The organism is Microbacterium sp. BDGP8 (assembly GCF_029991045.1).
Lineage (GTDB): Bacteria > Actinomycetota > Actinomycetes > Actinomycetales > Microbacteriaceae > Microbacterium > Microbacterium plantarum.
This window is the reverse complement of record NZ_CP120712.1, coordinates 2,610,113-2,666,692: the sequence shown is the minus strand read 5'-3', so window position 1 is coordinate 2,666,692 and position 56,580 is coordinate 2,610,113. Positions and strand designations below refer to the sequence as shown.

Here is a 56,580-nt window from a genome sequence, read left to right as displayed (position 1 = left end):
GCGCACGCTCTGCGCGAGCTCGTGCGCGGCGCGGACCGAGATGTCCTGCGCGACGGTGTCGCCGGCGACGGCGGCGCGCGCGACGACGGCGGCGAAGCTCGCGACGACGCGGACCCGATCGGGATCGGCCTGCAGGCTCATGTACGCCTGCGACAGGTCAGGCCACCGGTCCGACACCGTCGCCGTCAGCTCGGTCGTCGGCCCCCGGCCGTCGTAGGCGCGCATCACGGCATCCAGGGCCTGGCGGCCGATCCAGTAGCCGCTGCCGGCGTCGCCCATGATCCACCCCCACCCGTCGACGCGCGCAGTGGTTTCCGCGCCGACGGCGAGCGTGACGACTCCGGTTCCGGCCGCGACGACGGCTCCGCGTCGGTCACCGAGCGCGCCGAGGAACGAGGTCGTCGAGTCGTGGGCGAGCACGACGCCGCGCACGCCCTGCGCCGCCGTGAGCGCGAGCATCGCGTCGGCGTCGGCGTTCGCGTCGGTCAGCCCCGAGATACCCGCGACCACGATGTCAGCGGGCGAGCCTGTGCGCGCCGCGGTCTCGGCGACGACGGCGGCGAGCTGGGGGAGCAGCGGCTCACCGGTCCGGATGCCGGGGAAGAGCAGGTCTTCACCGGATGCCGCAGTCGCGCGCACCTTGATGCCGCTCTGCCCCGCGTCGATCGCGAGCACGCGTCGTTCGCTCACGGGGTGCCCCCGAGCACGCGGCGCAGGAAGCCCGCCTGCGCCTCCCACTGGTATCCCTGGCCGCCCTCGTGCTCGTTGAAGGGGAAGACCGACATCTCCTTGTGCGCGCCGCCGTAGGCGTTGAACGCGGCGTAGACCGTCGAGGGCGGGCACACCGGATCGAGCAGTCCGACCGAGAACAGGGTCGCCGCGTCGGCGCGGCGGGCGAAGTTCACGCCGTCGAAGTACGACAGCGTCTCGAAGACCCGCGCCTCGGCGCCGCGGTGCACGGCGAGCCAGCGCACGACCTCCTGGTAGGGGTCGCTGCCGGTGAAACCGATGGCGCGCTCGAAGTGGCAGAGGAAGGGAACGTCGGGCATCGCCGCGACGAGTCCGTCGCTCAGGCCGGCGGCCGCGATGGCGATGCCGCCGCCCTGGCTGCCGCCCGTGACCGACACCCGTGAGGCGTCGACCTCCGGCAGCGACCGCACCGCGTCGACCGCGCGCACGGCGTCGGTGAACACGCGCCGGTAGTAGTAGGTCTCGGGCGACTCGATGCCGCGCGTCATGAAGCCGGGCACGGCGGGGCCGGAGCCGTGGGGGTCGGGAGTCTCGCCGCCGCTGCCCCACACACTGCCCTGTCCGCGGGTGTCCATGACGAACGAGGCGTACCCGGCAGTGGCCCAGGCGAGCCGCTCGGTCGGCAGGCCGCGTCCGCCGCCGTAGCCGACGAACTCCACGACCGCCGGCAGCGGGCCCTCGCGATGCGCGGGGAGGATCAACCAGGCCTTCACGGGATCACCGCCGTACCCGGGGAAGGTCATGTCGTGCACGTCGACCGTCGCGTACAGCTCGGATGCCGCGGACACGGTCACCTCACCGCCGGCCTCACGCGATCCCGCGAGCGTCGCCGACCAGAAATCGTCGAAATCGCTGGGCTCGCTCACCTCCGGGCGGTAGTCCTGAAGTTCGGCGAGCGAGAGATCGAAGCGCGGCACGCGCTCACCCTAGCGCGAAGCCCGGAACCGTGAGAGATATCTCGACATCGAGAGAACCACCCCCGTGCGATACGCTGAGGAACGACCCTCGACGCGCTTTTTGGAGAGACGACACGTGCCCGACTCGACCATCATCTACACGTACACCGACGAGGCGCCGGCACTGGCCACCGCCTCCTTCCTGCCCATCGTCGAGGCCTTCGCCGGTGCGGCCGGCGTGGCTATCGAAACCCGCGACATCTCGCTCGCGGGTCGCATCCTCGCCGCCTTCCCGCAGAACCTCACGCCCGAGCAGCAGGTCGGCGACGCCCTCGCCGAGCTCGGCGGCCTGGCGACGCTGCCCGAGGCCAACATCATCAAGCTGCCGAACATCTCGGCCTCGATCCCGCAGCTGAAGGCGGCCATCGCCGAGCTTCAGGCCGCGGGATACGACATCCCGAACTACCCGGACGAGCCGCAGAACGTCGACGAGAAGGACGTGCGCGCGCGCTACGACCGCATCAAGGGCTCCGCCGTGAACCCCGTGCTGCGCGAGGGCAACAGCGACCGCCGGGCCCCGCTCTCGGTCAAGAACTACGCCCGCAAGCACCCGCACCGCAACAAGCCGTTCGCCGACGGGTCGAAGACTCGCGTCGCGACGCTGGGCCACGACGACTTCAAGTCGAACGAGACCTCGACGGTCATCGAAGGCGACGACGTCCTCGCCATCCGCTTCACGGCTCAGGACGGCACCGTCACCGAGCTGAAGTCGGGCCTGAAGGTGCTGCCGGGCGAGGTCGTCGACGCGACCTTCCTTTCGGCCGCAGCCCTCGACGCCTTCCTCGCCGACACGGTCGCGCAGGCCGCGTCGGACGACGTGCTGTACTCGGTGCACCTGAAGGCGACGATGATGAAGGTCAGCGACCCGATCATCTTCGGCCACGTCGTCCGCGCCTTCTTCGCCGACGTGTTCGCTCGCTACGGCGATGACCTCGCCGCCGCCGGCCTCACCCCCAACGACGGCCTCGGCGCCATCCTCGCGGGCCTCTCGCAGCTCGCGAACGGCGACGAGATCCGTGCCGCCTTCGAGGCCGCCATCGCCTCCGGGCCCCGTCTGTCGTACGTCAACTCCGACAAGGGCATCACGAACCTGCACGTGCCCTCCGACGTGATCGTCGACGCCTCGATGCCGGCCCTCATCCGCAACGGCGGCAAGCTCTGGGGCGCCGACGGCGGCGAGGACGACACGATCGCCGTCATCCCCGACTCCTCCTACGCCGGCGTCTACCAGGCGACGATCGAGGACGTCATCGAACACGGCCCGCTCGACCCGGCCACGATCGGCTCGGTGCCCAACGTCGGCCTGATGGCGCAGGCGGCCGAAGAGTACGGCTCGCACGACAAGACCTTCGAGATCCCGGCCGCCGGAACCGTCGAGGTCGTCGACTCGTCCGGGTCGGTCCTGCTGTCGCACGAGGTTCAGGCGGGCGACATCTGGCGCGCGACGCAGACGAAGGATGTCGCGGTGCGCGACTGGGTCAAGCTCGCCGTCACCCGCGCGCGTGCGACGGGCGTGCCCGCCGTGTTCTGGCTCGACGAGAACCGTGCCCACGACGCGAACCTCATCGCGAAGGTGAAGACCTACCTCGCCGAGCACGACACGGACGGGCTCACGATCGAGATCCTCGCTCCCGCCGACGCGACGCGCTACTCGCTCGAACGCATCCGCCGCGGCGAGGACACCATCTCGGTCACCGGCAATGTGCTCCGCGACTACCTGACCGACCTCTTCCCGATCCTCGAGGTGGGCACGAGCGCCAAGATGCTCTCGATCGTCCCGCTGCTGGCCGGCGGTGGTCTGTTCGAGACCGGCGCGGGCGGTTCGGCTCCGAAGCACGTGCAGCAGCTCGTCGCCGAGAACTACCTCCGGTGGGACTCGCTGGGTGAGTTCTTCGCCCTCGCGGCGTCGTTCGAGCACCTCGCCGAGTACACCGGCAACGCTCACGCGAAGGTGCTCGCCGACACGCTGGATGCCGCCACCGGCACGTTCCTCGAGCAGGACAAGTCGCCGGGTCGCGCACTCGGCACGATCGACAACCGCGGCAGCCACTTCTACCTCGCGCTGTACTGGGCGCAGGAGCTGGCGGCTCAGACGGTCGACGCCGAACTCGCCGCCGCCTTCGCGCCGGTCGCCGAGACCCTCGCCGCGAACGAAACGGCGATCGTGGAGGAGCTGATCGCGGTGCAGGGTTCGCCGGCCGAGATCGGTGGCTACTACCGTCCCGACGCCGAGCTGGTCGCGGCCGTCATGCGGCCTTCGGCGACGCTGAACGGCATCATCGACGGGCTTTGACTCCGCTCTGACACAGCGAAACGCCCCGGCCGCTTCGGCGCCCGGGGCGTTTCGCGTCGTGCGTGGGGGAGTCCGTCAGAAGCGGATCTCGGCGACGACCTCGCCGTACTCGGTCTCGTTGACCGGCGTGAAGCCGACACGGGTGAAGAACGCTTCGGGCCCGCCCTCTCCGGCCTCGTAGATCACGTTGAGGCAGTCGAAGCCTCGCTTGCGCGCCTCGTCGACGAGCTGTTCGACGGCGAACCGTCCGACACCGCGGCCCTGGTCGTCGGCGTCGACGTTGATGCGCCACAGCACCGAGCGGAAGTGCTCGTGCGGCGCGTCGGGGTCGAAGCCCGCGCTGACGAAGCCGACGACCTCGTCACCGTCCAGGATCACGCGCTGCCACGAGGTCGCCGGGTCGACCACGGTCGCCGCGATCGCGTAGCTCTCGGGCACGACGAATCGCTCCTGCCCGGGCTTCAGCGACAGGTTGTTCACCGCGACGATCGTCGACGCCGACAGTTCTTCCACTCGGAGGTCAGCCATGGTCACAGGCTAACGGTGATCGATCGACCGCGCATCGGTCGATCGGGGGATGGGCCCGGATGCGTCGATCAGGCGTGGACGTAGACGTCGGTTCCGGCGACAGCCCACTCGTAGATCTGGGCGGCGCGCGAGTCGGGCATCCCGACGCAGCCGGCGCTCATCCGGTTGCCCCAGTTGCTGTGCCAGTAGACGCCGTGGAACGCCTGGTCGCCGTTGAAGTACATCGCCCACTTCACATCGGGCTGGACGTAGCTCACGCCCGAGTCGGCCGCGGTGCCGCGCATGTCCTGGCGCGGAGTCTTCCACCCGATCGTGTAGTAGCCGGTCTGGGTGTCAGCGCCGGGGCGGCCGGTGGAGACGAGCCACGAGTCGACCACGGCGCCGTTCTCCTTGAGGTAGAGGCGCTGTTCGCTCAGGTCGACCTCGAGCAGCCGTGTGATGGTCTCCGTCGTGACGGGGACGACCTCGACGGGCAGGCGGTAGGCGGCATCACCCGTCGCGAGCTGCTCCGCGAATCCGGCGGCGATGCCGTCCGTCGAGCTCAGCGTGCGACCGTCGAGGCCGGCGTCGGAGTCGTCGATGACCTCACCCGCGGCGTTGGCGAACACCACGCCGTTGACGGGCGCCCGATCGACGAGCCCCGGAAGGGTGTCGACCACGGGCTGGATGGCGGCGGGGTCGGCCGTGATCTCGAACGAGCCGTCGTCTTTCGTGCTGACCGTGAGCCAGCTCGCGGCGAGCGCGCGGTCGACGGGGACCGTGCGCTCGTCGCCGACGTAGAAGCCGACGCCGTCGAGCATGCTGTTCAGCGAAGCGGCGGCCTCCTCCGCCGCGGCGGTGGTGGTCAGCGCCGTCACGGGCGTGAGCTCGGGGTCGATGACCGCGTCGGTCGTGCCGGAGTCGAAGGCGCTCTGCAGGCCCGCACGGGCCGCCTCGGGGTCGACGCCCGCACCGGGGACGTCGGGACTGACGACATACGACGAGCCGTCGAAGGAGACGGATGCCGCCGTAGGCTCGACGTACAGGTCGCCCGCGGCGCCTCGCAGGGCGGTGGTGGCCGTCGCTTCATCGAGGGCCACGGGAGCAGCGATGGGCTCGCCGAACCACTGGGTGATGTTCCAGGCGGGCCGCGCGTCGAAGGCGGAGGAAGCGAGCTGCGTGCCGTCGACCTGTGCTCCGAGATCCGCACCGGAGACGCTGTCTCCGCCCTCGCCGAGCGTGACAGTGGTCTGATCGAGGCGGTCCTGTACGGCGGCCGCAGCGGCGCCCGGCGTCATGAAACCGACGGGAACACCGCCGATCGAGGTGCCGGGGGCGATCAAGAAGAGCGATGCGGCGGCGCCGCCGAGCGCGACGACGCCGACGGGAATGCCGATCCACAAGCCGAGGTGCCGCTTCTTGGGCGCCGGCTCCACGGGCGCCCATTCGACGCGCTGCCCGGCATCGTCCGAGGGCGTGCCTCGCTCGGCCGTGCTCTCGTGATCATGCTTCGACGCGACATCCGTCACCGCTGTACCCCCGTCTGCGCGTGAAAGCGCACTCGGTTCTTATGGTACGCGAAGGCACTCGGAGAGCGGCCTGAGTGAAACCAGAGCGTTATCTGGCGGCGCGATCCGGATCGCGCCGATGCGTCATTCCGTGCCGCAGAGCTCGGTGTAGGTGTCGATGCTGCCCTGCACGTCGCTCAGCGCCGTGGTGAGCTCCGTCGCACGATCGGTGTCACCGGCGGCCACAGCCTCCATCGATTCGGCGGCCGAGGAGAACGCCGTCTGCAGGTCGGGCAGGATGCCGGACACCTCTTCGTTCGTCACTTGGGCGGCGGCGTCGCCCATGCCGTCCGAGATCGTGCGCAGCGCGCCGGCGGCGGCGGCGGGATCGGAGGGGTCGATCTCCTGGATTCCCTGCGTCGCCTCGGTCATGACGTCGTTGACCTGGGTGCACGCCTCCTCGACCGACTGGGTGCTTGCGGGGGTCGAGCCCCCAGCAGCGGAGCCGTCTCCGCCGGTGCACCCGGTCAGGGCGACGAGCGCCAGCGCGGTGACGGTGAGGGCGGTCAGGCGACGGTTCATGGGGTTCTCCTCGATGCAGCGATCTCTCCACCCTACGGAGGCGCGACGATCGAACGTTCCCCTTGACATCTGCAGGGGAGGCAATGTGCAGATGTAACGGGTTTGTAAACATCGCTAGCAAACCTGGACGCAACTCTTGTGTCCGCCACATTCGTAAGGTCTACTAACAAACATGGCGAGCACCGATACCGAGGCCCCGCGGCGCACGACGCGCACCCGGCGCCCGGGCGCGAAGATCCTGCCCGAGCACGCTCGGGCGCATAACCGCGCGCTCGTGCTCGAACGGCTCTTCCACGGCGGAGCGATGAGCCGTGCTGACCTCGCTCGCCAGACCGGCTTGACCCGGGTGACGATCTCCGACCTCGTCGCCGAGCTCATCGGCGACGGCTTCGTCAGTGAGCGAGGCACCCGCGAGGCCGCCGGACCGGGCAAGCCCGCGATCCTCGTCGACCTCGCTCGCGACGGCCACCGCATCGTCGGCCTCGACCTCTCGGGGAGCGACCGTTTCCTCGGTGCGGTGATGACCCTCGACGGCGAGATCGTCGCTCGTCACGAGGTCGCCGTGCCCCGAGGCCGCGACGACATCCTGCCGGCGGTCGTGCACCTCGCGCGAACACTGGTGGACGACGCGCACGCGCCGGTGCTCGGCGTCGGCGTCGGCACCCCCGGTGTCGTCGATGACACCGGAGTCGTCCTCGCGGCACCCGGCCTCGGCTGGGATCGCCTCGACCTCACCGGCATCCTGAGCGAGGCGGTCGGCGCCCCGGTGCTCGTTGCCAACGACGCCAACGCCGCAGTGCTCGCCGAGCACACGTTCGGCGGTGCCGGCGACGACATCATCCTCGTGAAGGTCGGCCGCGGTGTCGGTGCGGGCCTGCTCACGGGTGGCGAACCGCTGCGCGGCGCGCGCTCGGCCGCCGGCGAGATCGGCCACGTGACGGTGGGCACCGACGGCGGCCCCGATTGCGCGTGCGGGAAGGTGGGATGTCTCGAGGCCTGGATCTCGGTTCCGTCGCTCTCCGCGCGTATCGCTGCCGGCGCCGCGAGCGACCGCGACGGTCTGCTGCGAGACGCGGGCGAACGTCTCGGCATCGCCCTGGCCCCCATCGTGGGTGCTCTCGACCTGTCGGAGATCGTCCTCTCCGGCCCCGCGGAACTTCTCGACGGCACGCTTGCGAGCGCCGCCGCCGAGACGGTGCGCACACGCACGCTCGCCACGTTCCACGACGAGCTGCAGGTGCGGATGACGGAGCAGGGCCAGGACATCGTCCTGCGCGGTGCTGCCGTCATGGTCCTGTCAGGGCGTCTCGGCGTCTCCTGACTTCGCTCCACAGCTCCATAGCCCCACCTGCACCACCAGCTCCACACCCGGGCGAGCCATCCGACTCGTCGACACCAGAGAAGAAGGAATCACCATGAAGAAGAGCCTCGGAGCACTGTCGCTCCTCGGTGTCTCCGCCCTGCTGCTCGCCGGTTGCGCGAGCGGCGACGCGGGACAGAGCGCCGAGACCGGCGACCTGACCGTATGGCTGGTCGGCACCGACACGCCTCAGGACGCCCGCGACTACCTCAAGAAGACGTTCGAAGCAGAGAACGAGGGCTGGACGCTGACGATCGAGGAGAAGACCTGGGCCGACACCGCGGACAACTACGTCGCCGCGCTGTCGTCGAACGACGCGCCCGATCTCGTCGAGGTCGGCAACACGCAGTCGCCCGGCTTCATCGATCAGGGTCTGTTCCTCGACATCTCCGACCTCCAGGCGGACCTCGGCGGCGACGAACTGCTGCAGAGCTTCGTCGAGCTCGGGTCGGCGGACGGCAGCCTGTACGCCGCTCCCTACTACGCGGGGTCGCGCATCGTCTTCTACTCGCCCTCTTCGTACAGCGGCGAGGTGCCGACGACGCTCGAGGAGTACGTCGCCGACGGCATCGCTGCGACGACCGCCACCAAGTCGGGCATCTACGCCCCCGGCAAGGACTGGTACAACGCGCTGCCCTACGTCTGGGCGAACGGCGGCGAGATCGCGACGCAGGACGGCGACACCTGGAAGGGCGGCTTCTCCAGCTCGGGCGGCATCGCCGGTCTGACGATGCTCCAGGACGTCTACCAGAACGCGACGACCGCGCCGGCTGACGCGGACGAGACCGATCCGCAGGTTCCGTTCTGCGCCGGCGAGATCGGCTTCCTCTCGGCTCCGGCGTGGGTGAAGTGGTCGATCCTCGCGCCCGCCGACGACGCGAAGGCCCCGGGCTGCCCCGAGACGGTCGGCGCCGATCTGAAGGCGTTCGCTCTTCCGGGCATGACCGCCGGTGAGGTCGCTCCGGTCTTCGCCGGAGGCTCGAACATCGCTATCGCGGCGAAGTCGGACGCTCCCGACAAGGCCGAGGCCGCACTCAAGATCATCCTCTCGGAGGGGTACCAGAAGATCCTCGCCGAGAACGGGCTCATCCCCGCGCTGACCTCGTTCGCCGACTTCCTGCCCGATGACGAGATCACGGTCGAGGCGGCGAAGGCCGTCGCATCGTCGAAGGCCGTTCCGGCGAGCCCCAACTGGTCCGAGGTCGAGTCTTCCGGTGTGATCAAGGACGCTCTCGTCAAGATCGCGCAGGGCGGCGACGTCACGGCGATCGCGACCGAGCTCGACGGTCAGATCGAAGCCATCCTCAACAAGTAGTCGTGAGTCGTGGGGCGCGGGAGTCCGCGCCCCACGAACACCGCAGAGAGGACAGCACGATGACTAACGTGCTCACCCGAACGCCGCGACGGCCCGAGCCGCGGGCGAAGCACGGGCCGCCGCCTACCGCGCGGCAACGGTCTCGGCGTCGCCGCGACAACGTCGGCGCGCTGACGCTCCTCGGCCCCTCGCTCATCATCCTCGGGGTGATGGTCGGGTACCCCGCCGTACTGATGCTCGTGCAGTCGTTCACCGACTACGCCATCCGCAACAAGGTGCAGGGCACGCTTCCCGACTTCATCGGGTTCGAGAACTACCTCGAGGTCTTCACGCAGTCCGACTTCCCGGCCGTCCTCGTCCGCAGTCTCGGGCTGATGGTGGCCATGACCGTGCTGATCGTGGGGCTCGGCGCCCTCGTGGCGGTGCTCATGACGCGCCTGCGGCGCGGGTGGCGCATCCTCGTCTCGCTCGGTCTCCTCCTCGCCTGGGCGATGCCGCCGCTGGCGGCGACCACGGTCTGGGGATGGATCTTCGACTCGCAGTACGGCATCGTCAACTGGGCGCTGAACACGATGACCGGCTCGACCGACTGGACCAACCACTCGTGGCTGGCGAACCCGTGGTCGTTCTTCTTCGTCCTGACGGTGATCGTGGTCTGGCAGGGCGTGCCCTTCGCGGCCTTCACCCTGTACGCGGCGCTGGGGCAGGTCCCCGCCGAGGTGCTCGAGGCGGCATCCCTCGACGGCGCGGTCGGGTGGCAGCGCTTCCGACTCGTCGTGTTCCCGTATCTGCGCAACGTCGTGACGGTCGTCGTGGTGCTGCAGGTCATCTGGAACCTCCGTATCTTCACGCAGGTCTACGCGCTGCAGCAGCGTGGCGGCCTCATCTCCGAGACCAACGTGCTCGGCACCTACATCTTCCGGCAGGGCCCGGGGGAGTTCGGCGTCACGAGCGCGATCGGCGTGCTCATGGTCGTGCTGCTCCTCACCCTCTCGTGGGGATACATCCGCACCACGCTCAAGGAGGAGGAGCTGTGAGCACCCAGGTCACCCCGGCGACCCAGCTCGGCACGATCGGGGTCGATGAGGTCGTCGGCGAGGTGGGCCGGGCGAAGCGCCCCCGGCCGCGCTCGCTCGCCGTGCGACGACCGCCGCGCCGCCGCATCCTCTCGCGCGCAGGACTGAACCTCGCCGCGCTCGTCGTGTTCGTGTGCTCGGTGTTCCCCGTCTACTGGATGCTGAACATGTCGTTCACGCGCGGCGAGAGCATCATCAGCCGCACCCCGAGCTTCCTCCCCTTCGACTTCACGCTCGGCAACTACGCCACGGCATGGACGCGCGAGGCGGCCCCGGGGCAGACCGACTTCGTGCACGGGCTCCTCTCGTCGACCCTGGTGACGGTCGGCGTGCTCGTCATCACGCTGGTGCTGGCCTTCCTCGCCTCGATCGCCGTGGCCCGCATCCGCTTCCGTGGGCGGCGCTCGTTCATCGTCGCCGTCCTCATCGTGCAGATGATCCCGGGCGAGGCGATGATGTTCACGATCTACGGCATGATCGACGACTGGCGCCTGATGAACACCCTCGTCGGCCTCGGCATCGTCTACGTCGCCGCCGTCATCCCCTTCACGATCTGGACACTGCGCGGATTCGTCGCGGGTGTTCCGGCCGATCTCGAAGAGGCGGCCATGATCGACGGGTGCACCCGCACCCAGGCGTTCTGGAAGGTGACGTTCCCCCTGCTGGCGCCCGGACTCGTCGCCACGGGCATCTTCGCCTTCATCCAGTCGTGGAACGAGTTCACCATGGCGTTGCTGCTCATGAAGGGCTACAACCTGACGCTCCCGCCGTGGCTGCTGTCGTTCCAGTCGGCGACGGCAGCGACCAACTGGGGCGCCGTGATGGCGGCATCCACCCTCATCTCGATCCCCGTCGTGATTTTCTTCCTCATCGTGCAGGGGCGGATGTCGGGCGGGCTCGTGTCGGGGGCCGTGAAGGGATGACGCTGCGCATCGGTGTCGACGTGGGCGGCACGAAGATCCTCGCCGTGTCCGTGGATGGCGACGGCAACGAGATCGCCCGGCTGCGTCGGCCGACCGGGTGGGGCGGCGATGTCGTCGCCGACGGCGTCGCGGCGGTCGTCGCCGACCTCGCGGGGGCTGAATCGGTCGTCGCGGTCGGCGTGGGCGTGCCCGGGCAGATCCTGCCGGGCAGCGGCGTCGTCGAGCATGCCCTGAACCTCGGAATCGACCGGTACGACCTCGCGGGAGCCGTCGCGGCGCGGATCGGCATTCGACCGGTGATCGACAACGACGTGCGGTACGCGGCGGTGGGTGCCCGGGCACTCCGTGCCGGGGGAGGATCGCTCGCTTTCCTGAACCTCGGAACCGGCATCGCCGCGGGCATCGTCGACGAGACGGGCCCGCGCCGCGGCGGGCGCGGCGCGGCCGGTGAGGTCGGGCACATCCCCATCGACCCGAATGGGCCCCGTTGCCGCTGCGGACAGCGCGGATGCATCGAGGCGTTCGCCGGCGGGGGAGCCGTCGCCGAGCGCTGGGGCGGTTCCTCGCCGCTGCCCGTGCTCGCGGTCTTCGATGCTGCGGATGCGGGAGACGAGCGCGCCGACGGCATCAGAGCGGACGTGGTGCGCGGCGTCGAGGCGGCGGTCCGGCTGCTGGTGCTCACGACCGACGTCGACGTGGTCGTCTTGGGCGGGGGCGTCGCCGCGCTCTCCGATCGGCTGCTCGTCCCGGTGCGGGCCGCTCTCGCCGCATCCGCCGGCGCGTCGCCGTTCCTGCGGTCGCTGCGGTTGGACGAGCGGGTCGAGCTCGCGCCCCGGGACGTGCCCGTGGGGGCGCTGGGTGCCGCCGTTCAGGCCCAGGCGAGCGGAAGCAGGTGCTCGGTGCTGAGCGGTGCGAGCGGCAACGCCGCGGCTTCGGGAGCGGTGAGCCAGCGCGCCTCCGCGATCTCGGCGGCGGCGCTGACCGACGCGGGGTCGAGCGTGATCGCGAACGCCTCGGCGACGACGCGGAAGCCCGGCTCGTTCGCGGCATCCGACTCGAACCGGCCGAGGTAGACGAGGTCGGGCTCGGCCACGACGACGCCGAGCTCCTCGTGCAGCTCGCGGACGAGGGCCGCGCCGGCGGACTCGCCCGGCTCGGGCTTGCCACCGGGCGCCATGAACCGCTCGGTGCCGCGCTTCCGGACGAGCAGGGTACGCCCGTCGCCGTCGGTCACGACCGCCGCACTCACGTGGACCTCCCCGGCCGGGACGGAGTCGCTCACGGCGCGAACACCTTTCCGGGGTTCAGGATGCCGGCGGGGTCGAAGACCCGCGCGATGCGCCGCTGGAGCTCCCACTGGTCGTCGCCGAGCTCGTCCGCGAGCCAGCGCCGCTTGAGGACGCCGACGCCGTGCTCGCCGGTGAGCGTTCCGCCGAGGCGCAGCGCCGACTGGAAGAGGTCTTCCGCCGCCTCCCAGATGACCTCCGGGACCTCGTCGCCGTCGAAGATGAAGTTCGGGTGCAGGTTGCCGTCGCCCGCGTGGCACACGGTCGGGATCGTCAGACCGAAGCGCTCCTCGATGCGGGCGATCTCGTCGAACATCGCGGGCAGGGCGCTGCGCGGCACCGAGACGTCCTCGATGAGCGCGGTTCCGAGGGTCTCCATCGCGGGATGCATCGACCGCCGCACCGTCCACAGTTGCTGGGCCTCGGCGTCATCGGCGGCAAGGCGCACGGTGCCGCCGGCGGCCGCGAGCACCGCGACGACGGCCTCCGCCTCGGCCGTCGCGCCCGGGCCGTCGGTCTGGACCGTCAGCTGCGAGGCACCGGGCGTGGGGGCGGGAAGCCCGAGCAGGCGGTGCGAGGCGGCGAGGGAGGTCGCGTCCATCAGCTCCATGATCGCCGGCTGGATCCCGGCCGCCGTGACCGCCGATGCCGCGACCGCGGCGGAACGCACATCGGAGAACGTCGCGGCGATCGTCCGGGCCTGGCCGGGGACGAGGCGGCGGAGCTTCAGCGTCGCCGCGACGACGACGCCCAGGATGCCCTCCGACCCGATGACGAGCGAGGTCAGGTCGAGGCCGGTCACGCCTTTGACGGTGCGATGTCCGAGACGCATCAGGCGACCGTCTGCCAGCACGAGATCGAGGCCGAGGACCGCGTCTCGCACCACCCCGTACTTCGCGCAGAGCAGGCCGCCCGCGCCGGTGGCGATGTTGCCGCCGACGGTCGAGATGTCGCGGCTCGCGGGATCGGGCGCCCACCAGAGGCCGTGCTCCGCGAGCGCCGTGTTCAGCTGCCCGTTGAGGATGCCGGGCTCGACGACGGCGATGAGGTCGTCGGGGCGGACCTCGAGGATGCGGTCCATCGAACGCAGCGAGAGCCCGATCTCACCCGCGCCCGTGTTGGCGCCGCCCGCGAGGCCGGTGCCGGCGCCCCGCGGCACGACCGGGGTGCCGGTCGCGGAGGCGATGCGCATCGTCGCCTGGACGTCCTCGACGGTGCGGGCGTGAACGACGGCGAGGGGCGATCCGGATGCCGCCTGGCCCGACTTGTCCGCCCGAGCGGCGGCCCGACCGGCATCCGAGACGTCGACGCGGTCGCCGAGCTCGGCGACGAGCCGGGCGACGACGTCGGGAGCGGTCATGACAGGCGCCGGCGACCGGCGATCACACCGCAGGTCACCGCGATGACCCCGAAGACGAGACCGACCCAGGCCTGGTCCATGCTCCACCACGCGATGGTGGCCGAGGCGTAGACGAACAGCTCGACGAGGGCGCGCACGAACGGGTGCACCATGAGCACGGCACGCGGCGAGACGAACAGGGCCCACAGGAGGATCGCGGCGACCGGAGCGCCGATGCCGAAGACCAGGTTGAGGGGGAAGTCCCACGCCGCGAAGCCCCAGATCGCGAAGGTGACGAAGGCGAAGAGCTGGCAGGCGAAGGCGAGGAGGTCGATCGCCGAGAGAGCCCGTCGCGTGCCGGCCGCCTGCTGCGGCGCCTCGGGGGTGGCGGGACGGACGTTCGGCAGTTCGGACATGCCTCCGATTCTAGGCGCCGGCCTCACGTCGCCGACCTCGGGAGGGACCTCGGGCGAACGGGTCACGCGCGCCCGGTCCAGACGCGGCGGACGCGCAGGTCGGCGTCGAGCAGGACGGCATCGGCCGGGCTCCCGATCTCGAGCCTGCCGAGGTCGGGACGTCCGATCGCGCGGGCCGGAGTAGCCGTCAGCGCCGTCACAGCTGTCGGCAGCGCCACGCCCGCGGCGACGGCCGTCCGCAGCGCGGCATCCTGCGTCAGGGTGGATCCGGCGATCGTGTCGTCGGCGAGCCGCGCCACGGAGTTCTCGACGCGCACCGCGAGCGCCCCGAGCACGTAGTCTCCGTCGGCCGATCCGGCGGCCGCCATCGCGTCGGTGACGAGCGCGATGCGCCCCGGTGCGGCGGCGAAGGCGATCCGCACCACCTCGGGGGCGAGGTGCACGCCGTCGGCGATGACCTCGAGCGTGACGCGTGGGTCGGCGGTGGCCGCGCCGATCGGACCGGGCTCACGGTGGTGGAGGCCCGGCATGGCGTTGAAGGCGTGGGTGAGGATCGTGGCGCCGGCGTCGAAGGCCCGTCGAGCGGTCTCGGCGTCGGCGTCGGTGTGACCGACGGCGGCGGCCGCGCCCGCGGCGACGATGCGCTCGATCGCGGTGAGGGCGCCCGGCAGCTCCGGAGCGATCGTGACCTGGCGGACGGTGCCGCGGCCGGCCTCGAGCAGCCGCGCCACGGCGTCGGCGGCGGGTCCGATCAGCAGATCCGGATCGTGGGCGCCGTGGTGTCCGGGATCGAGGAACGGCCCCTCGAGGTGCGAGCCGAGCACCGTGGCATCCGTCTCGGCGAGGTCGGCGATGGCGGCGACCCGTCGGACGAGGTCGTCGACGGATGCCGTGACGAGCGAGATGACCGCTCGGGTCGTGCCGTGCGCCCGGTGCAGCGCGCGCGCGGTGCGGATCGCCTCGGCACCGTCGTCGTATGCCGCGCCGCCGCCGCCGTGGCCGTGGATGTCGATGAAGCCGGGAGTGAGGATCGCGCCGGGGCCGGCGGCATCGGTGGCATCGACGACCTCGTCGACCGGTTCTTCGGCGACGGCATCGCGCCACGCGCCGCCGGTGCCCTGCGCGGCGACCCGCCCGTCGCGCACGACGAGCCAGGAGTCGGGCATCTCGCGGCCCCCGTCGACGAGCCGAACGGAATGGATGACGCGGTTCAGACCGTCCATGCGACCTCCGGGGAAGCGGGGAAGCGGATGCCGAGGGTCGTCCACAGCGGTCCGAGCGCGCCGACGCGTTCGCGGAAGGACTCCCACGTGCGGTTGTCTGCGCTGCCGGTCGCAGCCGACCAGGCGGCTTCAGCGGCCGCCGCGATGCGAGGGAAGGTGAGTGCATCGATGTCGTCCAGGTCGCGGACGGTCTCGGTCCACAGCGGCGCTTCGACCCCGAGGATGTCGTCTTCCGAGATGCCGGACACGACCTCGCCGGGCTCCCACGAGTAGGCCCGTTCGAGGCTCGTCGGACCGTTCGCCCAGGTCAGGCCGAGGGGAGCATCGGCCGTCGGTTTCATGTCGAGGTACACGGCGTCGGCGGGCGAGAGGATGACGCGGCCGCCGCGCGCGACGAAGGCCCGCGCACGTTCGTCGGCACCGTCGGTCGGCGAGACGAGGCCCCAGTACTGGCCGATCGTGCCGGGCGCGAGATCCGCGGCGGCGCCGGCCTCGTGCCAGGCGATCGGCGTCTTGCCGAGGTCGGCGATGACCCGCGAGGTGCGGGCCACGAAGGCCGCGAAGTCCTCCGCCGGGGTGCCGTGCGCCTCGTCACCGCCGAAGTGCAGGTAGGGGCCGGGGGTCAGCTCCGCCAGCTCCGTCAGGACGTCGTCGACGAAGGCATCGGTCTCGGGTGCGCCGATGCGCAGCGACGAGAAGCCGACGCCCATGCCCGTGTACGCCTCGCCGGCGACGGGAGCGGGGCCGCCCGCGGCATCCCACCCGGCCAGCGCCGGTGGCGCGGCGACCTCGAGGTAGGCGAGCCCGACGGCGTGGGTGTGGCCGGGCATGTCGAACTCGGGCACGACGGTCATGTGGTTCGCCGCGGCATGGGCGATGATCGCGCGGTAGTCGTCGGCCGTGAAGAAGCCGCCGGCACCGCCGCCCACCGCGCTCGCCGCCGCACGGGCGGTGAGCTCCGGGCGGCGGGTCAGCGCGAGCCGCCATCCCTGGTCGTCGCTGAGGTGCAGGTGCAGGACGTTGAACTTGAGGCTCGCCGCCCGCTCGAGGTAGGCGGTGACGGTCGCAACGTCGTGGAAGTGGCGGGCGACATCGAGCATCACGCCGCGATACCCGAAGCGGGGGGCGTCGTCGATGTCGACCCCCGGAATCACCCAGCCGTCGGAGGAGCGGGTGATCAGCTGGCCGAGAGTCTGCACGCCGTAGAAGAGGCCCGCGGAGTCGGCGCCCCGGATCGAGATGCGGCGGTGGTCGACCGACAGCCGGTACGACTCGGGCGGCCCGTCCCCGTCGACGGTGACGTCGATGGCGGCGCCGTCGAGCTCCGCGGCGCTGTCGGGCTCCGCGGCGCTGTCAGGCTCCGCGGTGCTGTCGGGCTCCGCGGTGCCGGCGGCCGCGGTGAGGTGCACGCCGGTCCGGGTCAGGACGAGCCGGTGCAGGACGCCCGCGGCATCCGGGTCTCCCGTCACCGCGACGGTGTCCGTCAGGGTGAACGCCACCCCCTTCGCGGGCGTGACCGAGGCGGGCAACGGGACCAGCGGCAGCGACATCAGCGCGCCCCTATCTGTAAGGGTGCCTAACAAACTTTGAGCCAGCGTATCAGTGCGGCATCCGTTATGCTCGGACGCGTCGCGACTGGCGTTGAGGTGGGCCACCACCGGGGAGCGACCGACACGGCATTCGACCGCACGCCTGGGCCGATGTGGAACTTCTCTGCTCGTGAAAGCCGTCGTCAGGAGATCGTCATGACCGATTCGTACTTCAACGCCCCGCTCGCGGAGGTCGACCCCGAGATCGCGCAGGTGCTCGAGCGCGAGCTCGACCGCCAGCGCGGCTACCTCGAGATGATCGCTTCCGAGAACTTCGTGCCCGTCTCGGTGCTGCAGTCGCAGGGCTCGGTGCTCACCAACAAGTACGCCGAGGGCTACCCCGGACGCCGCTACTACGGCGGCTGCGAAGAGGTCGACGTCGCCGAAGAGCTGGCGATCTCGCGCGCGAAGTCGCTCTTCGGCGCCGAGTTCGCCAACGTCCAGCCCCACTCGGGCGCGACGGCCAACGCCGCCGTCCTGCACGCGATCGCGCGCCCCGGTGACACGCTCCTCGGCCTCTCGCTCGACCACGGCGGCCACCTCACGCACGGCATGAAGATCAACTTCTCGGGCCGGCTCTACGACATCGTCGCCTACGGCGTGAACCCCGACACCTCGCTGATCGACATGGACGAGGTCCGTCGCCTCGCCCTCGAGCACAAGCCGAAGGTGATCATCGCCGGCTGGTCGGCCTACCCCCGCCAGCTCGACTTCGCCGCCTTCCGTGCGATCGCGGACGAGGTCGGCGCGTACCTCTGGGTCGACATGGCGCACTTCGCCGGTCTCGTCGCCGCCGGTGTGCACCCGTCGCCGGTGCCGCACGCCCACGTCGTCTCGTCGACGGTGCACAAGACCATCGGCGGCCCCCGCTCGGGCATCATCCTCACCAACGACGTCGACCTGGCGAAGAAGATCAACACCGCCGTCTTCCCGGGCCAGCAGGGCGGCCCGCTCATGCACGTCATCGCGGCGAAGGCGACGGCGTTCAAGCTCGCAGCGACGCCGGAGTTCAAGGAGCGCCAGGAGCGCACCGTGCGCGGCGCGGCGATCATAGCCGACCGTCTGACGCAGCAGGATGTCGCGGATGCCGGCATCGCCGTCCGCTCGGGCGGCACCGACGTGCACCTCGTGCTCGTCGACCTGCGCGACGCCGCGATCGACGGCAAGCAGGCCGAAGACCTGCTGCACGAGATCCACATCACCGTCAACCGCAACGCGGTGCCCAACGACCCGCGCCCGCCGATGGTCACCTCGGGCCTGCGCATCGGAACGCCGGCTCTCGCGACCCGCGGCTTCGGCGACGCCGAGTTCACCGAGGTCGCCGACATCATCGCGCTCGCGCTGCAGCCCGGCGCTGAACTCGAGGCCCTGCGTGCTCGCGTGGCGACGCTCGCCGACGCCTTCCCGCTGTACCCCGGCCTGCAGCAGTAACCCGGCGTCGCCGGTCGCCGGCCGGTCGCCGAGAACGCACCCTCCCCGCGAGAACGCACCCCGCACGGTACGTTCTCGCCCGGAGCGTATGTTCTCGGCGACCGCGCCCCGGCGACCGCGACCCTCTCGAACGGAGAACGACATGACCGCGCAGAAGCTCGACGGGCGGGCCACCGCCGCTGCCATCAAGACCGAACTGGCCGACCGCGTCGCCGCGCTGAAGGCCCGCGGAGTCACCCCGGGCATCGCGACGGTGCTCGTCGGGGCCGACCCGGCATCCCAGCTGTACGTCGGGATGAAGCACCGCGAGTCCGAGGCGATCGGCATGAACTCGATCCAGATCGAGCTGCCGGCCGAGTCGACGCAGGCGGAGGTCGAGGAGGTTATCGACCGCCTCAACGCCGACCCGACGTGCCACGGCTACATCGTGCAGCTGCCGCTGCCCAAGCACCTCGACACCGACCGGGTTCTCGAGCGCATCGATCCCGCGAAGGATGCCGATGGCCTGCACCCCGTCAACCTCGGGCGTCTCGTGCTCAATGTCAACGACCCCATCACGACGCCGCTGCCGTGCACGCCGCGTGCCGTCATCGAGCTGCTGCAGCGCAACGGATACGACCTCGCGGGCAAGAACGTCGTCGTCGTCGGGCGCGGTGTCACGATCGGCCGGTCCATCGGTCTGCTGCTGACCCGCCGCGAGATCAACGCCACGGTGACCCTGACTCACACCGGCACCGCCGACCTCGGCGCGCACCTGCGCGAGGCCGACGTCATCGTGGGTGCCGCGGGCGTGAAGCACCTCGTCACCGCCGCGGACGTCAAGCCAGGCGCCGCCGTCCTCGACGTGGGCGTGACCCGCGAGAACGATCCCGAGACCGGCAAGTCGAAGGTCTACGGAGACATCGCGCCGGATGTCGCCGAGGTCGCGGGCTTCCTCTCGCCCAACCCGGGCGGCGTCGGCCCGATGACGGTCGCCCTGCTGATGACCAACGTCGTCGAGGCCGCCGAGCGCGCGACCGCCTGACCCTGCTTCCTCCACCCGTCGACTCGCCAGAAAGTGCGGATGCCGGCCCGCCCGGATCCGCGTTCTCTGGCGAGTCGACGGGAGCTCAGAGGAAGCGGGAGAGGAAGGCGCGGGTCCGGGGCTCGCGGGGAGCGCCGAACACCTCCGACGGCGCGCCCTCCTCGACGATGACGCCCTGGTCGAGGAAGACGACGCGGTCGGCGACATCCCGCGCGAACGCCATCTCGTGCGTCGCCATGAGGATCGTCGAGCCGGACACCGCGAGGTCGCGGACGAGCTCGAGCACCTCGCCGACGAGCTCGGGGTCGAGCGCCGAGGTGATCTCGTCGAGCAGCAGCACCTCGGGATCGGTGGCGATCGCGCGGATGATCGCCGCCCGCTGCTGCTGACCGCCCGAGAGCCGGTCGGGGTGCTCCCCGGCCTTGTCGGCGAGCCCGATGCGCGCGAGCAGGTCCCGCGCACGCGCCTCCGCCTCGCGCCGGGGCACGCGGTGCACGACCCGCGAGGCGAGGGTCACGTTGTCGAGCACGGACAGGTGGGGGAAGAGGTTGTAGCTCTGGAACACCGCTCCCAGCCGCGCGCGCACCGCGTTCGCGTCGACCCGGGGGTCGGAGATGTCCGCGCCGGCGAGGAGGATCTGCCCGTCGTCGATCGGCTCCAGCAGCCCGAGGCAGCGCAGCAGCGTCGACTTGCCCGAACCGCTTGCGCCGATGAGGGCGACGACCTCGTTCCGGGCGAGCGACACATCGACGCCGCGCAGCACCTCTTTGTCGCCGAACGACTTGCGGATGCCGCGGGCGTGCAGCACGTCGGCAACGCTGCCGGGCTCGGTGTCGGGCGCGGTGCCGGGTCGGTTCCAGCTCACAGGATCGATCCCGTCTGCTCGCGGCGTCGGAGCCTCGCGGTGTACCAGTCCGTCAGTCGGATCGTCGGGATCGCGAGCAGCACGAACAGCACGCCTGCCACGACGTACGGGGTGAAGTTGTAGGTCGTCGCGACCACGCCCCGCGCCTCGGCGATCGCGTCGAACGCCGCGAGGATCGAGATCAGTCCGACATCCTTCTGCATGGAGATGAAATCGTTCATGAGCGGCGGGGTCATCTTGCGCAGCGCCTGCGGCAGCACGACCCGCACGAGGGTCTGCGGGTAGCTGAGCCCGAGCGCGCGGGCGGCGAGACGCTGCGACGGATGCACCGACTCGATGCCCGCCCGCACGACCTCCGCGACGTAGGCGGAGTACGTCAGCGTGATGGCGAGGACTCCCAGAAGCACCGGATCGATGCGGGTGTTCAGGATCGTCGGCAGCCCGAATCCGATCAGATAGAGCACGATGACGAAGGGCAGACCGCGGAAGAGGTCGGTGTAGGCCGCGGCGATCAGCCGGAGCGGGAAGAACACCGGTCCGCGCAGGGTCCGCAGCAGCGCCAGTACCAGCGCCACCGCGGCGACCGTGAAGACCGAGATGGCGAGCACCTGCAGGTTCACGAGGAAGCCCTGCCACACCTCGGGGAGGGCCTGCAGCGCGACGGCGGGGTCGAAGAAGCTCCGCTGGACGGTCGCCCAGCCCTCCGTGTTGATCACGGTCACCCAGACGACCGCGGCGAAGGCGAGTGTCGAAGCGACGGCGATCAGGACCGACCGGCGCTCGCGGCCGCGCCGATACGCTCGGCGCTCGAGTTCGAGCGCGCTCGGGACGGAGGTGGTCACGGATAGACGCTAGCGCGCCCTCACTGGAGGAGCGTCACGCCCTCCGTGAGTCCCGAGAGCCACTTCTGCTCGAGCTCGGCGAGGGTGCCGTCCTCGCGCAGCTCGTCGACGGCGGCCGTCACGGCGGGGGTGAGCGGCGAGTTCTTCGCGAGCAGCAGGCCCCATTCGTCCTCGATGCCCGCCTTCGGCAGCTCGCCGACGAAGAACGAGTTCTCGATGTAGAAGTTGACCGCGAGGTAGGCGGTGGGGGTGTCGAGCACGATCGCATCGATCTGTCCCGCGCCGAGCGCGGCCACGGCATCCTCGTTCGAGTTGTACAGGCGAGCCTCGGCGTCGGGCGCGACCTCTGCGAGGGTCTGCGCGCTCGTGGAGTTGGCCATCGCGCCGATCGTGAGGTCGGTCAGCCCTGCGATGTCGGAGACGCCGTCGGCCGCGCCGCCCCGGATCGCGACGATCGACTGGCTCGCGGAGTAGTAGGGCGAGGAGAAGTCGACGCCCTGCTTGCGCTCGTCGGTGATCGTGTACTGCTGGACGTTGATGTCGAAGCTCTTCGGACCCGGCGCGATCGCGGCCTCGAAGCTCGTGCGCACCCACACGACGTCGTCCGGTGCGAACCCGAGCTTGTCGGCGACGGCGTAGGCGACGGCGGCCTCGAACCCCTCGCCCGACTCGGGGTCGTCGTCGACGAAGTACGGCTCGTAGGCCGTCTCGCCCGTGGCGAAGGTGAGCTTGCCGGGGGTGACGTAGTCCTCGGCAGCGGGTCCCGACGGGGCATCGCCCGATGCGGCGGGCGCGGGCGAGGACGAGCAGCCGGCGAGGACGATCGCGAGAGCGGCGACGCCGATCGAGGCGGCGCGGACGAGAGAGCGGGACATCGGGGAACCTCCGGGTGCGGATGCCGCGCATCGGCGTGCTGTCACCGGCGGCTGCATCCATTCTCACCCGGCCGGGATGCCGCGGCGCGCGCGGGTCGTCGTGTTACGCGGCCTCCCTGCAGGCCCGGCTGCGGGCCCGAACCCCGCGAGGTCCCACTTGGGCCGGGTAAGCGCGGCTCACACCCGGCCCAAGTGGGACCTCGCAGGGGTGGACCCGCGGGGGTGGGGTCGGGCAGGATCGGCGGCGTGCGAGACGACGGCGGTGGGGGAGGGTGCAGGGGAGCGGGGGTGATCACGACGCAGCGGCTGCGCTCGCACCAGCTGAGCGAACCCGCGTCGTCACTCGGCGAGGCCGGGGCTCACATGCTCGCCGTGCAGGCGCAGGAGTTCTGGTCGGGTCGATGGGCGCTGGCCCTCCGTACTGCCGGCGACCCTTCGTTGAGCGAGGTGGATGCCGCGTTCGAGGACGGCACGCTCGTGCGCTCATGGACCCAACGCGGCACCCTGCACATCGTGCGCTCGGTCGACCTCGCCGGGATGCTTGCGGTGACCGCCGACCGGCAACAGCGTGCCGCGGCGGGCATCCTGCGCGGGCTCGCGATCGACGAGGCGGTGCTGGCGACGGCTGAGCGTGCCGCCCGACAGGCACTGCGCGGCGGGAACCGGCTCACGCGCGACGAGTTCGCCGACCTCCTGCGCGGTGCCGGCATCGGGACCGAGCGCTCGCGCGGCAACCACATCCTCTCGGCGCTCGCCGTCCGCGGTGTGCTCGCTTTCGGCCCGGTGGTGCCGCGCGAGGGTGGACCGACCCGCGACCAGTTCTTGGTCGCCGTGGACGAGTTGCCGTCCGGACGGGTGCCCGATGATCCGCTGGCCGAGATGTTCGCCGGCTACATCCGCTCGCACGGACCGGCCCGCGTCGAGGACTTCCGCTGGTGGGCGGGGCTGCCGATCGGAATGGCACGACGTGCGGCCGAGGCGGCCGGCGACCGCGTGGTCGAGATCGAGGCCGGTCTGTTCGCGGCACCGGGCGCGGGGCCCGGCGTGCCGGCATCCGTTGCCGGGGTAGACCCGGAGCGCGACAGCGGGGATGTCGTCGCCCTCCCCGCCTTCGACGAGTACTTCCTCTCCTACGCCGACCGGACGACCGTCTGCGCCCCCGACCTCGCGGCTCGGATCGGCCCCACCCTGAACGGTCAAGTCGCGCCGATCCTGGTCTCCCGGGGACAGGTGATCGGCACGTGGCGCCACTCCGTCGCCGCCGGGCGGCACCATCTGCCACCTGAGCCCGCGCTCGTGACAGACCCGGCGGTCGCAGCATCCGCCATCGAGGCGTCGCTCGCCCGGGTCTCACGCTTCCTCGCCGGCTGAGCTCCCGCGTGGCGGTGCGCTAACTCCTCACACCCGCGGCGGCCATACGTCCGCACCCGCGCGAGCTCGTGATTCCGGCCTGCCGACGGCGTGAATCTGAGGAGTTATGGCGCGCCGGCCGCGAGTCAGCCGGCGGCGTGGCGGTCGAGGAAGGCGTAGACCTCGCCGTCGTCGACACCGGGGAAGTTGCCGCGCGGCAGCGGCGAGAACATCTGCATGTGCACGCGGGCGCTCGGCCAGGCCTTGCCCTCCCATCGCAACGTCAGGTCGGGGTCGGGCCGCCGGCAGCATGACTCGTCGGGGCACGTGGATGTCGCCCGCTTCTGCGTCTCGCGGCCGCGGAACCAGCGGGCGTCGTCGAACGGCACGCCGACGGTGATCGAGAACTCGCCCTCGGCGGTGGTCCCGGTCTGGCTCGAGCACCAGAACGTCCCGCCCGGGGTGTCGGTGTACTGGTAGTGCTCGACCGTGCGGTTCTGCTCCTCGAACGCCGACCGCGCCGAGAAGGCCCGGCACACGACCTGGCCCTCCACGCTGCCGGTGACGTCCATCGGCAGCGGCAGGCCGTCGTTCTCGTAGACCCGCGTGATGGCCCCCGCGCCATCCACGCGCAGGAAGTGCAGCGGGATGCCGAGATGCCGGGTCATGAGGTTCGTCATGCGCATCCCGGCTGCCTCGTGCGTCACCCCGAACGCGTCGCGGAAGTCCTCGACCGCGAGGTTGCGGTCCTTCTTCGCCTGCGACAGGAACGCGACCGAGGCCGTCTCGGGCATGAGGCAGCACGCGGCGTAGTAGTTGATCTCGAGGCGCTGCTGCAGGAAGTCGGCGTAGTCGCTCGGGGGAGTGTGGCCGAGCAAGCGGTGCGCCATCGCCTGCAGCGCCATCGACCGCAGGCCGTGACCGCCCGGGATCGAGGCCGGCGGAAGGTAGATGCGCCCGTTCTCGAGGTCGGTGACCGAGCGGGCGGAGTGCGGGAGGTCGGCGACGTAGAGCAGCTCGAACCCCAGCTGCTCGGCCATGATGCTCACGGTGCGGTGCGTCAGCGCACCCGAGGTGTGTCCGGCCGCCTTGAGCTGCTTCTCGGCGAGGCGCTCGATGTCAGGGAGGTAGTTCGCGACCTCGCGCATCCGCAGGCGCAGCTCCGTGTTCGCGCGCCGGGCTTCCTCTGGGGTCGCGATCGCCTCGCGCTCGCGGCGCTGCAGTTCGCGATGCAGTCCGAGGATCGACTCGAGCGTGTCGTCGCTCATCGTCTTGCCCGCGCGCACCGGTGCGATGCCGAGTCGCCGGAAGACGGAACTGGCCTGCGCCCGCTCCAGCTCGAGCTCGAGGGCGGCCCGGCGGTTCGGGGGCTCCGGGGAGAGGAGGTCGGTCACGTCGGTGCCGGTCGCCGACGCGATCGCCTGCAGCAGCGAGAGCTTCGGCTCGCGTCGTCCGTTCTCGATCAGACTCAGCTGGCTGCCGGCGACGCCGACCTGAGCGCCGAGCTCGTCGAGTGTCAGCCCGCGGGCGACGCGGTGGTGGCGGATGCGGTGCCCGAGGGTCGCGAGTTCGATTCCGGATGCGGCCATTCCTTGATCATAGGGAAAGAATCGGGTTTCTTGAAGGCATTGAACGCAGCAAGACGGGGTATTCATGCGTTGGAATCGTCAGGTATCACCGATCTCGCCGCCGACGTAGGAGACCGACATGGCCATCGCCGACCTCTTCACCCGCCCCGCCGTCACCGGCACAACCGCAGCGGGCGCCGCTCCCCGCCGCGCGCGGCCCGACCTCGGCGCCCGGCCGTCGGCGGCATCCGGTCCTCTCGGCGATCTCGTCGCCTGGGTCGACGAGATCGCCGCGCTCACGCAGCCCGATCGGGTCCACTGGGTCGACGGGTCGGCGGCCGAGAACGACGCGCTGCTGCGCGAGATGGTCGACGAGGGCAAGCTCATCAAGCTCAACCCCGAGTGGCGGCCCGGGTCGTACCTCGCGCGCTCGCACCCCAGCGACGTCGCCCGCACCGAGGCGCGGACCTTCATCGCGTCCGAGCGCGAGGAGGATGCCGGCCCCACCAACAACTGGGTCGCACCCGACGACATCCGGGCGACCATCACGCCCCTGTTCGCGGGTTCGATGCGCGGGCGCACGATGTACGTCGTGCCGTTCTCGATGGGAGCGGTCGGCGGCCCGCTCTCGCACATCGGCGTGCAGGTCACCGACAGCGCCTACGCGGTGGCGTCGATCGGCATCATGACCCGCGTCGGGGCGGCCGTGCTCGACGAGATCGCCGCCGGCAAGCCCTGGGTCAAGACCGTCCACTCGGTCGGCGCGCCGCTGGCGCCCGGCGAGGCGGATGTCGCGTGGCCGTGCAACGACGAGAAGTACATCGTCCACTTCCCCGACACCCTTGAGGTCTGGTCGTTCGGGTCGGGCTACGGCGGCAACGCCATCCTCGCCAAGAAGTGCTTCGCGCTGCGCATCGCGTCGGTGATCGGCCGTGACGAGGGCTGGCTCGCCGAGCACATGCTGCTCATCCGGGTCATCGACCCGGCCGGCAAGGCGTACCACGTGGCCGCGGCGTTCCCCTCGGCCTGCGGCAAGACGAACCTCGCCATGCTGCGCCCGACCATCCCGGGCTGGCGCGTCGAGACCCTCGGCGACGACATCGCGTGGCTGCGTCCGGGATCCGACGGGCGGCTGTGGGCGATCAACCCCGAGGCCGGGTTCTTCGGCGTCGCGCCGGGCACCGGCGAGTCGACCAACGTCACGGCGGTCGAGACGCTGTGGGGCAACACGATCTTCACGAACGTGGCGCTGCGTCCCGACGGCGACGTCTGGTGGGAGGGCCTCACGGATGAGGCGCCCGCCGAGCTCATCGACTGGGAGGGCAAGCCCTGGACCCCCGACTCGGGTCGGCCGGCCGCGCACCCCAACTCGCGCTTCACCGTCAGCGCCGCTCAGTGCCCGCAGATCGCGTCGGATTGGGATGCCGCCGAGGGCGTGCCACTCGACGCCATCCTCTTCGGTGGTCGCCGGGCGACGAACGTCCCCCTCGTCGTCGAGGCGACCGACTGGACGCACGGCGTCTTCATCGGCTCGAACATCTCGTCGGAGCGCACGGCGGCGGCCGAGGGGACGCTCGGGGAACTGCGCCGCGACCCCTTCGCCATGCTGCCGTTCTGCGGCTACAACATGGGCGACTACTTCGCCCACTGGCTGAAGGTCGGGCAGAAGCTGCGGTTCGACCGGGCCCCCCGCGTCTTCCAGGTGAACTGGTTCCGCAAGGGCAGCGACGGGCGCTTCCTGTGGCCCGGGTTCGGCGACAACTCGCGCGTCATCGACTGGATCGTGCGGCGCCTGAATGGCGAGGTCGACGCGGTCGACAGCCCGATCGGACGACTCCCGCGCGCCGAGGACCTCAACCTCGACGGCATCGAGGTGTCGCAGCGCGATCTCGATGAGCTGTTCGCGGTCGACACGGACTCGTGGCTGCGCGAGGCCGACCTCACCGAGGAGTTCTACGACACCTTCGGTGACCGGCTGCCCGCGGCCCTGCGTGCCGAGCTCGAGGCCCTGCGCTACCGCCTCGGCCACCGGGCCTGACCCCGGCCCGCCACGAGAACACACCGTCGCCGCGAGAACGCACCGGAAAGGGTGCGCGTTCGCGGCGATGGTGCGTTCTCGGCGTCAGACCAAGAGCTGGTGCTTCGCGAGGTCGCGGTACAGCGGGACCGTGGCGACGAGCTCGGAGTGCGTGCCCTGGCCGACGACCCGGCCGTGGTCGAGCACCACGATGACGTCGCTGTCGACGACGGTCGAGAGCCGGTGCGCGATGACCACGAGGGTGCGGCCCGTCGCGACGGCGTCGATCGCCTCGCGCATCCGCTGTTCGTTGAGTCCGTCGAGCGAGGACGTCGACTCGTCCAGCAGCAGGATCGGGGGCGCAGCGAGCAGCGCGCGGGCGATCGCGAGGCGCTGACGCTCGCCGCCCGAGAGCATGACGCCCGCCTCGCCGACGGGCGCCTGAAGACCGAGCTCGCTGCGCTCGAGCACATCGCCGAGGTTGACGGCGCGCAGCACACGCTCGCACTCCGCGTCCGTAGCCCCGGGCGAGGCGAGGCGCAGGTTGTCGGCGATCGTGCCGGCGAGGGTGGGGGCGTCCTGCTCGACGTAGCCGAGCTGCGCGCGCAGCTCGGCCCGGGGGAGGGACCGGATGTCGTCACCCCCGACGAGCACCGCTCCGCCGGTGACGTCGTAGAACCGCTCGATCAGGGCGAGGGTCGTCGACTTGCCCGCACCCGAGGGACCGACGAGGGCCACGCGCGCACCGCGGGGAACGCGGAAGCTCACGCCGCGGAGCACCTCGCCCTCGGGGACGGCGGTCGCTCCGGCTGTCGCTGCGGACGAGGCGGCGGCGTCTGCGCCGTTCGCCGGCGAACCCGTCTCATCGGCCGTGACCGCAGCGACCGCCGAGGTGTCGACGCGTGCGTCCGCGAGGGTGCGCAACGCTTCGTCGGATGCCGAGCGCCGGGCGGCGACGACGGCCTCGGGGTATCGGAAGTGCACGTCTCGGAACTCGATCGCGACATCGCTGTCGCCCGAGACGGCTACGGTGGCTGCAGCATCCGGATCGGCCGATTCCTCCGTGGGCAGGTCGAGCACCTCCTGGATGCGGCCGAGCGCGCCGAGCGCCTGATTGACGGAGGTGATCGCCCCGAGGAACGACGCGAGCGGCTGCACGAGGAAGAACAGGAACATCACGAACGTCACGAGGCTCGCGATCGAGATGGCGCCCGAGGCGACGCGGTATCCGCCGACGCCGAGCACGACGAGCAGTGACAGCTGCAGCGCGACGCCCGCGACGGGCACGACGAGGGCCGACGCCTTCGCGACGCGCACGCCCGCGTCATAAGCCTGGCGTGCGGCCCCCGTGACGGCGGCCTCCTCGCGCTCGGTCGCTCCGGCGGCGCGGATCGTGCGGATCGATCCGATCGCCCGCTCGACACCCGAGGCCAGCTCGCCGACCCGTTCCTGCTGTTCGCGCGTGGCGCGACGGATGCGGGTGCTGAGACCCACGACGACGGCGACCGAGGCTCCGATCACGATGACGATGAGCAGCAGCAGCAGCGGGTCGATGAAGAGCATCGCGACGATCGCGCCGACGAAGATGAGCGCGTTGCCGACCGAGTCGGCCAGCCCCTGGGTGAGCACGGCGTAGAGCAGGGTCGTGTCGGTGCCCACGCGCGAGACCAGGTCGCCGGTGCGTCGGGCGTCGAACTCCGAGATCGGCAGTCGGAGCAGGCGTGCGATGAGCCGGCGGCGGCTGGAGAACACCACCGCCGTGCCGGTGCGCTGGAGCAGATAGTGCTGGAAAGCGCCGATGGCCGACGAGACGACGACGAGGATCACGAGCGCCCACACGAGGATGCCGAGGGTGTCACCCACCTGCACACGCTCGATGACCTGCCCGACGACGAGCGGCTGGCCGAGCGTGGCCACCGCCTCGACGATGCTGAGTACCGCGACCGCCACCAGCACGCCCTTGTGCTCGAACAGGTACGGGAGCAGCTGCGACAGGCGGGCCCGCGGGCCCTCGTCGGTGCGGCGGCGGCCGCCGCGCAGGCGGCTGCGGGTGTCGGACATGCGGTTCCCTCGGTTCGGCGAAGCTCTCTCCTTCGACCGTACTTCTTTCATCGAGGGTGGTTGTCCGTCCGCGGTATCGATGGAAGAGTGCCCGGATGCGTTCGATCACGAAACGTCAGGCGGCACCGCTCGCCGCGGCCGCGTTCGTCGTGCTCACGCTCGCCGGCTGTACCGGCCCGGTGGCGGACGGCGAAGCGGCAGAGCCGTCGGCATCCGTCGGTTCCACGCCATCTCCCACCCCGACATCCGACGCGCGCACCGACGAGCAGCAGTTGCCCCTGCCGGTCGATGAGATCGCGGACTGGGCCAAGACAGCGGTGCCCCGGTCTTCGGACACCACCGGCATGGGGACGCTGTCGGGGTGGCTGAGCCAGCACACGTCCGCACACCAGACGTCGCAGTTCTCGTCGCTCCCCGCCGGGACGTACCAGGCGCAGGTCGCGTGCCGCGGTGCCGGCACGATCACGGTGACCGCGGGCCCGATCGACAGCGCGTCATCGGGCGATCCCGTGACGTGCGACAACAGCACGATCGCCTTCGACGTGACCGTCGAGCAGCCGGGCGTGAGCGTCACCATGGACCTCGCCGGCGACCCCACCATCTACGCGCTCTCGCTGGAGCGGACTGCTTAGCCCCTCAGCGCTCGACGAGAACGCCGTCGGCGTCGGCCCAGACGTGTCGGCCCGGCGTGAAGACCACGCCGCCGATGGTGACCGGAACGTCGACCTCGCCGCGGCCGTCCTTCGCGCTCTTGCGGGGGTTCGAGCCGAGCGCCTTGACGCCGAGGTCGAGCGACGCGATCGCGACACGATCGCGGATCACCCCGTTCACGATGATGCCCGCCCAGCCGTTCTCGACCGCCGACGCGGCGATCAGGTCGCCCACGAGAGCCGACTCGAGCGATCCGCCGCCGTCGACGACGAGCACGGCGCCGCCGCCCGGCGTCGCGAGCACGCGCTTCACGAGCGCGTTGTCGCGATGACAGCGCACGGTGCGGATCGGTCCCGCGAAGGAGGTCCGGCCGCCGAGGTCGAGGAACTGGACGCCGAGCGAGTCGAGCTCGTCGCCGCGTTCGTCATAGAGGTCTGCGGTGGCGGTCGTCATGTCGACAGGGTAGCGGCGACCGCCGAGTCCAAGCCGTCAGGCGCCCGTCGCGATGGGTCGATCGGGATGCTGCGACCACTGGCTCCACGAGCCGGGGTAGAGCACCGGCCGGTATCCCGCGAGGCTGAGGGCGATGGCCTCGTGCGCGGCGCTGACGCCCGAGCCGCAGTAGACGCCGACCGTCGCGCCGGGTTCTGCGCCCAGCGCTGCGAACCGTTCGCGCAGCTCATCCGAGCACCGGAACCGCCCCGACTCATCGTTGTTCTGCGTCGTCGGCGCGGACACCGCGCCCGGGATGTGGCCGGCGCGCGGGTCCATCGGCTCGACCTCGCCGCGGAACCGTTCGCCGGCGCGGGCGTCGAGCAGCAGGCCGGTGCGGGCCTGATCGAGGACGTCGTCGATCCCGAGCACCGGTAACTCGCCGGGCGAGACGACCGCGGTACCCGGACGCACGTCTGCCGCGTCGCCCTCCTCGAGGTCGAACCCCGCGTCGATCCAGGCGGCGAGGGCGCCGTCGAGCACCCGGACGTCGGCGATACCGGCATCCCGCAGCACCCACCAGGCGCGGCCGCTCGCCAGGTTGGCGACATCGTCGTAGACCACGACGGTGTCGCCCTCGTCGATGCCCCAGTCGCGCACGGCGGCCTGCAGCGTCTCGGGGGAGGGCAGCGGATGCCGGCCCTCCGTCGGCTCGCCGTGCTCGGCGAGCTGGGTGTCGAGGTCGGCGTAGCGCGCGCCGGGGATGTGGCCCGCGCGGAACGCCGGGCGTCCGTCGGGGCGGTCGAGCCACCACCTTACGTCGAGCACCCGCACGGGGCCGCCGTCGGGGTAGCGGCCCGCCCCGATGGCGGTCCGGAGTTCAGCGGCAGTGGTGAGGATGCGGTCCATGCGTGCGATTCTCGCGCACCGCGGCCCCGGTCGTCGTCGGACGTCGTCGCTAGTGTTGTCGCGTGCCAGAATCCGTCATCTCCGCCCGTGGGCTGCGCAAGACCTATGCCGTGAAGAGCAAGCCCGACTTCGTCGCCGTCGACGACCTGTCGTTCGAGGTGGCGCCCGGAGAGTCCTTCGGGCTGCTCGGCCCGAACGGCGCGGGAAAGTCGACCACGATGAAGATGATCGGCGCGGTGTCCACCCGCAGCGGCGGCGACCTGCAGATCCTCGGGCTCGATCCCGATCGCTACGGCCCCGAGATCCGATCCCGGCTCGGGGTGGTGCCCCAGCAGGACAACCTCGACGGCGAGCTGAACGCCCGCGAGAACCTCTACATCTACGGGCGGTACTTCGGTCTTCCGGGCAAGGTCTGCCACGAGAAGGCCGACGAGCTGCTCGCGTTCGCGCAGCTCGAAGACAAGGCGAAGAACAAGGTCGATCAGCTGTCGGGCGGCATGAAGCGGCGCCTCACGATCGCGCGCGGCCTCATCAACGACCCGCGCATCCTGCTGCTCGACGAACCGACGACGGGCCTCGACCCCCAGGCCCGCCACGTGCTGTGGGACCGGCTGTTCCGTCTGAAGGAGCGCGGCACGACGCTCGTGCTCACGACGCATTACATGGACGAGGCCGAGCAGCTGTGCGACCGGCTCATCGTGGTCGACAAGGGCCGGATCATGGCCGAGGGCACGCCGGCCTCGCTCATCCGCGAGCACTCGAGCCGTGAAGTCCTCGAGGTGCGCTTCGGGTCCGACCGCAACGAGTCCGCGGCCGCTCAGCTGCGGGGCATCGGCGACCGCGTCGAGGTGCTGCCCGACCGCATCCTCGTCTACGCCCACGACGGTGAGGCGGCTCTCGAGCGTGTCTCGGCGGTGGGGCTCACGCCGTTGACGAGCCTTGTGCGCCGATCGAGCCTCGAAGACGTCTTCCTGCGCCTGACCGGACGGTCGCTGATCGAATGAGCACCCAGACCGCGCACCCCACGCTCGACGATCTCCGGGCCGAGGCGATGGCCGGTGGGCGCAAGCCCCGGCGCTACGGCACCTGGTACGTCGCCGAGCACATGGTCCGTGCGATGCGCGCCTACGGCTGGACGATCGTCGTCGGCGCGGTCGGGCAGCCGATCATGTATCTGCTCGGGCTGGCCGTCGGGCTCGCGGCGCTCATCACCGCGCCGATCTCCTCCCACGGCCAGGAGGTCGGCTATCTCCCGTTCGTCGCGCCGGCGCTGCTCGTCACCGCCGCGATCGCCGTGGCCTCCGAGGAGATGACCTATCCGGTGATGGCGGGCTTCAAGTGGCGCCGCTACTTCTACGGATTCAACGCGTCGGCGCTGTCGAGCCCGCAGATCGCGAACGGTGTCATCATCGGTGCGACGGCGCGGATGATCGTCGCCGTCGGTGCTTACTACCTCTTCATCTGGCTGCTGCCGTTCGGCGCTGTCCCGAACCCCGCGACGGGCTGGCTGTCGATCCTCGCCGGTGTCGCGGCCGGTATCGCCTTCGGCATCCCGCTCATGGCGTATGCGGGCTCCATCCAAGACGACAAGGGGCAGTTCGCCCTCGTGCAGCGCTTCATCTTCATGCCGATGTTCCTCTTCTCGGGCACCTTCTACCCCGTGGAGACACTTCCGGTCGGCCTGCAGTGGATCGCGTGGATCTCGCCCCTGTGGCACGGCGCCGAGCTGGGGCGCGCGGCGACCTACGGGGCCGACATCGGCGTCGGGATGATCGCCGTGCACGTGCTCTACCTGCTCGCACTCGCCGCCGTCGGCTACCTCTGGGGCCGCCGTGTCTTCATCGAGAGGCTCGCGAAATGAGCGCCGTGATCGCGCCGGAGACGCCGACGGGCCGCCGCGGGGGCGTACGCGCACTGTGGGCCGGCAACCCGGGCGCGGTCGTGCAGCGCGGTCTCATCGCGGCTCGTTCGTCGAGCTGGATCGTCGTGCTCTCGGGCTTCTTCGAGCCCGTGTTCTATCTCGCGTCTCTCGGCATCGGGCTCGGCGCCCTCATCGGCGAGGTCGAGACCTCGTCGGGAGCCGAGGTCCCGTACGCGGCGTACATCGCTCCCGCGCTGCTCGCGGTCTCGGCGATGAACGGTGCCGTGTACGACTCGACGTGGAACGTCTTCTTCAAGCTCAACTACGGCAAGCTCTACGAGGGGATGCTGTCGACCTCGCTCGGGCCGCTCGACGTCGCCCTCGGTGAGATCCTGTACGCGCTGCTTCGCGGTCTCGTCTACGCCACCGGCTTCATGATCATCATGCAGGTGCTGGGGCTGAACCTCGCATGGACCGCCGTGCTCGCCCTCCCGGCGGTGCTGCTCATCGCCTTCGGGTTCGCGAGCATCGGCATGGCCGTCACGAGCTACATGAAGACCTTCCAGCACATGGACTGGATCAACTTCGTGCTGCTGCCGATGTTCCTGTTCTCGGCGACCTTCTACCCGATCACGGTCTATCCCGAGTGGGTGCAGGTGATCGTGCAGGCGCTGCCGCTGTGGCACGGCGTCGAGCTGATCCGCGGGCTGACAACCGGCATCCTCTCCGCCGGAATGCTGTGGCACGTGCTCTACTTCGTCGTGATGATCGCGCTCGGTCTCGTATTCACGACCAAGCGGCTGCGCGCCCTGTTCCTCGACTGACGCGCCGCGACCGCGCAGAGACGACGGATGCCGCGAGCCCGAGGGCCCGCGGCATCCGTCGTCCGAGGCGGGGATCAGCGTGTGGCTGCCGCCTCGCCGATGTTCGCGTCGTACTCGGAGTCCTTGGTCTCCTTCGACAGCCACAGGGCGATGAAGGTGAGCACGGCGGAGGCCGTGAGGTACACGCCGACGAGCCAGGTCGAGCCGCCAGCGAGCGCCCACAGGGTCGTCGCGATGCTGGGCGCGACGGCGGCACCGAGGATCGACGCCACGTTGTAAGAGATGGCCGAGCCGGTGTAGCGAACGTTGGTCGGGAACAGCTCGGGGAGCAGCGCGCCCATCGGGCCGAACGTCGCGCCCATGAGCATGAAGCCGAGCACGAGGAACGCCTGGACGAGCGCCCCGGTGAACTTCGGGTCGAGCTGCGGTGCGAGGAAGACCGCGAACAGCAGGCCGAACACCGCGATGACGCCGGTGACCCACAGCAGCAGCTTGCGGCGGCCGATCGAGTCGGCGACGGGGCCCGACAGCAGCGTGAAGATGCCGAAGAAGATCACGCCGACGATCTGCATGATGACGAAGTCGGTGAACCCGAACCCGAGGCCCGGAACGTAGGCCGCCGCGTCGAAGGCCGCGCCCGATGCCTCGGCGGTCGCCTGCGCGGTCTCGAGGGTCGGCTTGGTGCCGTACGCGAGGGTGAAGCTCGTCATCAGGTAGAAGAGCACGTAGGTCGCGAGCATGATGAAGGTGCCGAGGATCAGCGCGCGCCAGTGTCCGCGGATGACGGATCCGAGCGGGAACTTGCGGATGGCGCCGGTCTTCTCCGCCTTCGAGAACGTCTCGCTCTCGACGAGCTTGAGGCGCACCCACAGGCCGACGATGACCATGACGGCGGAGAACAGGAACGGCACGCGCCAGCCCCAGGCGAGGAACTCTTCGGAACGCTGGGCCGGGCCGTCGGGGTGCGGCAGCGCGAAGTAGATCACGAGGAAGACCGAGTTCGCGATGATGAAACCGATCGGCGCGCCCAGTTGGGGGAAGGTGCCGTACCAGGCGCGCTTGCCCTTCGGGGCGTTCTCGGTGGCGACGAGCGCCGCTCCCGACCATTCGCCGCCGAGGGCGAAGCCCTGCGCGAGACGCAGCACGAGGAGCAGCAGCGCCGCCCACCAGCCGATGTCGTTGAAGGTGGGGAGGCATCCGATGAGGATCGTCGCGATGCCCATCGTGAGGAGCGAGGCGACGAGGGTCGCCTTGCGGCCGAACTTGTCGCCGAAGTGGCCGAAGACGACGGCGCCGATGGGACGCGCGATCATCGCGGCGCCGAAGACCGCGAACGAGGCGAGGAGCGACGCGGTGTCGTCGTCGCTCGGGAAGAAGAGGATCGGGAAGACCAGGACCGCCGCGGTCGCGTAGACGTAGAAGTCGTAGAACTCGATCGTGGTGCCGACGAGGCTGGCGGTGATGACGCGGGAACGGGGGTTCGCGGGCGCGGTGGGAGCCGCGGTGGCGGATGACATGTGCGGTGTGATGCCTGTCTGGGAGAACGGGTGAGCGCCCTCGTGGGAGCGTGCCGGTGGGCGGACGTCCGAGGCGGGGTGGTGCGGCGGACGTTCGACGCGGGGATCACCGGCGGCGTCGACGGTGTCGGCGACGCACGATCGTCCATTCTACGGCGGATGCCGCGACCCGGTGTTCCGAGACGCGGCATCCGCGCGTGGTGGACCGCAGTCCGGGGGTGTCAGCGCCAGAGCACCGCGATCGCGACGTTGGCCACCGTGCCGATTCCGATCAGCCAGAAGATGGCGGCGGGAACCGCCTGGGTGCGCTTCTGGCGGGCCGAGCCGATGCCCAGCAGCGCACCGATCACGAGCAGGATGACGAGCTTGACGGTGATCTTGACGTAGTTGAACTCGTGGTCGGTTCCCCACGGTGCTGCCAGGGCGAGCCCGGCGACACCGGCGACGAGGAGGCCGTAGCTCATGACCCGCGTGATGCGGCGGGCGCCGAGGGCTTCGACGAGCCAGGCGCCGAAGAGCGTGGCGAAACCGATGAGGTGGACGACGAGGACGATTCCGCGGAGGGTTTCCATACCCTCAGCCTAGCTGAAGGTATGGGGTGCCGACACAGTGTCAGCCGCGAAGCGAGCGCAGCGTCAGCGCCGTGCGCAGTGCAGCATCCGCCGCCTCCGCGCCCTTGTCCTCCTTCGAGCCGGGCAGACCCGCCCGGTCGATGCCCTGCTGCTCGTCGTCGAGGGTGAGCACGCCGAAACCGACCGGCTTGCCCGTGTCGATCGCGACGCGCGTCAGCCCGTCGGTGGCCGCCGACGACACGAAGTCGAAGTGGGGCGTTCCGCCGCGGATGATGACGCCGAGGGCGACGACGGCATCCGCTCCGGAATCGAGCGCGGCCTTCGCCACGACCGGGAGCTCGAACGATCCCGGCACGCGCACGAGCCGCCAGGCCGCACCCGACTCCTCGAGCACGCGCTCGGCGCCGGCGATGAGTCCGTCGGTGATGACGTCGTGCCACTGGCCGGCGACGACGACGACCTTCAGGTCGCCCGCGTCGATGTTCTGGCGTTCGGGAGCGCCGTGTCCGCTCATGCGATGTTCTCCGAGTTCTGTCGAGGGTCGGTGGTCTCGTCCGCGGGGGCCGCCACGGTGCCGCGGGCGAGCGCCGCGCTCAGCTCGGCGTCGTCGATGATGTGGCCCATGCGGTCGCGCTTCGTGGCGAGGTACTGGTGGTTGTTGGCGCCCACGCCGACGAGCAGCGGAACCTGCTCGGCGATGTCGAGGCCGAGCGCGCGCAGCTGCGACACCTTGTCGGAGTTGTTCGTCAGCAGGCGGATGCTGCCCACGCCGAGATCGGCGAGGATGCCGGCCGCCGCGGCGTAGTCGCGGGCGTCGGCGGGAAGCCCGAGCGCGAGATTCGCGTCGAGGGTGTCGAGCCCGCGCTCCTGCAGCTGGTAGGCGCGGAGCTTGTTGATCAGCCCGATGCCGCGACCCTCATGACCGCGCATGTAGATGACGATCCCGCCGTCGCGGTCGATCGCGTCGAGGGCGGCATCGAGTTGCGGGCCGCACTCGCACTTGAGCGAGCCGAACGCCTCGCCCGTGAGGCACTCCGAGTGCACACGCACGAGTGGGGCGGCATCTGCGAGGTCGCCCGAGACGACGGCGATGTGGTCGGTGCCGGTGACGCGGTCCTTGTACGCGAGGAAGCGGAACGTGCCGTGCGACGTCGGCACCTGCGCCTCGGCACGCAGGCTCACGCGGCGCCGGTTCGAAGCGGCGCCGCCGGCGGGACGCGGGTCGGTCTCGTCGAGGTGCGCGATGAGCTGCTCGATCGTGATGACCGGGATGCCGTCGCGCTCGCCGAGCTCGAGCAGGCCCGGCATCCGCATCATCGAGCCGTCGTCCGCGACGATCTCGGCGATCGCGCCGACCGGCTCGAGACCGGCGAGCTGCATCAGCTCGACCGCCGCTTCGGTGTGACCGCTGCGCTCGCGCACACCGCCCTCGACGGCGCGCAAAGGCAGGATGTGGCCCGGACGGATGACGCTGCCCGGCGTCGACGCGGGATCGGCGAGCACCGTGAGGGTGCGGGCGCGATCGGCCGCGCTGATGCCGGTGGTCACGCCGTCGGCGGCGTCGACCGAGACGGTGTAGGCGGTGCCGCGGGCATCCTCGTTCGTCTCGACCATCGGCGGGAGATCCAGCCGGTCGGCCCACTCGGCGGGCATCGGCGCGCAGATGAAACCGCTCGAGTGACGGACCGTCCACGCGATCCACTCGGGTGTGGCGAGCGCGGCCGACAGGATGACGTCGCCTTCGTTCTCGCGGTTCTCATCGTCGGCGACGATGATCGGCTTTCCGGCCCGCAGCGCGTCGAGCGCCTCGGAGAGGGGAGAAAGGCTCATCGGGAGCCTCCTTCGTTCGAGAGGGTGGTGAATGCCAGCAACCGCTGGACGTGTCGGGCGAGGATGTCGGTCTCGAGGTTGACCGCGTCGCCGGCGATCCGGTCGCCGAGGGTCGTCGCGGCGAGCGTCTCGGGGATGAGGGAGACCTCGAGCCAGGCCTCCGCGACGTGGGCGGCGCTCACGGCGCTGACGGTCAGGGAGACGCCGTCGACCGTGATCGACCCCTTGTCCACGACGAGCGGGGCGAGGTCGGCGGGCACGGAGATGCGCAGGACGCGCCACTGCTCGCCGGGGCGCACCTCCAGGACGTGGCCGAGTCCATCGACGTGTCCCTGCACGATGTGCCCGCCCAGCCGGGTGTGCGCCGCGAGCGCGCGTTCGAGGTTGACGGCCCGGCCCGGCTCGATCCCGGTGAGGCTCGACACGTCGAGGGTCTGGCGCATGACGTCTGCCGTGAACCAGTCGTCGCCCTGGTCGACCACCGTGAGGCAGACACCGCTGACGGCGATCGAGTCGCCGTGGCCGGCATCCGACACCGCCTTCGGCGCGCGCACGGTGATCCGCACGCCGTCGCCCGACGGCTCGACGGCGACGACCTCGCCGATCTCTTCGATGATTCCGGTGAACATCAGGCGTCTCCTTCGGACGGGGATGTCGGGGGCGCGGGGGAGGCGACGATCAGCAGGTCGTCGCCCAGGGTCTCGACCGAGCGCACGCGCAGACGTCGCTGGTCGGTGATCGTCTCGACGTCGAGCGAACGCAGCGCCGGGCGGTCGTCGCCGACCGTGCCGGAGCCGATGAGGGTCGGGGCGATGTAGGCGAGGATCTCGTCGGCGAGTCCTGCCCGAATGAAGGCGCTGGCAATGGTCGGGCCGCCCTCGACGAAGACGCGCTGCACCCCGAGCTCACGCAACTGCGTCATCAGCGAGGGCTCGTTCGCGCTCTCGCCGCCGAGGTTCTCGCCGTCGCGGTGCAGGAGGGGCAGCGGGTGTCGACGCACGAGCGCGTCGTCGGGCACGGCACGCTGACCGAGGACGACGGGCATCGGCTGCCGCTCGTAGAGAGTGCCGTCGGGACGCCGCGCCGTCAGGGCGGGATCGTCGGAGAGCAGGGTGCCCGTGCCCACGACGATGGCGTCGGCCTCGCTGCGCCGGCGGTGGACGTCTGCTCGTGCGGCGGGGCCGGTGATCCACTGGCTCGTGCCGTCGGGTGCCGCGGCGCGACCGTCGAGCGACTGCGCCCACTTCACGGTGACGTGCGGCCGGCCGAGGCGCTGCACGGTGAGCCAGTCGTGGATGAGCGCGTGACCGTCGTCGGCGAGCACCCCGCCGACGACGTCGACCCCGGCATCACGCAGGCGCTGCGCGCCGCCGGCCGATGCGTCGCCCGGGTCGGACGCGGAGTAGACCACCCGCGCCACGCCGGCCTCGATGAGCGCGAGCGCGCACGGGCCGGTGCGGCCGGTGTGGTTGCAGGGCTCGAGGCTCACCACGGCGGTGGCGCCGCGGGCCGCGCCGGCGGAGAGCTGAGTGAGAGCGTCGACCTCGGCGTGGGGAGTGCCCGCGCCACGGTGCCAGCCCTCGGCGAGCACGGACCCGTCGGGTGCCAGGAGCACGGCGCCGACCTGCGGGTTCAGCCCGCGCGGACCGTTGCCGGCGAGCTCGAAAGCGCGACGCATCGCGGCGATCTCGCGGTCGGTGGTGCCCGGCATCCTTCGTCCTTCGGTCAGTCTCCGGGGACGCGGGCGGGCGCGCGCAGCGCGAACGCTGCCGTGCTTCCTCTCATCCGGACTAGCGACTCGCGTCGCATCACCGTCGGTCCCGGAATTCCACCGGATCAACCTCTCGGCCCGAGGGCCTTGAGGGTCGCGGACTCTCACCGCCGGTTCGGATTCTCACCGACCCCGGAGCACGTTCAATACTCCGATCGTACTCAACGCGGCGCTGCCTGCGGCATTCCCGACTTCCGCCGTCACTTGAGCAGGCGGGAGAGTCGGCGATCCGCGAGCAGCTTGCCGCCGGTCTGGCACGTCGGGCAGTACTCCAGGCTGTTGTCGGCGAAGAAGACGCTGCGCACCTCATCGCCGCAGACCGGGCACGCCTCGCCGCGGCGCCCATGCACCCGCATCCCGCGGCGTTTGGCGTCCTTCAGGTCGGCAGGAGGCTTGCCCGATGCCGCGGCGACGGCCTCGGCCAGCGTCGCGCTGAGTGCGGTGTAGAGCCGGTCGACCTCCGCGTCGTCCAGATTCGCGGCCAGCGCGTAGGGCGACATCTTCGCCGCGTGGAGGATCTCGTCGGAGTACGCGTTGCCGATCCCCGCGACGATGGACTGATCGCGCAGCACACCCTTGATCTGGGTGCGGCGGCCCGCCAGCAGGCCCGCCAGGGTGTCGCGGTCGAACGAGGGATCCAGCGGGTCGGGACCGAGCCGGGCGATGCCCGGCACCTCGGCCGGATCACGGACGACGTAGACCGCGAGCGACTTCTTCGTGCCGGCCTCGGTCAGATCGAACCCCGAGTCGTCGTCGAAGCCGACGCGGAGCGCGATCGGGGTCTTGCCGGGGCGGATGACGGTCGACGGCAGCGCGTCGTACCAGCGCAGCCACCCCGCCTTGGCGAGGTGGAAGACCAGGTGCGTGCCGCCGTCGGTGGCCAGGTCGACGAACTTGCCGTGACGGGATGCAGCGGTCACCGTCGCGCCCTCGAGCGTCTCGATCGGCGGGTCGTACGTCTTCAGCGCGGAGATCGCGCTGACCCGGGCTTTCGTGATGCGGCGTCCGGCGAGGCGACCGCCGAGGTAGTCGACGAGTCCCTGCACTTCCGGCATCTCGGGCATGGCGTCATCCTGGCACGCACCACCCCCACGCGGCACGGGCTTGCGCCCGGACCGCGGCCTGGTTCAGGCGTGGTTCAGTCGGCGAGGATCGGCCAGGGCTGCGGCGCGCGGTCGTCGTCGGGCAGGATGCCGGCGATCCAGCCGTCGTGGCGGGCGTCGCGGTGCGGGAGCCCGCGCCGCAGCATCCCTTCGTACCGGAAGCCGAGGCTGCGCGCGGTGCGCGCCGATGCGACGTTGCCGACGATCGCCCGCCATTCGATGCGCGCGAGCGACAGCGGCTCGGCGAAGCCGAAGTCGATGACCGCGCGGGCTGCCTCGCTCAGGTAGCCGTGCCCGCGCGCCGATACGCTCATCCAGAACCCGATCTCCGCGGCACCTTCCGGGCTCACGCGGTGCAGGCCGATCATGCCGATCCACTGGCCGTCCCGGCGGATGCCCCACGTCAGCTCGGACTGCTCGTCCCACCAGGCCGCAGCCTTCGCGATGAACTCCTCGGCGTGCTCGCGCGTGTAGGGAGAGGGCACGGTGGTCCAGCGCGGGACCTCGGGATCCTGCGCCGCCGCGGTGATCGCGTCGACGTCGTCGAGAGTGGGCATCGACAGCTCGAGCCGCGCGGTTCGGAGGGTCACCGGTTCCATCCCCCGACCCTACCGAGGCGGGCCGGCCGGTTCGGGTCGTGCCCAGCCTTCGTCGCGGTGCCGCGAACAGGCTCAGCCCGGTGTCGCCGTGCCTCGCGCCCCCGGGGCCCGCTCTCAGCCTGTTGACGGCACGCGTTTCAGCTGTTCCGGGGATCGAGCTCCGGTCAGCCGACATCCCGCGCCGGGACGGAGGACTCCTCGTCGTGTGCGTGCCAGGCGGCGTCCAGCCGTGCCGTCAACAGGCTGGCGGCGCCATGGCGCCTCTCATCGCGCGGAACGCGGCGCCTGAGCCTGTCGGTGGCACGGATCAGCGACTTCCGCACAGGCAGCGGGCGAGTCTGGCTGTTCACAATTTCCTCCTGCGCAGGCCATGCACGGGACCACGGACGACACCGTGTCGGCATGGACCCTCACGCCTCGTCAGCCTGGCTTCCCGCAGAGATCATGGAGTTGCGTCGTTGGTCGACATCCGATCTGCGCGCGGGTGGTCTCCGCAAGCGCGACATCGCGGATGCCGTCTCCGCCGGGCGACTTGTGAGGCCCCTGCGGGGCTCGTACCTCGTCGCGGATGCGCCACCAACCGTCGTCGTCGCGGTCTCGCTCGGCGGTCGTCTCACCTGTGTGAGCCTGTTGCGCCTTCTCGGGGTGTTCGTCCTCGAGCCGGCCGGGCCGCATGTGCAGCTACCGCGGACGGCCTCGCGCGTGCCGACGCGCGAGACCCTCGCGGGGTCGAAGTCGGTGCTGCATTGGACACCTCCCATCGCTCCGCGCCCCAGATGGTTCGCGTGCTCGAGCATCATCGACGCGCTGGTCCGCGCGGTGCAGTGCCAGTCACCCCGAGCTGCCGTCGCGACGCTCGACAGCGCGCTTCATCTCGGGCTTCTCCAGGCCGCGGATCTCGACAGCGTCTTTGCGGCCCTGCCTCTCCGATACCGCCCGATCCGGCGTCTGATTGACGGGCGGGCCGAATCCGGACCAGAGACGCTCATGCGGCTCCTCCTGCGCGGAATCGCCAAGACGGTCGAGGTGCAGGTGCGCATACCTGGAGTCGGACGAGTCGATCTGCTCGTCGATGGTTGGTTGATCGTGGAGTGCGACAGCGATGCTCATCATTCCGGGCTCGACGCGCGCCGACGAGACAGCGCGCGCGACCTCGCGGCCGCAGCCCTCGGCTACCTGACGCTACGACCGATGGCGGCGGACATCATGTGGCGACCCGATCGGGTCCTCGAAGCCGTGCGCGGCGTTCTCGCATCCGGTGTGCGGCCGGCTCGCGTGCGCTGACGCTTCTACCAGCGGATGCCTGCTGCTCTGCGTGCCGTGCGCAGGCTGAAACGGCTCGCGGTGGGGCGTAGGGGCTTGGGTGGGGCGCTGAGCCTGTTGACGGGGAGATGACGCGAAGACAGGGCTGTTCTCCGGCCCGCCCGGCCCGTGGGGCGGTTCTCGCTCGGTGGGTCGACAGGTCTCGCTCGACGCGCCGACCGGGCGACCGGAGTGCGGATGCCTGCTGTTCCGCGTGCCGTGCGCAGGCTGAAACGGCTCGCGGTCGGGCGTAGGGGCTCGGGTGGGGCGCTGAGCCTGTTGACGGGACGGGGACGGCTCGAAGATGGGGCGCCGACGCGACGGCTACCCCGCAGGACGGGGACGGCTGCCCCGCAGGACGGTGCCGGTAGGCCCGTCGGTGGCGACGGGGGTTCCGGCAGCCCCGCCGGTCGGGACGGGGCCGCCCGCAGCGGACGGGCCCCCCAGCGGCGAGGACGGGGCCGTCCCGGGATCAGGCAGAGGGGTTCTGCGAGATGTAGACCGCCATCGCGGCGAGGTTCGTCAGGGGAGCCATCGCACCGTTGCCGGGTGCGTCGAAGACCATCGCTTCGACGCCGGCCTCGGCGTAGGACGCGACCCACGCCGCGGCCGACGGGAGCGGCACGGCGAGGAGGCGCGATGCCTCCTCTTCGGGCAGGCCGAAACCGAGGGCGGCTTCATGGGCGCGGTCGGCGGTGGAGAACGCGAAGATCACGGCGCCCTCGTCCGAGCGCAGCGCGAACGGGGTGGGCTCGTCGTCGGAGCCGCGGGCGATGAAGAGCCAGCGGTCGAGCGCGAAGGCGGCGCGCCAGAGTCGCTCCTGCACGGCGGCGTCGGCGGGGGAGGCCTTCGATGCGGCCGCCGCCTCGTCGAGCGCCTCGATCAGCTCGGGCGCGGGCTCGACCGGCATCTCCGGTGCGGTGGTCGCCGGCGCCGCGTTCTGGTTGCCGTCGGTCGCAGCGGACAGTCCGGCGTCGGGCGCGGTCGATTCGTTGTCAGACACGACGCAGCAGTCCCAACTTGTCGTAGACGTCAGCGAGCGTGCGGTCGGCGACCTCGTCGGCGCGCGCGGCGTTCGACGCGAGCACCCGGTCGAGCTCGGCCGGGTCGTCGAGCAGCTCGAGGGCACGCTCGCGGACCGGTCCGAACTCGGAGACGACGACCTCGGCCAGTCCCTTCTTGAAGTCGCCGTAGCCGCGACCGGCGTACTCGTCCTCGATCGAGGGGATCTGGCGGCCCGTCAGCGCGGCGTAGATGACGAGCAGGTTCGAGACGCCGGGCTTGTTCTCGCGGTCGTAGCGAACCGAGCCCTCGGAGTCGGTGACGGCCCGCATGACCTTCTTCGCCGACACCTTCGGGTCGTCGAGCAGCCACAGCACGCCGGCATCCGACTCGGCGGACTTCGACATCTTCGAGGTCGGGTTCTGCAGGTCGTAGATGCGCGCGGTGTCCTGCTGGATGACCGGCATCGGCACGCGGAACGTCTCGCCGTAGCGCGAGTTGAACCGCTCGGCCAGGGTGCGCGTCAGCTCGACGTGCTGCTTCTGGTCGTCGCCGACGGGCACGATGTCGGTCTGGTAGAGCAGGATGTCGGCGGCCATGAGCACCGGGTAGGTGAAGAGCCCCACGTTGGTGGCGTCGGCGCCGTAGCGCTGCGACTTGTCTTTGAACTGCGTCATCCGGCCGGCTTCGCCGAACCCGGTGATGGTCGAGAGCACCCAGGCGAGCTCGGCGTGCGCGCGGACGTGCGACTGCACGTACAGCGTCGAGCGCGAGGGTTCGATGCCCGCCGCGATGTACTGCGCCGCGGTGCGCCGGGTCTTCGCCCGCAGCTCGGCGGGGTCATTCGGCTGAGTGAGGGCGTGCAGGTCGACGACGGAGAAGAACGCGTCGTAGGTCTCCTGCAGGTCGCGCCACTGCATGAGAGCCCCGATGTAGTTGCCGATCTGGAGCGAATCGGCGGACGGCTGCATTCCGGAGTACAGGCGGGGCTTGGTCACCAGAAGAGTCTACGGGCGTCGCCCCGCGGGCCGTCGCCCCGTCGCCTCGATCAGCCCGGGAAGACGTAGTCGGCGACGACGGGGGCGTGGTCGCTCCACCGGGTGTTCCACGACGGCGCGCGCACGACACGGTAGTCGGTGACGCGCTCCGCGAGCTGCGGCGTGGCGAGGTGGTAGTCGATTCGCCACCCGGTGTCGGTGTCGAACGCCTTTCCGCGGTTGGACCACCACGTGTAGGGACCGTCGACCTCGCCGGCGAACCGACGTCCCACGTCGACCCACCCGAGGCCGGTGCCCCGCTCGCCGTCGACGGTGTCGATCTCGACGCCGGCGGGCGCGGTGAACCGGTCGAAATAGGCCCGCTCGCGCGGGAGGAAGCCGGCCTTCTTGCGATTGCCGCGCCAGTTGCGGATGTCGAACTCACGGTGGCCGACGTTCAGGTCGCCGGTGATGACAGCGAGTTCGCCGAGCTGCGGCATCCGCTTCTCCATCGCATCGAGGAAGGCGTACTTCGCGACCTGCTTCTCGGTGTCGGCCTCGCCGGTGAAGACGTACGCGCTGACGACCGTGAGATGCTCGCCCGCGACCTCGATGTCGGCCTCGACCCAGCGTCCCTTCGAGTCGAGATCGTCGTCGCCGAGCTCGATGCGCCAGACGTCGAGGGGCTCGCGGGCGGCGATAGCGACACCTGCGCGCCCCTTCGCGAGCGCCTCGTCGGAGACGAAGTGCCAGTTCGGCAGGGCAGCGGCGAGGTCGGAGGCCTGGGCGCGGACCTCTTGGAGGGTCAGGATGTCGACGTCGGCGGTCTCGAGCCACTCGTGCATTCCCTTGCGGGCGGCGGCGCGGATGCCGTTGACGTTGACGGAGGCGATGCGAAGACGACGTGACACGTCTGCCAGCGTAACCGCGGCCTCCGACAGGGCTCACCGCGCGGCGCGCTGCTCCGCGTCGAGACGTCGCAGCAGCTCGCGCGCCCGCTTCACATCCCGGCGGGCGGGAACTCGCCGCCACCACCCGGCTTCGGCGAGGGCGTGCTCGGCGTCGCGCAGCTGTGCCTCGGCGACCACACGCAGGGCGCGCCGCTCGTCCTCGCGCCTCTCTTCCTCGGTCCTCACCTCGAGCGGGATGCCGTCATCCGCCGCCGACACGGCCACCCACGACGCCGCGACGAGGATGACGATGCCCGCGAGGCGCAGCCAGAGGAGGAATCCGATGAGCACCGAGAACGTCGCGAGGAGCGGGTTGGTGGGGGAGTAGACGGCGAGGAAGCCGGCGCCGAGCTGCAGCACGCTCAGCGCGACGCCGCCGAAGATCGATCCGGGGATGATCTTGCGCCAGGGCAGCGCGGTCCCGGTCAGGAACCGGATGAGCGCGGTGAGGGCGGCCGCGTTGATCACGATCGCGACCAGCACAGACGCGAGTCGGCTGAGCACGTCGATCGTGGTCGACTCGTACGGGATCTCGAAGAGGTCGAACACCTGCCGAACGACGCCGCCCGCCACCAGACCCAGTGCGGCGCCGAGCACGAGCGCGAGGCCGAAAAGCAGGGCGGCGCCGAAGTCGCGCAGCTTCAGGAGCAGGTAGTTGCGCGTGTCGAAGGGGAGGCCGAAGATATCCCGCACCGCGCGGCGCGTGAACGTCACGAACCCGATGGCCGTCCAGATCGCGACCGCGAGGGCGACGGCACCCGTCACCGCCAGGACGCTGCCGCTGTTGCGGGCGATGTCGGCGACGTCGGTGGGGGAGACCGGACCGCTGCCGGAGATCAGCCCCGGGATGTAGCTGTTGACGACGTCGATGAGGGCGTCGATCGCCATGCGCGATCCCCCGAGCCACAGCCCGACGACGGCGAACGCCGTGTAGATGGTGGCGAAGAGGGCGAAGAGCGACTGGTAACTGATGCTCGCGGCGAGGAGGAAGCCGTTGTGCCGCAGAAAGTGGCGCCATACCCGGATCGGGAACCAGCCGAGCGTGCGACGCGTGATCGTCGTCGCACGCTCGATGGGCTGGTCGAGCCGCTCGCGCAGCCGAGACGCATCCCACCGTTCGCGCAGCGCATCTGTCGCGGAAGGGTCGGGATCCACGTCGTCGAATCTATCGGCAGCGGCGGCGCGAGCTGATCGGGCGCGAGCCCGGCCGGCTCAACGCCCGCGGAGAACCGCCTGCTTGACCTCGGCGATCGCCTTGGTGACCTCGATGCCGCGCGGGCAGGCCTCGGTGCAGTTGAAGGTCGTGCGGCAGCGCCACACGCCTTCCTTGTCGTTGAGGATGTCGAGGCGCACGTCGCCCGCGTCGTCGCGCGAGTCGAAGATGAAGCGGTGCGCGTTGACGATCGCGGCGGGGCCGAAGTACTGGCCGTCGGTCCAGAACACGGGGCACGACGAGGTGCACGCGGCGCAGAGGATGCACTTGGTGGTGTCGTCGAAGATCTCGCGGTCGGCGATCGACTGGATGCGCTCCTTGCCGGCCTCGGGCTTCGAGTTGGCGATGAGGAAGGGCTGCACGTCGCGGTAGGAGGCGAAGAACGGCTCCATGTCGACGACGAGGTCCTTCTCCAGCGGCAGGCCCTTGATCGCCTCGACGTAGATCGGCTGCGAGATGTCGAGGTCCTTGATCAGCGTCTTGCAGGCCAGGCGGTTGCGCCCGTTGATGCGCATCGCGTCGGACCCGCAGATGCCGTGCGCGCACGAGCGGCGGAAGGTCAGCGACCCGTCGACATCCCACTTGATCTTGTGCAGGGCGTCGAGGACCCGGTCGGTCGAATAGAGCTCGACGTCGTAGTCGACCCACCTCGGCTCGCTGTCGACCTCGGGGTCGAAGCGCCGGATGATGAAGGTGACCAGGAACGACTGGATGCCGGTGTCGTTCGCCGCCTCGGCAGGGGCCGCGGCATCGGTTTCGACGATCGTCATCAGTACTTCCTCTCCAGCGGCGGGTACCGCAGTTCGCCGTTCTCGTTCTTGGTGAACACGACGGGCTTCCAGTCGAGCCGGATGTGGTCCTCGGCGTGCGACGAGTGGGGGTCGCCCGACAGATAGGCCATCGTGTGCTTCATGTAGTTCTCGTCGTCACGCGTCGGGAAGTCATCGCGCATGTGTCCGCCGCGACTCTCCTTGCGGTTGCGAGCGGCGACCACGACGACCTCGGCGATGTCGAGCAGGAAGCCCAGCTCGACCGCCTCGAGCAGATCGGTGTTGAACCGCTTGCCCTTGTCGTCGACGTGGATGTTCTTGAACCGCTCGCGCAGGTCGGCGATAACGTCCATGACGTGCAGGAGCGACTCCTCGGTGCGGAACACCTGGGCGCCCTTGTCCATCTCGTCCTGGAGCGTCTTGCGCAGGACCGCGATGCGCTCGGTGCCGGGGTTGTTGCGCACGCCTTCGATGAGTTCGCGCACGTCCTTGGCGGGGTCCGCGGGCAGCGGCACGAAGTCGGCGGTCTTGACGTACTCGACGGCGTTGCGGCCGGCGCGCTTGCCGAAGACGTTGATGTCGAGCAGCGAGTTGGTGCCGAGGCGGTTCGAGCCGTGCACCGAGACGCACGCGCACTCGCCGGCGGCGTAGAGGCCCGGCACGACGGTGGTGTTGTCGGCGAGCACCTCGGCCTCGACGTTCGTGGGGATGCCGCCCATCGCGTAGTGCGCCGTGGGCATGACGGGCACCGGCTCGACGACGGGGTCGACGCCGAGGTAGGTGCGGGCGAACTCCGTGATGTCGGGGAGCTTGGTCTCAAGGACTTCGGCGCCCAGGTGCGTGCAGTCGAGCAGCACGTAGTCGCGGTGGGGACCGGCGCCGCGGCCTTCGGCGACTTCCTGCTGCATGCATCGCGAGACGATGTCGCGGGGAGCGAGGTCCTTGATGGTGGGCGCGTAGCGCTCCATGAACCGCTCGCCCGACGCGTTGCGGAGGATCGCGCCCTCGCCGCGTGCGCCTTCCGTGAGCAGGATGCCGAGACCGGCGAGGCCGGTCGGGTGGAACTGGAAGAACTCCATGTCCTCGAGCGGCAGGCCCTTGCGCCAGACGATGCCGACGCCGTCGCCCGTGAGGGTGTGGGCGTTCGAGGTCGTCTTGTAGATCTTGCCGAAGCCGCCGGTGGCGAAGATGACGGCCTTCGAGTGGAAGACGTGCAGGTCACCGGTCGCCAGGTCGTAGGCGACGACGCCCGCCGTCTGGGTCGAGCCGTCGGGCGCGGTCACCGTGATGAGGTCGAGCACGTAGTACTCGTTGAAGAAGTTGATGCCGAGCTTGACGCAGTTCTGGAACAGCGTCTGCAGGATCATGTGGCCCGTGCGGTCGGCGGCGTAGCAGGCGCGGCGCACCGGCGACTTGCCGTGGTCGGCGGTGTGGCCGCCGAAGCGGCGCTGGTCGATCTTGCCCTCGGGGGTGCGGTTGAAGGGCAGGCCCATGTTCTCGAGGTCGATGACCGCGTCGATGGCCTCCTTGGCGAGGATCTCCGCCGCGTCCTGGTCGACGAGGTAGTCGCCGCCCTTGACGGTGTCGAAGGTGTGCCACTCCCACGAGTCCTCTTCGACGTTGGCGAGCGCCGCCGCCATGCCGCCCTGCGCCGCACCGGTGTGCGAGCGGGTCGGGTACAGCTTCGAGATCACCGCGGTGCGGGCACCCGGACCGGCTTCGATCGCCGCCCGCATGCCGGCTCCGCCGGCGCCGACGATGACGATGTCGAACTGGTGGTAGTGGATGCCGTCCTTGACGACGACCTCTTCGGTCTGGGTGCTCACGGGGCGAGCCTTTCGTTGCTGTGATTCACGTCGTCGGAGCGCAGGGTCAGCCCTGGCAGGTCTCCCAGAGCATGCTGTCCGCGGTCACTCCGAGGCAGGGGTCGAAGGTGAACACGACCAGGGTGCCGAGCAGGATCAGCAGACCTGCCGAGAGCCAGATGGCCCACACGAGGACCTTCCGCGCCGTCGCACCCGTGACGTAGTCGTTCACGATCGTGCGCATGCCGTTCGCGCCGTGGATCAAGGCGAGCCAGAGCATCAGCACGTCCCACCACTGCCAGAACGGGCTGGCGAACTTTCCGGCCACGAAAGCGAAGTCGATGCCCTTGATGCCCTCGCCGAGCATGAGGTTGACGAAGAGGTGGCCGAAGATCAGGACGACCAGCAGCACGCCGGAGGCGCGCATGTAGACCCAACCCCACTTCTCGAGGTTGGCGCCCTTCTTGCGGACCTGCGGGCTGCGGGGAGCGGCAAGGGTGTCGGCGGTCATCAGTGACCCCCTCCAATCTCGGAGAGAACGATGGGCACGTGACGCGCCGCGAAACCGATGATGGTGACGGCCCAGACCGCGAGGACACCCCACCACAGCTGACGCTGGTGGCGCGTCGCCCACGGCCACAGGTCGACGGCGATGATGCGCAGACCGTTGAAGGCGTGGTAGACGATCGCGGCGACGAGGGCGACCTCGCCGAGACCCATGATCGGGTTCTTGTAGGTGCCGATAACGGCGTCGTAGGCCTCGGGCGACACGCGGATCAGCGCGGTGTCGAGCACGTGGACCAAGAGGAAGAAGAAGATGGCCACGCCGGTGATGCGGTGAAGCACCCACGACCACATGCCCTCGTTGCCGCGGTACAGCGTGCCGCGCGGGGTCTTGGATGTGGTCTGGGCTACCGACGGTGTGACGCGTGCTGGTGCAGACACGGTCGTCCTCCCTGGATCGAACACGGTTCGTGGGGGCGATCGATGCCCCGGTGGGGCGATTGACCCCCGGCGTCACATGGGCGCACATCGATTCTAGGCCGGGAAAATGACGCGGGGCGACGAAGGGCACCCTAAAGAAAGCGGGTTCTTGCGCCGGGGGCTGCGGCCGCGTCCCGGTACGCTCGGAGCATGATCGACGAGATCCCGGACTTCTACGCCGTCATCCCTGCAGGAGGCGTGGGCAGCAGGCTGTGGCCGCTGTCGCGTGCCGACGCGCCGAAGTTCCTGCACGACCTCACCGGATCGGGCCACTCGCTGCTGCGCGACACCTGGGACCGGCTTGCGCCGCTCGCAGGGCCCGACCGCATCGCCGTCGTCACCGGTCGCGCCCACCGTGCGGCCGTCGAGTCTCAGCTCCCCGGCATCCCCGACAAGAACGTGTTCCTCGAATCGGAGCCGCGCGACTCGGCGGCCGCGATCGGTCTGGCGGCCGCGATCCTCCACCGACGGCATCCCGACGTCATCATCGGCTCGTTCGCGGCCGATCACGTGATCCGCGGCAGCCGGGTCTTCGAGTTCGCGGTCCGAGACGCGGTCGAGGTCGCGCGCGAGGGCTACATCTGCACGATCGGCATCACCCCCTCCGAGCCCGCTGTCGGCTTCGGCTACATCAAGCGCGGCGGCGAACTGATCGTCGAGGGCGCTCGCGACGCCTCTCTCGTCGAGCGTTTCGTCGAGAAGCCCGACCTCGAGACGGCGCGAGCCTATGTCTCCGACCGGTCGTACCTCTGGAATGCGGGCATGTTCATCTCGCGGGCCGATGTCCTCCTGGCCGAGATCGAGGCGAACAGCCCCGAACTGCACGCGGGCCTGCTCGAGCTCGCCGAGGCCTGGGACGATCGCGACCGGCGCGGTCCCGCCGTCGACCGCATCTGGCCGCAGCTGAAGAAGATCGCGATCGACTACGTCGTCGCCGAGCCCGCCGCCGAGAAGGGCAAGCTCGCCGTCGTGCCGGGGCACTTCGACTGGGACGACGTCGGCGACTTCGCGAGCCTCGCGAAGCTCAACTCCAACGGACGCAAGAACGACCTGGCCATCCTCGGCGAGAACGCCCGCATCCTCTCGGACGCGGCCAGCGGCATCGTGGTCAGCCACACCTCGCGGGTCATCAGCCTGATCGGCGTGAAGGACATCGTCGTCGTCGACACTCCCGACGCGCTTCTGGTGACCACGAGCGAGAACGCGCAGCGCGTCAAGCACGTGGTCGACGCCCTCAAGCTGACGGGACGCGGCGACGTTCTGTGACGCGCACATTGCGTCTTTGTAACCATTCGCGGGGCGGGGTGCGTCCGGGGTGCAACCCGGACGAAACAGTAGGTAACTTCTTTCCAGCCGCCGCGAAGTCCGCGGCGCCTTCAATGTGGAGGCTGCATTGACACTCTCGACCCCCCAGAAGCTCGTCGGCATCACAGCTGCCGCGGGCCTTCTCGTCGCCCTCGCCGGTTGCGGAGCCGCACCCGATGAGGCTGGCGGATCCGCCGCACCCGAGGCGGGCTCGGACTTCACCCCCTGCCTGGTCTCCGACGAGGGCGGCTGGAACGACCGTTCGTTCAACCAGTCGGCGAAGGAGGGCATGGACCGCGCGGCGAAGGAGCTCGGCGTCGAATCGATCGAGGTCGAGTCCACCACCGAGAACGACTACGCGCCGAACCTCGAGACGCTCGTCTCGGAGGGCTGCGACCTGATCGTCGCCGTCGGCTACAAGCTCGCCCCGGCCACCGTCGCGTCGGCCACCGCGAACCCCGACATCGACTACGCCATCATCGACGACTACGCCGACACCGATTTCGACGGCAAGACCGACGCCCCCAACATCAAGCCGCTGGTGTTCAACACCGCGGAGGCCGCCTACCTCGGTGGCTACGCGGCGGCCTCGTGGTCGGCTGAGGCCGGCGTGAACAAGGTCGGCACCTTCGGTGGCGACAAGTTCAACTCGGTCACCGTCTTCATGGACGGCTTCCAGCTCGGTGTCGAGAAGTACAACGAGGACAAGGGCGCGAACGTCGGCGTCGTCGGCTGGGACATCACCGCTCAGGACGGCAACTTCACCGGTGGCTTCACCGCCAACGACACCGCGAAGCAGGTCGCTCAGGGCATCCTCGACCAGGGTGTCGACGTGATCCTGCCCGTCGGCGGCCCGATCTACCAGAGCGCCGCGCAGGCCATCCGCGAGGGCAACCGCGACGTCGTCATGCTCGGCGTCGACAGCGACCTCGCCGTCTCGGACGACACGGTCGCCGACCTGACGCTCGTGTCGATCCAGAAGGCGATCGACGTCTCCGTCTACGACGCCACCGTCGCGGCGCAGGGCGGCGACTTCACGACCGACCCGTACGTCGGCACGCTGAAGAACGAGGGTGTCAAGCTGTCGAGCTTCCACGACTTCGAGTCGCGTCTGCCGGCCGGTCTCGCCGACGAGCTGACCGCCCTGCAGGAGGCGATCGTCGCCGGTGACATCACCGTGGACTCGCCGAACTCTCCGTGAGCTCATGAGTCGTCGGGGCCGGGGGACGGAAGTTCCCCGGCCCCGACCGCTGTCCACCCACCATCCGTCGCATAGATTGGCCGACATGAAGCTCGAACTCCGGGGCATCACCAAGCGCTTCGGCACCCTGGTCGCCAACGACCACATCGACCTCGTCGTCAGGCCGGGCGAGATCCACGCTCTCCTCGGGGAGAACGGCGCCGGCAAGTCGACGCTCATGAACGTCCTCTACGGCCTCTATCAGGCCGATGAGGGCCACATCCTCCTCGACGACGTCGTCCAGGACTTCCGCGGACCCGGCGACGCCATGAGCGCGGGCATCGGCATGGTGCACCAGCACTTCATGCTCGTCCCGGTCTTCACCGTCGCCGAGAACGTCATGCTCGGTCACGAGAACACCAAGGGCCTCGGCGTCCTCGACCTCGCCGCGGCCCGCGCACACGTGCGTGCCGTGGCCGACCGCTTCGGCTTTCAGATCGACCCCGACGCCGTCGTCGGAGATCTGCCCGTCGGCGTGCAGCAGCGCGTCGAGATCATCAAGGCGCTCTCGCGCGAGGCCAAGGTGCTCGTCTTCGACGAGCCCACCGCGGTGCTCACGCCGCAGGAGACCGACGAGCTCATGGCGATCATGCGCCAGCTGCGCGACGAGGGCACCTCGATCGTCTTCATCACCCACAAGCTGCGCGAGGTCCGCGAGGTCGCGGACCGCATCACCGTCATCCGGCTGGGCAAGGTCGTCGGCGAGGCATCGCCGACGGCGAGCAACGCCGAACTGGCGGCGCTCATGGTCGGCCGCCCCGTCGAGATGGTCGTCGCCAAGGGGGCCCCGAACGTGGGGGAGGGCGGCCTCGTGCTCGACGGCATCCGCGTCGTCACGCCCTCGGGGATCGTCGTCGTCGACGACGTCGACCTGCAGGTGCAGTCGGGCGAGGTCGTCGCGATCGCGGGCGTCCAGGGCAACGGCCAGACCGAGATCGTCGAAGCGATCCTCGGGCTGCTGCCGATCGACCACGGCTCGATCCGCCTCGACGGCGACGAGCTGGGCGGGCGCAGCGTGCGCGCGATCCTCGACCGCGGTGTCGGCTTCGTGCCCGAGGATCGCAAGGAGGACGGTCTCGTCGGGGCGTTCTCCGTGCAGGAGAACCTCATCCTCGACCGCTCCGACGACCGCGCCTTCACTCGTGCGGGCACGATCGACCGCCGCGCCCTCGAGGCGTTCGCGCGTGAGCGCATCGCCGAGTACGACATCCGCACGCAGGGCCCCGACACGGCGGTCGGCACCCTGTCGGGCGGCAACCAGCAGAAGGTCGTCATCGCACGCGAGATGGCCCGCCCGCTGCGTCTGCTCGTCGCGGCGCAGCCCACGCGCGGCGTCGACGTGGGCAGCATCGAATTCATCCACAAGCGCATCATCGAGGCCCGTGACTCCGGCGTCGCCGTCCTCGTCGTCTCGACCGAGCTCGACGAGGTGGTCGCCCTGGCCGACCGCATCGCGGTGATGTACCGCGGTCGCATCGTCGGCGTCGTCCCGGCGACGACGCCGCGCGACGTGCTCGGCCTGATGATGGCCGGCGAGGTCCCCGAGGAGTCAGCAGCATGACCACCCCCACCCCCGGTCCCGGCCCCGACCTCCCCGTCGAGCCCGCGGACTCGCAACTGCCCCCCGTCGGCGGACCCCTGACCGGCAAGCCCGAGGTGGCCCCGCCGCCGACGACGAACCGCATCATCAGCGAGGTGATGCGCAGCAGCGGCGTCATCACCGTGCTCGCCATCATGCTCGCGCTCATCGTCGGCGGCATCATGATGGCCGTCACGGACGAGCGCGTGGCCGCGGCATCCGGCTACTTCTTCGCCCGCCCGGGCGACACGCTGGTCGCGATCTGGCAGTCGGTGTCGGGCGGATACGACGCCCTGTTCCGCGGCGCCGTGTTCAACACGCGCGTCGACGGCTTCGCGACGCAGATCCGTCCGCTCACGAACACGCTCGGCTTCGCAGCGCCGCTGATCGCGGCGGGTCTCGGTGTCGCGCTGGCCTTCCGAGCCGGTCTGTTCAACATCGGCGGCCGCGGCCAGATCCTCATCGGCGCTGCGTTCGCGGCCCTCGTGACGTTCAACCTCGACCTGCCGATGTTCATCCACCTGCCGCTGACCCTGATCGCCGGCATCGTGGGCGGGGCCCTGTGGGGCGGGCTCGTGGGACTGCTGAAGGCGCGCACCGGCGCGCACGAGGTGATCCTCACGATCATGCTCAACTACATCGCCTACTACCTCGTCAGCTGGATGGTGCGCACCCCCTCGCTGCTGCAGCAGACCGGCACGACGCAGTCGATCTCGCTGCGTACCCCGGACTCCGCGCAGTTCCCCGAGCTGCTCGGCCCGCAGTATCCGCTGCTGGACTGGGGCTTCATCGTCGTCATCATCGCGACGATCGTCGTGTGGTGGGTCATCGAGCGCTCCAGCCTCGGGCTGCGCCTGCGCGCCGTGGGCGAGAACCCGCACGCGGCACGCGCCGCGGGCATCTCGGTCGAGCGCATGTACATCTACGCGATGCTCTTCGCCGGCGGGCTCGCGGGCCTCGCGGCCATGAACCAGGTGCAGGGCCAGGTCACCACCGGCTTCACCGGCTCGATCGACGCGGGCATCGGATTCGACGCGATCACGGTCGCCCTGCTCGGGCGTTCGCGTCCGTGGGGCGTCTTCGCCGCCGGCATCCTGCTCGGCGCGCTCAAGGCGGGCAGCTTCACGATGCAGGGCTCCGAGGGCATCCCCGTCGAGATCGTGCTCGTGGTGCAGGCGCTCATCGTCCTGTTCATCGCAGCCCCGCCGCTCGTCCGGACGATCTTCTTCCTTCCCAAGACCGAAGCTGAGAAGCGCGCGTCGGGCCGCACGAAGAACTCGTCGCGCCGCGCCGCTGTGAAGGCGGGTGCCTGATGGCAACGACCGATCTGACCTCCGCCGCCGCGGCCCCCGCCGCGGTGAAGGTCCGCCACCTCAAGCCGGCCATCGCCCTCGGCGTCGCCACCGTGCTGCTGGCACTGCTGTTCGCCCTGGTCCCGCGCGGCGGCACGAGCACGTTCCGTCTCGCCGACGGCGGGTCGACGATCCCGATCCCGGACGTCGCCCTCCCGACGGGGCCGACCAGCTGGGCGCTGCTCGCCCTGATGGCCGTCATCACGGGCGTCGCGGCGTGGGACGCCCTCGCCTATCGCCGCCCTCGCACCTGGCTGATCGCGGTGGCCGGTTTCGTGGGGGTGTTCGCCTTCCTCGTCTGGGCCGCGGCCGAGGGGCTCGTGCCCGTCATCGGTCTGCTGTTCGGTGCGGTGTCGCTGTCTGTCCCGCTCATCTTCGGCGCCCTCGGCGGCGTCATCGGTGAACGGGTCGGTGTCGTGAACGTCGCCATCGAGGGCCAGTTCCTGCTCGGCGCCTTCGGCGCGGTGCTCGTCGGCAGCATCACCGGCAACCCGTTCATCGGACTGATCGCCGCCATGGTCGGCGGCGTCCTGGTGAGCCTCGTCCTCGCGGTCTTCTCGATCCGTTACCTCGTCGATCAGGTCATCGTCGGCGTCGTGCTGAACGTGCTGGTGACCGGCCTCACCGGCTTCCTCTTCGGAGCGCTCCTCGCGCCGAACGAGGCGACGCTCAACCGCGCGACGACCTTCCAGCGCCTGCCGATCCCGCTGCTCAGCGACATCCCCGTCATCGGACCCGTGCTGTTCAACCAGACGTTCATCGTCTACCTGATGTACGTCACGGTCGGTCTCGTCGCGTGGGGTCTGTACCGCACCCGCTGGGGTCTGCGTCTGCGCGCCGTCGGCGAGCACCCGCAGGCGGCGGACACCGTCGGCA

At 70.4% G+C, this 56,580-nt stretch carries 52 protein-coding genes, 1 pseudogene and 1 riboswitch (2 of these 54 only partly in view); of the genes and pseudogenes, 20 read left to right on the top strand and 33 right to left on the bottom strand.

The genetic code is table 11. The features are described 5' to 3' along the window. Positions 1-690, bottom strand: the 5' portion of a protein-coding gene (locus tag P6897_RS12915) for a BadF/BadG/BcrA/BcrD ATPase family protein (RefSeq protein WP_282501414.1). The gene continues 237 nt to the left of window position 1, outside the view; only the first 690 of its 927 coding nucleotides appear in the window; the start codon lies at positions 688-690; its stop codon lies off the left edge, out of view. Beyond that, positions 687-1,667: an acetylxylan esterase gene (locus tag P6897_RS12910; RefSeq protein WP_282501413.1), complete on the bottom strand. Its 981-nt coding sequence runs from the start codon at positions 1,665-1,667 to the stop codon at positions 687-689. The genes P6897_RS12915 and P6897_RS12910 overlap by 4 nt, the downstream gene beginning before the upstream one ends. 115 nt (positions 1,668-1,782) lie before the next feature. Between P6897_RS12910 and P6897_RS12905 the strand changes: the two genes are divergently transcribed. Then, positions 1,783-3,999 carry an NADP-dependent isocitrate dehydrogenase gene (locus P6897_RS12905; RefSeq protein WP_112617452.1) on the top strand — a complete coding sequence of 739 codons (2,217 nt, stop codon included), beginning with the start codon at positions 1,783-1,785 and terminating at the stop codon, positions 3,997-3,999. A gap of 75 nt (positions 4,000-4,074) precedes the next feature. Here the strand turns inward: P6897_RS12905 and P6897_RS12900 are convergent, their stop codons facing one another. The 3 genes from P6897_RS12900 to P6897_RS12890 form a co-directional block, all read right to left on the bottom strand. Next, positions 4,075-4,527, bottom strand: coding sequence for a GNAT family N-acetyltransferase (locus P6897_RS12900; RefSeq protein WP_274178950.1), 453 nt, complete (start codon positions 4,525-4,527; stop codon positions 4,075-4,077). A gap of 68 nt (positions 4,528-4,595) precedes the next feature. Further along, a complete protein-coding gene (locus P6897_RS12895) occupies positions 4,596-6,035 on the bottom strand; it encodes a L,D-transpeptidase family protein (protein WP_282501412.1) in 1,440 nt (479 codons plus the stop codon). 123 nt (positions 6,036-6,158) lie between these two features. Next, complete coding sequence (locus P6897_RS12890; RefSeq protein ID WP_269267931.1) at positions 6,159-6,596, bottom strand: hypothetical protein; 438 nt, start codon at positions 6,594-6,596, stop codon at positions 6,159-6,161. 172 nt (positions 6,597-6,768) lie between these two features. Between P6897_RS12890 and P6897_RS12885 the strand changes: the two genes are divergently transcribed. From P6897_RS12885 to P6897_RS12865, 5 genes and pseudogenes are all read left to right on the top strand, one after another. Beyond that, positions 6,769-7,917 (top strand): ROK family protein, encoded by a 1,149-nt coding sequence (locus tag P6897_RS12885; protein ID WP_274178948.1) that lies wholly within the window; start codon positions 6,769-6,771, stop codon positions 7,915-7,917. Positions 7,918-8,011: 94 nt separating this feature from the next. Continuing rightward, positions 8,012-9,271, top strand: coding sequence for an extracellular solute-binding protein (locus tag P6897_RS12880; protein WP_274178947.1), 1,260 nt, complete (start codon positions 8,012-8,014; stop codon positions 9,269-9,271). Between the two features lie 59 nt (positions 9,272-9,330). Beyond that, positions 9,331-10,308, top strand: coding sequence for a sugar ABC transporter permease (locus P6897_RS12875; protein WP_274178946.1), 978 nt, complete (start codon positions 9,331-9,333; stop codon positions 10,306-10,308). Next, positions 10,305-11,270: a carbohydrate ABC transporter permease gene (locus P6897_RS12870; RefSeq protein ID WP_282501411.1), complete on the top strand. Its 966-nt coding sequence runs from the start codon at positions 10,305-10,307 to the stop codon at positions 11,268-11,270. Before P6897_RS12875 ends, P6897_RS12870 begins: the two co-directional genes overlap by 4 nt. Next, a pseudogene (locus P6897_RS12865) lies at positions 11,267-11,986 on the top strand (ROK family protein); the annotation flags it as partial. The gene P6897_RS12870 and the pseudogene P6897_RS12865, both read left to right, overlap by 4 nt. Before the next feature lie 152 nt (positions 11,987-12,138). Here the strand turns inward: P6897_RS12865 and P6897_RS12860 are convergent. The 5 genes from P6897_RS12860 to P6897_RS12840 form a co-directional block, all read right to left on the bottom strand. Next, positions 12,139-12,552 carry an NUDIX domain-containing protein gene (locus P6897_RS12860; RefSeq protein WP_162815470.1) on the bottom strand — a complete coding sequence of 138 codons (414 nt, stop codon included), beginning with the start codon at positions 12,550-12,552 and terminating at the stop codon, positions 12,139-12,141. Then, positions 12,549-13,916, bottom strand: coding sequence for an FAD-linked oxidase C-terminal domain-containing protein (locus tag P6897_RS12855; RefSeq protein WP_274178944.1), 1,368 nt, complete (start codon positions 13,914-13,916; stop codon positions 12,549-12,551). Before P6897_RS12855 ends, P6897_RS12860 begins: the two co-directional genes overlap by 4 nt. Continuing rightward, positions 13,913-14,311 (bottom strand): YrdB family protein, encoded by a 399-nt coding sequence (locus P6897_RS12850; RefSeq protein WP_274178943.1) that lies wholly within the window; start codon positions 14,309-14,311, stop codon positions 13,913-13,915. Before P6897_RS12850 ends, P6897_RS12855 begins: the two co-directional genes overlap by 4 nt. A 62-nt stretch (positions 14,312-14,373) precedes the next feature. Beyond that, positions 14,374-15,534 (bottom strand): N-acetylglucosamine-6-phosphate deacetylase, encoded by a 1,161-nt coding sequence (nagA, locus tag P6897_RS12845; protein ID WP_282501410.1) that lies wholly within the window; start codon positions 15,532-15,534, stop codon positions 14,374-14,376. Next, the gene (locus tag P6897_RS12840; RefSeq protein ID WP_282501409.1) at positions 15,522-17,084 is read right to left on the bottom strand and encodes a family 20 glycosylhydrolase; all 1,563 of its coding nucleotides are present in this window, start codon (positions 17,082-17,084) and stop codon (positions 15,522-15,524) included. The genes nagA and P6897_RS12840 overlap by 13 nt, the downstream gene beginning before the upstream one ends. A 71-nt stretch (positions 17,085-17,155) precedes the next feature. Beyond that, positions 17,156-17,239, top strand: a riboswitch (ZMP/ZTP riboswitch). 40 nt (positions 17,240-17,279) lie between these two features. Here P6897_RS12840 and glyA point away from each other — a divergent pair. After that, a complete protein-coding gene (glyA, locus tag P6897_RS12835) occupies positions 17,280-18,554 on the top strand; it encodes a serine hydroxymethyltransferase (RefSeq protein WP_282501407.1) in 1,275 nt (424 codons plus the stop codon). A gap of 142 nt (positions 18,555-18,696) precedes the next feature. Further along, entirely contained in the window at positions 18,697-19,578 is an 882-nt protein-coding gene (locus P6897_RS12830; RefSeq protein WP_282501406.1) for a bifunctional methylenetetrahydrofolate dehydrogenase/methenyltetrahydrofolate cyclohydrolase, read from the top strand. A gap of 85 nt (positions 19,579-19,663) precedes the next feature. Here P6897_RS12830 and P6897_RS12825 read toward each other — a convergent pair whose 3' ends face one another. From P6897_RS12825 to P6897_RS12815, 3 genes are read right to left on the bottom strand one after another with little or no spacing between them, the layout of a single operon-like run. Continuing rightward, entirely contained in the window at positions 19,664-20,386 is a 723-nt protein-coding gene (locus P6897_RS12825; RefSeq protein ID WP_282502594.1) for an amino acid ABC transporter ATP-binding protein, read from the bottom strand. A 53-nt stretch (positions 20,387-20,439) separates the two neighbouring features. Beyond that, a complete protein-coding gene (locus tag P6897_RS12820; protein ID WP_023955608.1) occupies positions 20,440-21,285 on the bottom strand; it encodes an amino acid ABC transporter permease in 846 nt (281 codons plus the stop codon). A gap of 20 nt (positions 21,286-21,305) precedes the next feature. Next, positions 21,306-22,160, bottom strand: coding sequence for an ABC transporter substrate-binding protein (locus P6897_RS12815; protein ID WP_274178937.1), 855 nt, complete (start codon positions 22,158-22,160; stop codon positions 21,306-21,308). Positions 22,161-22,448: 288 nt separating this feature from the next. Between P6897_RS12815 and P6897_RS12810 the strand changes: the two genes are divergently transcribed. Further along, positions 22,449-23,531: a winged helix DNA-binding domain-containing protein gene (locus P6897_RS12810; RefSeq protein WP_274178936.1), complete on the top strand. Its 1,083-nt coding sequence runs from the start codon at positions 22,449-22,451 to the stop codon at positions 23,529-23,531. 125 nt (positions 23,532-23,656) lie between these two features. On the opposite strand, the gene P6897_RS12805 is transcribed toward P6897_RS12810, so the two are convergent. Beyond that, on the bottom strand, positions 23,657-25,099 hold the full coding sequence (locus tag P6897_RS12805; protein WP_282501405.1) for an XRE family transcriptional regulator: 1,443 nt from the start codon (positions 25,097-25,099) through the stop codon (positions 23,657-23,659). 118 nt (positions 25,100-25,217) lie between these two features. Here P6897_RS12805 and P6897_RS12800 point away from each other — a divergent pair, with 118 nt between their 5' ends. Next, the gene (locus P6897_RS12800) at positions 25,218-27,116 is read left to right on the top strand and encodes a phosphoenolpyruvate carboxykinase (GTP) (RefSeq protein WP_282501404.1); all 1,899 of its coding nucleotides are present in this window, start codon (positions 25,218-25,220) and stop codon (positions 27,114-27,116) included. A gap of 84 nt (positions 27,117-27,200) precedes the next feature. On the opposite strand, the gene P6897_RS12795 is transcribed toward P6897_RS12800, so the two are convergent. After that, on the bottom strand, positions 27,201-29,156 hold the full coding sequence (locus tag P6897_RS12795; protein ID WP_282501403.1) for an ABC transporter ATP-binding protein: 1,956 nt from the start codon (positions 29,154-29,156) through the stop codon (positions 27,201-27,203). A gap of 95 nt (positions 29,157-29,251) precedes the next feature. On the opposite strand from P6897_RS12795, the gene P6897_RS12790 reads away from it, so the two are divergent. Further along, complete coding sequence (locus P6897_RS12790) at positions 29,252-29,788, top strand: hypothetical protein (protein ID WP_274178933.1); 537 nt, start codon at positions 29,252-29,254, stop codon at positions 29,786-29,788. Positions 29,789-29,792: 4 nt separating this feature from the next. Here P6897_RS12790 and rraA read toward each other — a convergent pair whose 3' ends face one another. After that, a complete protein-coding gene (rraA, locus tag P6897_RS12785; RefSeq protein ID WP_274178932.1) occupies positions 29,793-30,260 on the bottom strand; it encodes a ribonuclease E activity regulator RraA in 468 nt (155 codons plus the stop codon). A gap of 36 nt (positions 30,261-30,296) precedes the next feature. Beyond that, on the bottom strand, positions 30,297-31,148 hold the full coding sequence (locus P6897_RS12780) for a sulfurtransferase (RefSeq protein ID WP_274178931.1): 852 nt from the start codon (positions 31,146-31,148) through the stop codon (positions 30,297-30,299). Positions 31,149-31,210: 62 nt separating this feature from the next. On the opposite strand from P6897_RS12780, the gene P6897_RS12775 reads away from it, so the two are divergent. The 3 genes from P6897_RS12775 to P6897_RS12765 are packed head-to-tail and all read left to right on the top strand — an operon-like array spanning position 31,211 to position 33,833. Continuing rightward, positions 31,211-32,152, top strand: a complete 942-nt coding sequence (locus P6897_RS12775) for an ABC transporter ATP-binding protein (protein ID WP_274178930.1) — start codon at positions 31,211-31,213, stop codon at positions 32,150-32,152. Further along, positions 32,149-33,009: an ABC transporter permease gene (locus P6897_RS12770; RefSeq protein WP_274178929.1), complete on the top strand. Its 861-nt coding sequence runs from the start codon at positions 32,149-32,151 to the stop codon at positions 33,007-33,009. The genes P6897_RS12775 and P6897_RS12770 overlap by 4 nt, the downstream gene beginning before the upstream one ends. Then, on the top strand, positions 33,006-33,833 hold the full coding sequence (locus P6897_RS12765; RefSeq protein WP_114588579.1) for an ABC transporter permease: 828 nt from the start codon (positions 33,006-33,008) through the stop codon (positions 33,831-33,833). Before P6897_RS12770 ends, P6897_RS12765 begins: the two co-directional genes overlap by 4 nt. 74 nt (positions 33,834-33,907) lie before the next feature. Here P6897_RS12765 and P6897_RS12760 read toward each other — a convergent pair whose 3' ends face one another. The 8 genes from P6897_RS12760 to P6897_RS12725 form a co-directional block, all read right to left on the bottom strand. Next, positions 33,908-35,350: an MFS transporter gene (locus P6897_RS12760; protein WP_269267903.1), complete on the bottom strand. Its 1,443-nt coding sequence runs from the start codon at positions 35,348-35,350 to the stop codon at positions 33,908-33,910. Positions 35,351-35,571: 221 nt separating this feature from the next. Continuing rightward, positions 35,572-35,922 carry a Fe-S protein gene (locus P6897_RS12755; RefSeq protein ID WP_274178928.1) on the bottom strand — a complete coding sequence of 117 codons (351 nt, stop codon included), beginning with the start codon at positions 35,920-35,922 and terminating at the stop codon, positions 35,572-35,574. A gap of 40 nt (positions 35,923-35,962) precedes the next feature. Further along, positions 35,963-36,436: a 6,7-dimethyl-8-ribityllumazine synthase gene (gene ribH / locus P6897_RS12750; RefSeq protein ID WP_274178927.1), complete on the bottom strand. Its 474-nt coding sequence runs from the start codon at positions 36,434-36,436 to the stop codon at positions 35,963-35,965. After that, on the bottom strand, positions 36,433-37,752 hold the full coding sequence (ribA, locus tag P6897_RS12745) for a GTP cyclohydrolase II (protein WP_114588578.1): 1,320 nt from the start codon (positions 37,750-37,752) through the stop codon (positions 36,433-36,435). Before ribA ends, ribH begins: the two co-directional genes overlap by 4 nt. After that, positions 37,749-38,381 carry a riboflavin synthase gene (locus P6897_RS12740; protein WP_112617423.1) on the bottom strand — a complete coding sequence of 211 codons (633 nt, stop codon included), beginning with the start codon at positions 38,379-38,381 and terminating at the stop codon, positions 37,749-37,751. The genes ribA and P6897_RS12740 overlap by 4 nt, the downstream gene beginning before the upstream one ends. Then, complete coding sequence (gene ribD, locus P6897_RS12735; protein ID WP_282501401.1) at positions 38,381-39,463, bottom strand: bifunctional diaminohydroxyphosphoribosylaminopyrimidine deaminase/5-amino-6-(5-phosphoribosylamino)uracil reductase RibD; 1,083 nt, start codon at positions 39,461-39,463, stop codon at positions 38,381-38,383. The genes P6897_RS12740 and ribD overlap by 1 nt, the downstream gene beginning before the upstream one ends. A 260-nt stretch (positions 39,464-39,723) precedes the next feature. After that, a complete protein-coding gene (locus P6897_RS12730) occupies positions 39,724-40,587 on the bottom strand; it encodes a DNA-formamidopyrimidine glycosylase family protein (RefSeq protein ID WP_269267896.1) in 864 nt (287 codons plus the stop codon). Positions 40,588-40,661: 74 nt separating this feature from the next. Further along, positions 40,662-41,225, bottom strand: a complete 564-nt coding sequence (locus P6897_RS12725) for a GNAT family N-acetyltransferase (protein WP_112617420.1) — start codon at positions 41,223-41,225, stop codon at positions 40,662-40,664. A gap of 402 nt (positions 41,226-41,627) precedes the next feature. Between P6897_RS12725 and P6897_RS12720 the strand changes: the two genes are divergently transcribed. Next, entirely contained in the window at positions 41,628-42,509 is an 882-nt protein-coding gene (locus tag P6897_RS12720; RefSeq protein WP_274178924.1) for a hypothetical protein, read from the top strand. 490 nt (positions 42,510-42,999) lie between these two features. On the opposite strand, the gene P6897_RS12715 is transcribed toward P6897_RS12720, so the two are convergent. The 8 genes from P6897_RS12715 to sdhC form a co-directional block, all read right to left on the bottom strand. Next, complete coding sequence (locus P6897_RS12715; RefSeq protein WP_274178923.1) at positions 43,000-43,530, bottom strand: hypothetical protein; 531 nt, start codon at positions 43,528-43,530, stop codon at positions 43,000-43,002. Continuing rightward, positions 43,523-44,500, bottom strand: a complete 978-nt coding sequence (gene trpS / locus P6897_RS12710) for a tryptophan--tRNA ligase (protein WP_240309748.1) — start codon at positions 44,498-44,500, stop codon at positions 43,523-43,525. Before trpS ends, P6897_RS12715 begins: the two co-directional genes overlap by 8 nt. 77 nt (positions 44,501-44,577) lie before the next feature. Then, the gene (locus P6897_RS12705) at positions 44,578-45,417 is read right to left on the bottom strand and encodes an exodeoxyribonuclease III (protein ID WP_282501400.1); all 840 of its coding nucleotides are present in this window, start codon (positions 45,415-45,417) and stop codon (positions 44,578-44,580) included. A gap of 33 nt (positions 45,418-45,450) precedes the next feature. Next, positions 45,451-46,611, bottom strand: coding sequence for a YihY/virulence factor BrkB family protein (locus P6897_RS12700; protein WP_274178921.1), 1,161 nt, complete (start codon positions 46,609-46,611; stop codon positions 45,451-45,453). 57 nt (positions 46,612-46,668) lie between these two features. After that, the gene (locus P6897_RS12695; RefSeq protein WP_094260201.1) at positions 46,669-47,439 is read right to left on the bottom strand and encodes a succinate dehydrogenase iron-sulfur subunit; all 771 of its coding nucleotides are present in this window, start codon (positions 47,437-47,439) and stop codon (positions 46,669-46,671) included. Next, entirely contained in the window at positions 47,439-49,265 is a 1,827-nt protein-coding gene (gene sdhA / locus P6897_RS12690) for a succinate dehydrogenase flavoprotein subunit (protein WP_112617416.1), read from the bottom strand. Before sdhA ends, P6897_RS12695 begins: the two co-directional genes overlap by 1 nt. 46 nt (positions 49,266-49,311) lie before the next feature. Beyond that, positions 49,312-49,755 (bottom strand): succinate dehydrogenase hydrophobic membrane anchor subunit, encoded by a 444-nt coding sequence (locus tag P6897_RS12685; RefSeq protein ID WP_023955540.1) that lies wholly within the window; start codon positions 49,753-49,755, stop codon positions 49,312-49,314. Then, complete coding sequence (gene sdhC / locus P6897_RS12680; RefSeq protein WP_023955538.1) at positions 49,755-50,189, bottom strand: succinate dehydrogenase, cytochrome b556 subunit; 435 nt, start codon at positions 50,187-50,189, stop codon at positions 49,755-49,757. The genes P6897_RS12685 and sdhC overlap by 1 nt, the downstream gene beginning before the upstream one ends. 189 nt (positions 50,190-50,378) lie before the next feature. Here sdhC and P6897_RS12675 point away from each other — a divergent pair, with 189 nt between their 5' ends. From P6897_RS12675 to P6897_RS12655, 5 genes are all read left to right on the top strand, one after another. Further along, complete coding sequence (locus P6897_RS12675; RefSeq protein WP_282501399.1) at positions 50,379-51,494, top strand: mannose-1-phosphate guanylyltransferase; 1,116 nt, start codon at positions 50,379-50,381, stop codon at positions 51,492-51,494. Between the two features lie 127 nt (positions 51,495-51,621). Next, positions 51,622-52,734 (top strand): BMP family ABC transporter substrate-binding protein, encoded by a 1,113-nt coding sequence (locus P6897_RS12670; protein ID WP_114588573.1) that lies wholly within the window; start codon positions 51,622-51,624, stop codon positions 52,732-52,734. Positions 52,735-52,819: 85 nt separating this feature from the next. Then, positions 52,820-54,334 (top strand): ABC transporter ATP-binding protein, encoded by a 1,515-nt coding sequence (locus P6897_RS12665; RefSeq protein ID WP_112617412.1) that lies wholly within the window; start codon positions 52,820-52,822, stop codon positions 54,332-54,334. After that, positions 54,331-55,665, top strand: coding sequence for an ABC transporter permease (locus P6897_RS12660; RefSeq protein WP_282501398.1), 1,335 nt, complete (start codon positions 54,331-54,333; stop codon positions 55,663-55,665). Before P6897_RS12665 ends, P6897_RS12660 begins: the two co-directional genes overlap by 4 nt. After that, on the top strand, positions 55,665-56,580 hold the 5' portion of the coding sequence (locus P6897_RS12655; protein ID WP_282501397.1) for an ABC transporter permease. Its footprint extends 362 nt past the window's final position; the window shows 916 of its 1,278 coding nt (coding positions 1-916); it begins with the start codon at positions 55,665-55,667; its stop codon lies beyond the right edge, outside the window. The genes P6897_RS12660 and P6897_RS12655 overlap by 1 nt, the downstream gene beginning before the upstream one ends.

Excerpts from the sequence above, each read along its gene's own strand:
- P6897_RS12900 (WP_274178950.1), bottom strand. The coding sequence starts at position 4,527 with ATGGCTGACCTCCGAGTGGAAGAACTGTCGGCGTCGACGATCGTCGCG.
- P6897_RS12890 (WP_269267931.1), bottom strand. The coding sequence starts at position 6,596 with ATGAACCGTCGCCTGACCGCCCTCACCGTCACCGCGCTGGCGCTCGTC.
- P6897_RS12885 (WP_274178948.1), top strand. The coding sequence starts at position 6,769 with ATGGCGAGCACCGATACCGAGGCCCCGCGGCGCACGACGCGCACCCGG.
- P6897_RS12880 (WP_274178947.1), top strand. The coding sequence starts at position 8,012 with ATGAAGAAGAGCCTCGGAGCACTGTCGCTCCTCGGTGTCTCCGCCCTG.
- P6897_RS12875 (WP_274178946.1), top strand. The coding sequence starts at position 9,331 with ATGACTAACGTGCTCACCCGAACGCCGCGACGGCCCGAGCCGCGGGCG.
- P6897_RS12855 (WP_274178944.1), bottom strand. The coding sequence starts at position 13,916 with ATGACCGCTCCCGACGTCGTCGCCCGGCTCGTCGCCGAGCTCGGCGAC.
- P6897_RS12850 (WP_274178943.1), bottom strand. The coding sequence starts at position 14,311 with ATGTCCGAACTGCCGAACGTCCGTCCCGCCACCCCCGAGGCGCCGCAG.
- nagA (WP_282501410.1), bottom strand. The coding sequence starts at position 15,534 with ATGGACGGTCTGAACCGCGTCATCCATTCCGTTCGGCTCGTCGACGGG.
- P6897_RS12840 (WP_282501409.1), bottom strand. The coding sequence starts at position 17,084 with ATGTCGCTGCCGCTGGTCCCGTTGCCCGCCTCGGTCACGCCCGCGAAG.
- glyA (WP_282501407.1), top strand. The coding sequence starts at position 17,280 with ATGACCGATTCGTACTTCAACGCCCCGCTCGCGGAGGTCGACCCCGAG.
- P6897_RS12830 (WP_282501406.1), top strand. The coding sequence starts at position 18,697 with ATGACCGCGCAGAAGCTCGACGGGCGGGCCACCGCCGCTGCCATCAAG.
- P6897_RS12815 (WP_274178937.1), bottom strand. The coding sequence starts at position 22,160 with ATGTCCCGCTCTCTCGTCCGCGCCGCCTCGATCGGCGTCGCCGCTCTC.
- P6897_RS12805 (WP_282501405.1), bottom strand. The coding sequence starts at position 25,099 with ATGGCCGCATCCGGAATCGAACTCGCGACCCTCGGGCACCGCATCCGC.
- P6897_RS12800 (WP_282501404.1), top strand. The coding sequence starts at position 25,218 with ATGGCCATCGCCGACCTCTTCACCCGCCCCGCCGTCACCGGCACAACC.
- P6897_RS12795 (WP_282501403.1), bottom strand. The coding sequence starts at position 29,156 with ATGTCCGACACCCGCAGCCGCCTGCGCGGCGGCCGCCGCCGCACCGAC.
- P6897_RS12790 (WP_274178933.1), top strand. The coding sequence starts at position 29,252 with ATGCGTTCGATCACGAAACGTCAGGCGGCACCGCTCGCCGCGGCCGCG.
- rraA (WP_274178932.1), bottom strand. The coding sequence starts at position 30,260 with ATGACGACCGCCACCGCAGACCTCTATGACGAACGCGGCGACGAGCTC.
- P6897_RS12780 (WP_274178931.1), bottom strand. The coding sequence starts at position 31,148 with ATGGACCGCATCCTCACCACTGCCGCTGAACTCCGGACCGCCATCGGG.
- P6897_RS12770 (WP_274178929.1), top strand. The coding sequence starts at position 32,149 with ATGAGCACCCAGACCGCGCACCCCACGCTCGACGATCTCCGGGCCGAG.
- P6897_RS12765 (WP_114588579.1), top strand. The coding sequence starts at position 33,006 with ATGAGCGCCGTGATCGCGCCGGAGACGCCGACGGGCCGCCGCGGGGGC.
- P6897_RS12760 (WP_269267903.1), bottom strand. The coding sequence starts at position 35,350 with ATGTCATCCGCCACCGCGGCTCCCACCGCGCCCGCGAACCCCCGTTCC.
- P6897_RS12755 (WP_274178928.1), bottom strand. The coding sequence starts at position 35,922 with ATGGAAACCCTCCGCGGAATCGTCCTCGTCGTCCACCTCATCGGTTTC.
- ribH (WP_274178927.1), bottom strand. The coding sequence starts at position 36,436 with ATGAGCGGACACGGCGCTCCCGAACGCCAGAACATCGACGCGGGCGAC.
- ribA (WP_114588578.1), bottom strand. The coding sequence starts at position 37,752 with ATGAGCCTTTCTCCCCTCTCCGAGGCGCTCGACGCGCTGCGGGCCGGA.
- P6897_RS12740 (WP_112617423.1), bottom strand. The coding sequence starts at position 38,381 with ATGTTCACCGGAATCATCGAAGAGATCGGCGAGGTCGTCGCCGTCGAG.
- ribD (WP_282501401.1), bottom strand. The coding sequence starts at position 39,463 with ATGCCGGGCACCACCGACCGCGAGATCGCCGCGATGCGTCGCGCTTTC.
- P6897_RS12730 (WP_269267896.1), bottom strand. The coding sequence starts at position 40,587 with ATGCCCGAGATGCCGGAAGTGCAGGGACTCGTCGACTACCTCGGCGGT.
- P6897_RS12725 (WP_112617420.1), bottom strand. The coding sequence starts at position 41,225 with ATGGAACCGGTGACCCTCCGAACCGCGCGGCTCGAGCTGTCGATGCCC.
- P6897_RS12720 (WP_274178924.1), top strand. The coding sequence starts at position 41,628 with ATGGACCCTCACGCCTCGTCAGCCTGGCTTCCCGCAGAGATCATGGAG.
- trpS (WP_240309748.1), bottom strand. The coding sequence starts at position 44,500 with ATGCAGCCGTCCGCCGATTCGCTCCAGATCGGCAACTACATCGGGGCT.
- P6897_RS12695 (WP_094260201.1), bottom strand. The coding sequence starts at position 47,439 with ATGACGATCGTCGAAACCGATGCCGCGGCCCCTGCCGAGGCGGCGAAC.
- P6897_RS12685 (WP_023955540.1), bottom strand. The coding sequence starts at position 49,755 with ATGACCGCCGACACCCTTGCCGCTCCCCGCAGCCCGCAGGTCCGCAAG.
- P6897_RS12675 (WP_282501399.1), top strand. The coding sequence starts at position 50,379 with ATGATCGACGAGATCCCGGACTTCTACGCCGTCATCCCTGCAGGAGGC.
- P6897_RS12665 (WP_112617412.1), top strand. The coding sequence starts at position 52,820 with ATGAAGCTCGAACTCCGGGGCATCACCAAGCGCTTCGGCACCCTGGTC.
- P6897_RS12660 (WP_282501398.1), top strand. The coding sequence starts at position 54,331 with ATGACCACCCCCACCCCCGGTCCCGGCCCCGACCTCCCCGTCGAGCCC.